At 54.8% G+C, this 57,671-nt stretch carries 47 protein-coding genes, 1 tRNA gene and 1 pseudogene (2 of these 49 running past the window's edge); 26 read left to right on the plus strand and 23 right to left on the minus strand.

The window, feature by feature from the left end; translation table 11 throughout:
• The 5 genes from dsbC to J9880_RS11505 form a co-directional block, all read left to right on the plus strand.
• A protein-coding gene (gene dsbC, locus J9880_RS11485; protein WP_095923357.1) for a bifunctional protein-disulfide isomerase/oxidoreductase DsbC crosses the window boundary here: on the plus strand, positions 1–576 show its 3' portion. The gene continues 144 nt to the left of window position 1, outside the view; only the last 576 of its 720 coding nucleotides appear in the window; its start codon lies beyond the left edge, outside the window; its stop codon occupies positions 574–576.
• A gap of 6 nt (positions 577–582) precedes the next feature.
• Positions 583–2,316: a single-stranded-DNA-specific exonuclease RecJ gene (gene recJ, locus J9880_RS11490; protein ID WP_095923355.1), complete on the plus strand. Its 1,734-nt coding sequence runs from the start codon at positions 583–585 to the stop codon at positions 2,314–2,316.
• 130 nt (positions 2,317–2,446) lie between these two features.
• Positions 2,447–3,545, plus strand: a protein-coding gene (prfB, locus tag J9880_RS11495) for a peptide chain release factor 2 (RefSeq protein ID WP_015696003.1) whose coding sequence is annotated in 2 segments (ribosomal slippage) — positions 2,447–2,521 and positions 2,523–3,545 — 1,098 coding nt in all. Because the reading frame shifts where the segments join, the coding sequence is not laid out codon by codon here.
• A gap of 9 nt (positions 3,546–3,554) precedes the next feature.
• A complete protein-coding gene (gene lysS, locus J9880_RS11500) occupies positions 3,555–5,084 on the plus strand; it encodes a lysine--tRNA ligase (protein ID WP_095923353.1) in 1,530 nt (509 codons plus the stop codon).
• 150 nt (positions 5,085–5,234) lie between these two features.
• Positions 5,235–5,308: transfer RNA gene (locus J9880_RS11505), tRNA-Gly, on the plus strand.
• 658 nt (positions 5,309–5,966) lie between these two features.
• Here the strand turns inward: J9880_RS11505 and argG are convergent.
• Both argG and J9880_RS11515 read right to left on the minus strand, forming a co-directional pair.
• Complete coding sequence (gene argG / locus J9880_RS11510) at positions 5,967–7,328, minus strand: argininosuccinate synthase (protein ID WP_112290320.1); 1,362 nt, start codon at positions 7,326–7,328, stop codon at positions 5,967–5,969.
• 194 nt (positions 7,329–7,522) lie between these two features.
• The gene (locus tag J9880_RS11515) at positions 7,523–7,999 is read right to left on the minus strand and encodes an Lrp/AsnC family transcriptional regulator (protein WP_232769348.1); all 477 of its coding nucleotides are present in this window, start codon (positions 7,997–7,999) and stop codon (positions 7,523–7,525) included.
• Positions 8,000–8,132: 133 nt separating this feature from the next.
• Here J9880_RS11515 and J9880_RS11520 point away from each other — a divergent pair, with 133 nt between their 5' ends.
• A complete protein-coding gene (locus J9880_RS11520) occupies positions 8,133–8,549 on the plus strand; it encodes a DUF2000 domain-containing protein (RefSeq protein WP_232769349.1) in 417 nt (138 codons plus the stop codon).
• Between the two features lie 64 nt (positions 8,550–8,613).
• Here J9880_RS11520 and J9880_RS11525 read toward each other — a convergent pair whose 3' ends face one another.
• The 4 genes from J9880_RS11525 to J9880_RS11540 all read right to left on the minus strand — a co-directional run bounded on the left by J9880_RS11525 (position 8,614) and on the right by J9880_RS11540 (position 11,915).
• A complete protein-coding gene (locus J9880_RS11525) occupies positions 8,614–9,798 on the minus strand; it encodes a sugar transporter (protein ID WP_095923304.1) in 1,185 nt (394 codons plus the stop codon).
• 173 nt (positions 9,799–9,971) lie between these two features.
• Positions 9,972–10,514, minus strand: coding sequence for a M15 family metallopeptidase (locus tag J9880_RS11530; protein ID WP_232769350.1), 543 nt, complete (start codon positions 10,512–10,514; stop codon positions 9,972–9,974).
• Positions 10,511–11,341 (minus strand): gamma-glutamyl-gamma-aminobutyrate hydrolase family protein, encoded by an 831-nt coding sequence (locus J9880_RS11535; RefSeq protein WP_232769351.1) that lies wholly within the window; start codon positions 11,339–11,341, stop codon positions 10,511–10,513. The genes J9880_RS11530 and J9880_RS11535 overlap by 4 nt, the downstream gene beginning before the upstream one ends.
• Before the next feature lie 322 nt (positions 11,342–11,663).
• Positions 11,664–11,915, minus strand: coding sequence for a hypothetical protein (locus J9880_RS11540; protein WP_165497984.1), 252 nt, complete (start codon positions 11,913–11,915; stop codon positions 11,664–11,666).
• Between J9880_RS11540 and J9880_RS11545 the strand changes: the two genes are divergently transcribed.
• The 7 genes and pseudogenes from J9880_RS11545 (at position 11,814) to J9880_RS11575 (ending at position 22,630) form a co-directional block, all read left to right on the plus strand.
• Entirely contained in the window at positions 11,814–13,151 is a 1,338-nt protein-coding gene (locus tag J9880_RS11545) for an MdtA/MuxA family multidrug efflux RND transporter periplasmic adaptor subunit (protein ID WP_232769352.1), read from the plus strand. The genes J9880_RS11540 and J9880_RS11545 overlap by 102 nt on opposite strands.
• Positions 13,148–16,339, plus strand: a complete 3,192-nt coding sequence (locus tag J9880_RS11550; protein ID WP_095923293.1) for an efflux RND transporter permease subunit — start codon at positions 13,148–13,150, stop codon at positions 16,337–16,339. The genes J9880_RS11545 and J9880_RS11550 overlap by 4 nt, the downstream gene beginning before the upstream one ends.
• Positions 16,340–19,465: an efflux RND transporter permease subunit gene (locus J9880_RS11555; RefSeq protein WP_095923290.1), complete on the plus strand. Its 3,126-nt coding sequence runs from the start codon at positions 16,340–16,342 to the stop codon at positions 19,463–19,465.
• Positions 19,458–20,906 (plus strand): efflux transporter outer membrane subunit, encoded by a 1,449-nt coding sequence (locus J9880_RS11560; RefSeq protein ID WP_119822877.1) that lies wholly within the window; start codon positions 19,458–19,460, stop codon positions 20,904–20,906. Before J9880_RS11555 ends, J9880_RS11560 begins: the two co-directional genes overlap by 8 nt.
• A 372-nt stretch (positions 20,907–21,278) precedes the next feature.
• A pseudogene (locus J9880_RS11565) lies at positions 21,279–21,347 on the plus strand (helix-turn-helix domain-containing protein); the annotation flags it as partial.
• A gap of 307 nt (positions 21,348–21,654) precedes the next feature.
• Positions 21,655–22,023 carry an endonuclease domain-containing protein gene (locus J9880_RS11570; protein ID WP_095925207.1) on the plus strand — a complete coding sequence of 123 codons (369 nt, stop codon included), beginning with the start codon at positions 21,655–21,657 and terminating at the stop codon, positions 22,021–22,023.
• Between the two features lie 352 nt (positions 22,024–22,375).
• Complete coding sequence (locus J9880_RS11575; RefSeq protein WP_119822874.1) at positions 22,376–22,630, plus strand: helix-turn-helix domain-containing protein; 255 nt, start codon at positions 22,376–22,378, stop codon at positions 22,628–22,630.
• Between the two features lie 77 nt (positions 22,631–22,707).
• Here the strand turns inward: J9880_RS11575 and J9880_RS11580 are convergent, their stop codons facing one another.
• The 3 genes from J9880_RS11580 to J9880_RS11590 are packed head-to-tail and all read right to left on the minus strand — an operon-like array spanning position 22,708 to position 28,396.
• Positions 22,708–24,111: an efflux transporter outer membrane subunit gene (locus J9880_RS11580; protein ID WP_232769353.1), complete on the minus strand. Its 1,404-nt coding sequence runs from the start codon at positions 24,109–24,111 to the stop codon at positions 22,708–22,710.
• The gene (locus tag J9880_RS11585) at positions 24,104–27,253 is read right to left on the minus strand and encodes an efflux RND transporter permease subunit (RefSeq protein ID WP_095923282.1); all 3,150 of its coding nucleotides are present in this window, start codon (positions 27,251–27,253) and stop codon (positions 24,104–24,106) included. Before J9880_RS11585 ends, J9880_RS11580 begins: the two co-directional genes overlap by 8 nt.
• A 9-nt stretch (positions 27,254–27,262) precedes the next feature.
• A complete protein-coding gene (locus tag J9880_RS11590) occupies positions 27,263–28,396 on the minus strand; it encodes an efflux RND transporter periplasmic adaptor subunit (RefSeq protein WP_232769354.1) in 1,134 nt (377 codons plus the stop codon).
• A gap of 616 nt (positions 28,397–29,012) precedes the next feature.
• On the opposite strand from J9880_RS11590, the gene J9880_RS11595 reads away from it, so the two are divergent.
• Positions 29,013–30,614 (plus strand): PTS transporter subunit EIIC, encoded by a 1,602-nt coding sequence (locus J9880_RS11595; protein WP_095923279.1) that lies wholly within the window; start codon positions 29,013–29,015, stop codon positions 30,612–30,614.
• 6 nt (positions 30,615–30,620) lie between these two features.
• Here the strand turns inward: J9880_RS11595 and J9880_RS11600 are convergent, their stop codons facing one another.
• Together J9880_RS11600 and J9880_RS11605 are read right to left on the minus strand one after the other, a co-directional pair.
• Entirely contained in the window at positions 30,621–31,361 is a 741-nt protein-coding gene (locus J9880_RS11600; RefSeq protein ID WP_119822865.1) for a GntR family transcriptional regulator, read from the minus strand.
• A gap of 177 nt (positions 31,362–31,538) precedes the next feature.
• Positions 31,539–33,293, minus strand: a complete 1,755-nt coding sequence (locus tag J9880_RS11605; protein WP_119822863.1) for an ABC transporter ATP-binding protein/permease — start codon at positions 33,291–33,293, stop codon at positions 31,539–31,541.
• A 129-nt stretch (positions 33,294–33,422) separates the two neighbouring features.
• On the opposite strand from J9880_RS11605, the gene J9880_RS11610 reads away from it, so the two are divergent.
• On the plus strand, positions 33,423–34,139 hold the full coding sequence (locus J9880_RS11610; RefSeq protein ID WP_095923276.1) for a tetratricopeptide repeat protein: 717 nt from the start codon (positions 33,423–33,425) through the stop codon (positions 34,137–34,139).
• A gap of 26 nt (positions 34,140–34,165) precedes the next feature.
• On the opposite strand, the gene J9880_RS11615 is transcribed toward J9880_RS11610, so the two are convergent.
• The 4 genes from J9880_RS11615 to J9880_RS11630 form a co-directional block, all read right to left on the minus strand.
• Positions 34,166–34,462 (minus strand): HigA family addiction module antitoxin, encoded by a 297-nt coding sequence (locus J9880_RS11615; RefSeq protein ID WP_095923275.1) that lies wholly within the window; start codon positions 34,460–34,462, stop codon positions 34,166–34,168.
• Positions 34,462–34,740, minus strand: coding sequence for a type II toxin-antitoxin system RelE/ParE family toxin (locus J9880_RS11620; protein ID WP_095923274.1), 279 nt, complete (start codon positions 34,738–34,740; stop codon positions 34,462–34,464). The genes J9880_RS11615 and J9880_RS11620 overlap by 1 nt, the downstream gene beginning before the upstream one ends.
• Positions 34,741–34,855: 115 nt before the next feature.
• Positions 34,856–35,188: a DUF805 domain-containing protein gene (locus J9880_RS11625; protein ID WP_232769355.1), complete on the minus strand. Its 333-nt coding sequence runs from the start codon at positions 35,186–35,188 to the stop codon at positions 34,856–34,858.
• A 273-nt stretch (positions 35,189–35,461) separates the two neighbouring features.
• Positions 35,462–36,331: an MBL fold metallo-hydrolase gene (locus tag J9880_RS11630; protein WP_232769356.1), complete on the minus strand. Its 870-nt coding sequence runs from the start codon at positions 36,329–36,331 to the stop codon at positions 35,462–35,464.
• A gap of 115 nt (positions 36,332–36,446) precedes the next feature.
• Between J9880_RS11630 and J9880_RS11635 the strand changes: the two genes are divergently transcribed.
• A complete protein-coding gene (locus J9880_RS11635; protein ID WP_119822857.1) occupies positions 36,447–37,364 on the plus strand; it encodes a LysR family transcriptional regulator in 918 nt (305 codons plus the stop codon).
• A 218-nt stretch (positions 37,365–37,582) separates the two neighbouring features.
• Entirely contained in the window at positions 37,583–38,746 is a 1,164-nt protein-coding gene (locus tag J9880_RS11640) for an MFS transporter (protein WP_119822850.1), read from the plus strand.
• Between the two features lie 82 nt (positions 38,747–38,828).
• Here J9880_RS11640 and J9880_RS11645 read toward each other — a convergent pair whose 3' ends face one another.
• The 5 genes from J9880_RS11645 to J9880_RS11665 all read right to left on the minus strand — a co-directional run bounded on the left by J9880_RS11645 (position 38,829) and on the right by J9880_RS11665 (position 46,112).
• Positions 38,829–41,096 (minus strand): TonB-dependent receptor domain-containing protein, encoded by a 2,268-nt coding sequence (locus J9880_RS11645; protein WP_232769357.1) that lies wholly within the window; start codon positions 41,094–41,096, stop codon positions 38,829–38,831.
• Between the two features lie 57 nt (positions 41,097–41,153).
• Positions 41,154–43,298 (minus strand): S9 family peptidase, encoded by a 2,145-nt coding sequence (locus tag J9880_RS11650; protein ID WP_232769358.1) that lies wholly within the window; start codon positions 43,296–43,298, stop codon positions 41,154–41,156.
• A gap of 10 nt (positions 43,299–43,308) precedes the next feature.
• Positions 43,309–44,139: a cell envelope integrity protein TolA gene (locus J9880_RS11655; protein WP_232769359.1), complete on the minus strand. Its 831-nt coding sequence runs from the start codon at positions 44,137–44,139 to the stop codon at positions 43,309–43,311.
• 125 nt (positions 44,140–44,264) lie between these two features.
• Positions 44,265–45,122 (minus strand): ChaN family lipoprotein, encoded by an 858-nt coding sequence (locus J9880_RS11660; RefSeq protein ID WP_232769360.1) that lies wholly within the window; start codon positions 45,120–45,122, stop codon positions 44,265–44,267.
• A gap of 66 nt (positions 45,123–45,188) precedes the next feature.
• Positions 45,189–46,112, minus strand: coding sequence for a LysR family transcriptional regulator (locus J9880_RS11665; RefSeq protein ID WP_119822845.1), 924 nt, complete (start codon positions 46,110–46,112; stop codon positions 45,189–45,191).
• 134 nt (positions 46,113–46,246) lie between these two features.
• On the opposite strand from J9880_RS11665, the gene lysA reads away from it, so the two are divergent.
• Positions 46,247–47,506, plus strand: a complete 1,260-nt coding sequence (gene lysA / locus J9880_RS11670; RefSeq protein WP_232769361.1) for a diaminopimelate decarboxylase — start codon at positions 46,247–46,249, stop codon at positions 47,504–47,506.
• 197 nt (positions 47,507–47,703) lie between these two features.
• Here the strand turns inward: lysA and J9880_RS11675 are convergent, their stop codons facing one another.
• Positions 47,704–48,024, minus strand: coding sequence for a PTS lactose/cellobiose transporter subunit IIA (locus J9880_RS11675; protein ID WP_095923263.1), 321 nt, complete (start codon positions 48,022–48,024; stop codon positions 47,704–47,706).
• A 278-nt stretch (positions 48,025–48,302) separates the two neighbouring features.
• Here J9880_RS11675 and J9880_RS11680 point away from each other — a divergent pair, with 278 nt between their 5' ends.
• The 5 genes from J9880_RS11680 to J9880_RS11700 are packed head-to-tail and all read left to right on the plus strand — an operon-like array spanning position 48,303 to position 52,707.
• Positions 48,303–49,646, plus strand: a complete 1,344-nt coding sequence (locus J9880_RS11680; protein WP_095923262.1) for a PTS sugar transporter subunit IIC — start codon at positions 48,303–48,305, stop codon at positions 49,644–49,646.
• Between the two features lie 24 nt (positions 49,647–49,670).
• Positions 49,671–51,107: a glycoside hydrolase family 1 protein gene (locus J9880_RS11685; RefSeq protein WP_095923261.1), complete on the plus strand. Its 1,437-nt coding sequence runs from the start codon at positions 49,671–49,673 to the stop codon at positions 51,105–51,107.
• A 15-nt stretch (positions 51,108–51,122) separates the two neighbouring features.
• Positions 51,123–51,440, plus strand: coding sequence for a PTS sugar transporter subunit IIB (locus J9880_RS11690; RefSeq protein WP_095923260.1), 318 nt, complete (start codon positions 51,123–51,125; stop codon positions 51,438–51,440).
• A gap of 38 nt (positions 51,441–51,478) precedes the next feature.
• Positions 51,479–52,252, plus strand: coding sequence for an FCD domain-containing protein (locus J9880_RS11695; RefSeq protein WP_095923259.1), 774 nt, complete (start codon positions 51,479–51,481; stop codon positions 52,250–52,252).
• 5 nt (positions 52,253–52,257) lie between these two features.
• On the plus strand, positions 52,258–52,707 hold the full coding sequence (locus tag J9880_RS11700) for a GNAT family N-acetyltransferase (RefSeq protein WP_095923258.1): 450 nt from the start codon (positions 52,258–52,260) through the stop codon (positions 52,705–52,707).
• Here J9880_RS11700 and galR read toward each other — a convergent pair.
• Together galR and J9880_RS11710 are read right to left on the minus strand one after the other, a co-directional pair.
• Entirely contained in the window at positions 52,704–53,711 is a 1,008-nt protein-coding gene (gene galR, locus J9880_RS11705; protein ID WP_232769362.1) for an HTH-type transcriptional regulator GalR, read from the minus strand. The genes J9880_RS11700 and galR overlap by 4 nt on opposite strands.
• A gap of 217 nt (positions 53,712–53,928) precedes the next feature.
• Positions 53,929–54,849, minus strand: a complete 921-nt coding sequence (locus tag J9880_RS11710) for a LysR family transcriptional regulator (RefSeq protein ID WP_119822841.1) — start codon at positions 54,847–54,849, stop codon at positions 53,929–53,931.
• A 119-nt stretch (positions 54,850–54,968) separates the two neighbouring features.
• Between J9880_RS11710 and J9880_RS11715 the strand changes: the two genes are divergently transcribed.
• From J9880_RS11715 to hilB, 3 genes are all read left to right on the plus strand, one after another.
• Positions 54,969–55,940: an amino acid ABC transporter substrate-binding protein gene (locus J9880_RS11715; RefSeq protein WP_119822840.1), complete on the plus strand. Its 972-nt coding sequence runs from the start codon at positions 54,969–54,971 to the stop codon at positions 55,938–55,940.
• Positions 55,941–56,017: 77 nt separating this feature from the next.
• Positions 56,018–56,911 (plus strand): L-isoleucine 3(1)-dioxygenase, encoded by an 894-nt coding sequence (gene hilA / locus J9880_RS11720; protein ID WP_232769363.1) that lies wholly within the window; start codon positions 56,018–56,020, stop codon positions 56,909–56,911.
• Positions 56,912–56,973: 62 nt separating this feature from the next.
• Positions 56,974–57,671: the 5' portion of a 3(1)-hydroxy-L-isoleucine 4-dioxygenase HilB gene (gene hilB / locus J9880_RS11725; protein ID WP_095923253.1), read on the plus strand. The gene runs 34 nt beyond the window's last position; 698 of the gene's 732 nt are visible here — the first part of the coding sequence; its start codon is at positions 56,974–56,976; its stop codon lies off the right edge, out of view.

Raw genomic sequence — 57,671 nt, forward strand, 5'->3', positions numbered from 1 at the left:
AGTGCGGTATCGACCGACAGCGGCACAATCTATATCACCGACGACGGTAAACATATTTTGCAGGGCCCGCTGTATGACGTCAGCGGTAATCATCCGGTGAATGTCACCAACAAAGCCCTGGTGAAAAAGATGGATGCGCTGCAAAGCGAGATGATCATCTATAAAGCCAAAAACGAAAAACACGTGATTACCGTGTTTACTGATATCACCTGCGGTTATTGCCACAAGTTACATCAGCAGATGCAGGACTATAACGATCTCGGCATTACTGTGCGTTATCTGGCGTTCCCGCGTCAGGGGCTGAATTCCAAAACCGAGAAAGACATGCAGTCGATCTGGTGTACGGGCAACCGCAAGACCAGTTTTGATGCGGCAATGCGTGGCGATGACATCACGCCTGCGACCTGCAAAACCAGTGATATTGCGAAACACTTTGAGCTGGGCGTTCAGTTCGGGGTGACAGGTACTCCGGCCATCGTGCTGGAAGACGGAACGTTGATCCCTGGTTATCAGCCGCCAAAAGAAATGGCCGCTATGCTCGACCAGCAGGATCCTTCACATAAAACCGGTGGTTGATTTTTCGTGACCTTGCAGACTCAACTTCGCCGCCGTGAGGCGGCGACTGGCGTGGATCTTCCCGCCGAACTCTCCCCGCTGTTACGCCGCCTGTATCTCGCCCGTGGTGTGACCCAAAGTCAGGAGCTGGAGCGCGGCGTGCGCGGCATGCTGCCGTATCAGCAGCTCGATGGCATCGATACCGCCGTCGCCTTGCTGCAAAAAGCGCTGGCTGATCGTCTGCGGATTATTATCGTCGGCGATTTTGATGCCGATGGCGCAACCAGTACCGCGCTGACGCTGCTGTCGTTACGCAGCATGGGCTGCGGGAATCTGGATTATCTGGTACCGAACCGTTTTGAAGACGGCTATGGCCTCAGCCCGGAAGTCGTCGAACAGGCGGCGTCGCGCGGTGCGGAGCTGATCCTCACCGTTGATAACGGCATTTCTTCCCACGCGGGCGTGACACTTGCCCACGAAAAAGGCATTCAGGTGCTGGTCACCGATCACCACTTACCGGGCGAAACATTGCCGGATGCCGAAGCGATCATTAACCCGAATCTGGTCGGCTGCGAGTTTCCCTCCAAATCGCTGGCGGGTGTTGGCGTGGCGTTTTACCTGATGCTGGCGCTGCGCAGTGCACTGCGTGAAAGTGGCTGGTTTGAGCAAAACGGCCTGGCGATCCCCAATCTGGCGGAACATCTGGATCTGGTGGCGCTCGGCACGGTGGCGGACGTCGTACCGCTCGATGCCAATAACCGCATCATGGTGTATCAGGGGCTGAACCGCATCCGTGCCGGAAAATGCCGGGCGGGGATCCGCGCGCTCCTTGAAGTGGCAGGGCGCGAAGCCCGCACGCTGTGTGCCAGTGACCTGGGTTTTGCGCTCGGACCACGGCTGAATGCTGCCGGACGCCTCGATGATATGTCGGTCGGTGTCGCGCTGTTACTCAGCGAAGACATCGGACAGGCGCGCGCGCTGGCCAGTGATCTGGATGCGCTGAATCAGACCCGCCGCGAGATAGAGCAGGGCATGCAGGTCGAAGCGCTGGCGTTGTGTGACAAGCTGGAGCGCAGCACTGACGCACTGCCGTTCGGGCTGGCGATGTACCATCCGGAATGGCATCAGGGCGTGGTCGGCATTCTGGCATCACGCCTGAAAGAACGGTTTAACCGGCCGGTCATTGCGTTCGCACCGGCAGGGGACGGCATTCTGAAAGGTTCCGGCCGTTCGATTGCCGGTTTGCATATGCGCGATGCGCTGGAGCGTCTCGATACGCTCAATCCCGGTCTGATGATGAAGTTTGGTGGTCATGCGATGGCCGCCGGTTTGTCGCTGGAAGAAAGTAAATTCGACGAGTTTCGCGACAAGTTCGCCGGGCTGGTCGGCGAATGGCTGGATCCTTCCCATCTGGAAGGGGTGGTCTGGTCGGACGGCGAGCTTTCCGCCCGTGAGCTGACGATTGATACCGCGGAGATGCTGCGCGACGGCGGTCCGTGGGGACAGGCGTTCCCGGAACCGACGTTTGACGGTACGTTCCGCATCCTGCAACAAAAGCTGCTGAAAGAGCGTCATCTCAAGCTGATGATTGAGCCTGTCGGCGGCGGCCCGTTGCTCGACGGCATTGCCTTTAATATCGATCCGACGTTCTGGCCGGACAGCAGCATCCGCGAAGTGCAGCTTGCTTACCGGCTGGATATCAATGAATTTCGGGGAAATCGTAGCGTTCAGCTGATCATCGAACATTTATGGCCGAAATAAGCGATTTTCGCCCGCAATAAACCCTGCAAAAAAACGGCTCCTTGCTATAAAAAGACCGCTAATTCCGTTAGAATCGGCGGTTCGAATGGCATTGGGCCAACTCCGAATCTAACGTAAGACGCGAAAAATCATGTTTGAAATTAATCCGGTTAAAAACCGCATTCAGGACCTGTCCGAGCGGACAGTCGTTCTTCGGGGGTATCTTTGACTATGATGCCAAGAAAGAACGCCTCGAAGAAGTAAACGCCGAGCTGGAACAGCCGGACGTCTGGAACGAGCCAGAACGCGCACAGGCGCTGGGCAAAGAACGTTCCTCACTGGAAGCTATCGTTGAAACCATCGATGAGTTGTTGCAGGGCGCGGAAGATGTGACCGGCCTGCTGGAACTGGCTGTTGAAGCCGATGATGAAGACACCTTCAACGAAACGGTTGCCGAACTCGATGTTCTGACCGCCAAACTGGAACAGCTGGAATTCCGTCGCATGTTCTCCGGCGAATACGACAGCGCGAGCTGCTACCTCGACATTCAGGCCGGTTCCGGTGGTACGGAAGCGCAGGACTGGGCGAGCATGCTGCTGCGTATGTATTTGCGCTGGGCAGAAGCCAAGGGTTTCAAAACTGAAGTGATCGAAGAGTCTGACGGTGAAGTCGCAGGGCTTAAATCTGCCACCATCAAGATCATCGGTGATTATGCATTCGGCTGGCTGCGTACAGAAACCGGCGTTCACCGCCTGGTGCGTAAAAGCCCGTTCGATTCCGGCGGCCGTCGCCATACGTCTTTCAGTTCCGCGTTTGTGTATCCGGAAGTGGATGACGATATCGAAATCGAAATTAACCCTGCCGACCTGCGTATCGACGTATACCGCGCGTCCGGTGCGGGTGGTCAGCACGTCAACAAAACGGAATCTGCGGTACGTATTACCCACCTTCCGACCAACATTGTGACCCAGTGTCAGAACGACCGCTCCCAGCATAAAAACAAAGATCAGGCCATGAAGCAGATGCGTGCGAAGCTTTATGAGTATGAGATGCAAAAGAAAAATGCGGACAAACAGCAGCTGGAAGACAACAAGTCTGACATCGGCTGGGGCAGCCAGATTCGTTCATACGTGCTGGACGATTCCCGTATCAAAGATTTACGCACGGGTGTCGAAACGCGAAATACGCAGGCCGTACTGGATGGCGACCTGGATAAATTCATTGAGGCAAGTTTGAAAGCCGGGTTATGAGGAACCAAAATGTCTGAGCAACAACCAGCAGCGCAAAGCGCAGAAAACGTACCAGATCTTAACAACGAGCTGAAATCTCGTCGTGAGAAGCTGGCTTTACTGCGTGAATCCGGTATCGCTTTCCCTAACGATTTCCGTCGTGACAGCATCTCTGATGAATTGCATGCGAAATATGGCGAAAAGACCAACGAAGAACTGGAAGCATTAAACATCGAAGTCACCGTGGGTGGCCGTATGATGACCCGCCGTATCATGGGCAAGGCGTCTTTCGTCACCCTGCAGGATGTCGGCGGCCGTATCCAGCTTTACGTTGCGCGTGATGACCTCGCGGAAGGCATCTACAACGAGCAATTCAAAAAATGGGATCTGGGCGATATCCTGGGTGCGACCGGTAAACTGTTCAAAACCAAGACCGGCGAACTGTCGATCCATTGTTCTGAACTGCGTCTGCTGACCAAAGCGCTGCGTCCGTTGCCGGACAAATTCCACGGCCTGCAGGATCAGGAAGCGCGTTACCGTCAGCGTTACCTCGACCTGATCGCTAACGAAGACTCCCGTAAAACCTTCAAGATCCGTTCTCAGATCATGTCGGGTATCCGCAGCTTCATGGTGGAAAACGGCTTCATCGAAGTCGAAACCCCGATGATGCAGGTGATCCCTGGTGGCGCAGCGGCACGTCCGTTCATTACTCACCATAATGCGCTCGACATCGACATGTACCTGCGTATCGCGCCGGAACTGTATCTGAAACGTCTGGTTGTTGGCGGCTTCGATCGCGTATTCGAAATCAACCGTAACTTCCGTAACGAAGGCGTTTCTCCGCGTCACAACCCAGAGTTCACCATGATGGAACTCTACATGGCGTACGCGGATTACAAAGACCTGATCGTTCTGACCGAAACCCTGTTCCGCACCCTGACGGAGTCCGTTCTGGGCAGCAGCGTTGTGCAGTACGGCGAGCAGACTTTCGATTTCGGCAAGCCTTTCGCCAAACTGACCATGCGTGAAGCGATCTGCAAATACCGTCCGGAAACCAACGTCGCTGATCTCGACGATCTGGCTAAAGCGACCGCTATCGCAGAATCTATCGGTATCAACATCGAGAAGAGCTGGGGTCTGGGCCGTATCGTGACTGAAATCTTCGAAGAAACTGCAGAAGCACAGCTGATCCAGCCAACCTTCATTACTGAGTACCCGGCAGAAGTTTCTCCGCTGGCGCGCCGTAATGACGAGAACCCTGAAATCACTGACCGTTTCGAATTCTTCATCGGTGGCCGTGAAATCGGTAACGGCTTCTCCGAGCTGAACGATGCAGAAGACCAGGCACAGCGTTTTGCTGATCAGGTTTCTGCGAAAGATGCAGGCGACGACGAAGCGATGTTCTATGACGAAGACTACGTGACAGCGCTGGAACACGGCCTGCCACCGACTGCCGGTCTGGGCATTGGTATCGACCGTATGGTTATGCTGTTCACCAACAGCCACACCATCCGCGACGTTATCCTGTTCCCGGCAATGCGTCCGCAGACACAGAAATAAGTTTCCTCAGAAACAACAAAAGGGCGCTCCGGCGCCCTTTTTCATGCTGCAGATCACGCCACATGCTAACTGCTTAAAACTCCAGCGCTTATCCGCAATCACGCCTTGCTCCGCCGTCGTAACCGGTTATAATGCCAGTCGCACACCGATGCGGGTGTAGTTCAATGGTAGAACGGCAGCTTCCCAAGCTGCATACGAGGGTTCGATTCCCTTCACCCGCTCCAAAAGCTTCTTCCTCAAATCTGTTCACTACTCTCAAAAATCCACTACCTACTCTCTTTTATTCGTATTTCCTGTACGACGTTTCTGCATGTCTAAATTTCGAACTCAAAAGTTAAAAAACGATGCAAATCAGCTCCATCCCCTGCGAAGGGGAGGGTTGGGGTGGGGTATTAAGGTCAGATCGCAATGCGGAAATATCGACTATTTTAGGGTTTGCTAAACCCCCTCCCAGCCTCCCCCTTCGCAGGGGGAGGAGCACGCCTGCAATCCCTGTAGATCATTGCAATTCATTGAATTTATATATAATTATTACATCAATTCCGTTCTTATCCACTTGGTTTAGTCATATTTCCTGTACGTCGTTTCTGCACATTTAAATTTTTGAATCAAAAACTAAAAGTCGATGCAAATCAGCTGCCTATACTGCGCAGGGAGAGAAGAAACATGAAGGCTTTCAAGCACGGTTGCCGCGTAAGAATTCGGCCAGCTCCCTCCCCTGCGGAGGGGAGGGTTGGGGTGGGGTATTAAGGTCAGATCGCAATGCGGAAATATCGACTATTTTATGATTTGCTAAACCCCCTCCCAGCCTCCCCCTTCGCAGGGGGAGGAGCAAGGAACGGATCCATGCAAGTTCTAGCAAATGGTTTACACCAACAGCAATTACTTATTCTTTACCTGCAATCCGCGCGGCAGATTGTTGTTATCCACCTGCGGTAAACCGGTAGAGGCAGAAGAAGTCAGCAAGCCTGTCTCAACGTAGTTTTGCAGCTTCTCACGGGTATCGGTGATATCCAGGTTACGCATGGTCAGCTGACCAATACGGTCATCCGGTGAGAACACGGAATCGCCTTTTTCCATGGTCAGACGTTCTGGTTTGTAGGTCAGGTTCTCAGACACGGTATTCATGATGGTGTAGTCGTTGCCGCGACGCAGTTCCAGTGTCACTTCACCGGTGATTTCGCTGGCGACCCAACGCTGAGCGGAGTCACGCAGCATCAGAGCCTGAGGATCAAACCAACGGCCCTGATACAGCAGACGACCCAGCACGCGGCCGTTCGCATGGTATTGCTCGATGGTGTCTTCGTTGTGAATACCGGTCAGCAGACGCTCGTAAGCGATGTGCAGCAGCGCCATTCCCGGGGCTTCGTAGATGCCACGGCTTTTGGCCTCGATAATACGGTTTTCAATCTGATCGCTCATGCCCAGACCGTGACGGCCACCGATGCGGTTGGCTTCCATCATCAGCTCAACGCTGTCGTCAAAGGTCACGCCGTTCAGTGCAACCGGATAACCGCGTTCAAAACGGACAACCACTTCTTCCGCTTTCACGACCACATTCTCGTCCCAGAATTTCACGCCCATAATCGGATTAACGATTTTGACGCCGGAATCGAGGAACTCCAGATCTTTGGCTTCGTGCGTCGCGCCCAGCATGTTGGAGTCTGTGGAGTAGGCTTTCTCAGTCGACATTTTGTAGTCGAAACCGGACTGAATCATAAACTCGGACATCTCATGACGGCCGCCGAGTTCATCGATAAAGTCGGTATCCAGCCACGGTTTATAAATTTTCAGTTCAGCATTGGTCAGCAGGCCGTAACGATAGAAACGCTCGATATCGTTACCTTTGTACGTGCTGCCGTCACCCCAGATATTCACGCCGTCTTCTTTCATCGCGGCAACCAGCATAGTACCGGTGACGGCACGACCCAGCGGGGTGGTGTTGAAGTAAGTGACACCTGCGGTGGTGTTATGGAACGCGCCACACTGAATAGCAGCAATCCCTTCGGCAACCAGTTGCTTGCGGCAATCGATCAGGCGAGCTTTCTCTGCACCGTACTCCATCGCTTTACGCGGAATGGCATCGTAATCTTCTTCATCAGGCTGACCCAGGTTGGCCGTGTAGGCATAAGGGATAGCGCCTTTTTTCTGCATCCACAGCAGTGCTGCGCTGGTGTCCAGACCGCCGGAGAAAGCGATACCCACACGCTGATTGATAGGAAGGTGCTTGAGAATAGTTGTCATCGGTTAAATCCTGTATGAATTGGGTCTGTCTGCTAAAGGTTTCAATGCCTATATTGATATCGCAAAACCGGCGTCGGGTAAAAGACATTTTGCATATTTATGTAAATTTTATCGCATAACTATCTACTTGTCATGTTGGCCAGGAAGTGTTTTATTCAACATCGTTCAGCATTTTGCCATACCCTCGAATGTCCTTAAATCCCCTCCAGCGGCAACACATCCAGCGGTTTCACTTCCCGAAGCACAAACGAAGTCTGCATCTCTTTAATGCCCGGTAAACGCCGCACCACTTCCATCGCGAAGCTGGAAAAACTGTCGAGATCTTTTGTGACCACCTGCAACATAAAATCCGCGTCACCGGCAATCGCGTAACAGGCAATCACCGGAGGCAGAGCGCCGACTTCCTGCTCGAAACGTTGCGCATCTTCCTCGCTGTGGCTGTCGATTTTTACCCGGATAAACGCCAGCAGCCCCAGCCCGATTTTCTTCCGGTCGATGTTTGCCTGATAACCGGTGATCACGCCGCTGTCTTCCAGCTGTTTCATGCGCCGCCAGCAGGGTGAGGCTGCCATGCCCACTTTTTCCGCCAGCTCCTGATTGGTCATTCTGCCTGATTTCTGAAGTTGTTTAAGAATGCGAAGGTCTGCCGGTGAAATTTCAGCTACGGACATAATCTGCCTTATATGTGTGATTTTCAGAAAGGAATAACCAGATTAGGGCATTTTACCGCGCAAAAAGAAAGCACCTTCCAGCGGCCGGCCGCTATCATTTTTGTCATCAATAATGATGAAAAGGGCGTACAAAATGGCAGACAACCTGCGGGTGGCAATTATCCTCAACGCGGAGCTTCCACCGGGATTACTGGCGAACACGGCTGGCGTAATTGGCATCGGATTAGCAGCAAAATTTCCGATGCTGGCTGGCAGTTCACTGACGGATGCAAAGGGCGTCACGACCGATACTATCTCTAAAACTCCGCTGCCCGTTCTGCAGGCAACGCCGGATCACATTAAGGCGCTGATGTTTAAGGCGCTGGACGCAGCAGGCGAGCGCAGCGTGGTGCCGTTCCCGGCATTTGCGCGCACGATGCATCAGTTTGAGCAATACGAAATGACGTTTCCGCTGCGGGATTTATACGATGAAGTACTCGATGGCGTGGGTCTGGTCGGGCCGGAAAAATGGATTAAATCACTGACCGGAAATCTGAAGTTATTGCGCTAATCAATTGAACATACAGGCATAAAAAAACCGGCAGATATGCCGGTTTTCTTTTCACATTCAGGTGTCAGTTCGTCACCTTCAGCTGCGGATAGCGTTTGAAAATCGTCAGACACCACACGAAGGCCACGCAGCCAATCAGGCCACCGGCGTAACCGACGTGGCTCATTTCAAGATGCAGACTCACCTGATTACCGATCAGCGCGCCCGCGCCGATACCGATGTTATAGATGCCGGACAGCAGCGCCATTGAGACGTCAGTAGCGTCTGTCGCCAGCGCCAGTACACGCACCTGCAGTGCCAGGCCGATAATCATCATTGCCAGCCCCCAGATCACACAAAGGACTGAAATAGCGACCGGATTCATCACCGCCACAAATAACAGCAACATGCTGAGGGTGACCAGCAGGATCGGGCCGCTGAGCATCGCCGCCGGGAAGCGGTTGCCGAGCACGCTGAACGCAATGCTGCCGAGGATGCCCGCGCCGCCGAAAATCAGCAGCAGGAAGGTGGTGAAGTTTTCACCCATACTGGCGACGGTCTGGATAAACGGCTCGATGTAGCTGTATGCCGTATAGTGAGCGGTCACTATCAGTGCAGTCAGCAGATACATGCCGACCAGCGCCGGACGACGGAACAGCATCGGCACGCTTTTCAGTGAACCCGTATGTTCACTCGGTAACGGTGGCAGCAGTTTGATCAGGCAAATCAGCGTCAGCAGCGCAACGATGCCGATGCTCATAAAGGTGGTGCGCCAGCCAAGATACTGGCCGATCAGGCGACCGAGCGGTAAACCGAGCACCATCGCCAGCGCGGTGCCGGTGGCTAACATACTGAGCGCCTGCGTTTTTTTACCGGCAGGGGCGACGCGGATGGCCAGCGACGCGGTAATTGACCAGAAAATCGCATGGGCGAGGGCGATACCGACGCGCGAGGCGACCAGACTCCAGAAATCCCAGGCCACAACCGAAAGAATATGGCTGGCGATGAATATCACAAAGATGACGATCAGTAACCGTTTTCGCTCAACATTGCGGGTCAGCAGCATCAGCGGCAGTGACATCAGCGCCACTACCCAGGCGTAGATGGTCAGCATCAGCCCGACCTGTGCGGTCTTCATGTTGAAACTGGCGGCGATATCGGAAAGTAATCCGACGGGCACGAATTCAGTGGTGTTGAAGATGAACGCGGCAATAGCCATCATCACAACGCGGAGCCATGCTGTCCTGCGCGAAACGGTATCTGATTGCATTGAAATTTATGACTTATAAGAATGATGTTGGGATCAGACATCTGTCGGGCAGACGTCTGTTGAGGGCATAGTGTGTTTTATTTGTTCGAAAAATGGAACAGAAAACTGGCCTAACAGATAAATGTTTCGGCGACAATTTTAGTGATGGAAACTGAGAAGCAGGTCACTGTATTTTATTGTGGATGCCAGCACCAGTGCCACGGCTCATAAATGAAGCCCCACGGGTTGTTCAGCGGGAAGGACATCACGAAACCGAAGCCAGCGGCGTTGGCCTGCAACCACTGAAAAGCCTCAGTTTCGCCGAACACGCCAGTCACTTCATCGCAGCCGGGGGTATTGATGTCGACCGCGCAGCCGGTGTGATGTTCGCTGCATCCGGGGGGCGCCAGCGAGGTGAAGAAGACGGCCGGAGAAATTCCCTGATCCCGCTTCTTACGCAGTAACCCGGCCTGATAATCCAGACTGCGAAAAGCAGAGACCAGATAAATCTCCACGCCGTCGGCGGCAGCCTGCTGTTTCATCTTATGCCAGGCGGCGGAGGCGGGGGCGATCAGGCGGTAGGTTTTACCGGTTTCAGGATCAGTTTCCACATCCTCCAGTAAGTGCTCACTTACTTCTTCGAAGTAGGGCAACGTACGGTGAGCGATCACCGCCGGGTCGATATGCAGATCCCGCAATATCTGTTCCGTGCGGGCTTTCAGTTCTGCCTGATTCATGCCGGTTCGTTCCCGGAACGGCCAATCACCTCGTTCATGGCTTCACTCATCGCTTTACCCGCGACGCGCATTCCCTGCTGATAGCGGGCAGCGGCGGTAACAAAGGCATTAAGCAGTTGGGTATCCTGCGCATGTTGCTGATATTCAGGGTGCCATTGCACGCCAAGGCAGAAATCATAGCCTTCACATTCAATGCCTTCGATCACGCCGTCGGGCGCGTACGCATTGACGATACAACCGGGGCCGACCGATTTAACTGCCTGATGGTGCGAGCTGTTGACCTCGTAATGGTCGCGATCTACCGAGCGGCTGAGCAGCGTGCCTTCGACAATCTCCACCGCATGACGCGCGCGCTTTTTGCCGCCCGCGTTTTCAGTATCAACAGTCGTGCTGTGTTCAAGGGCATCGGGCAGCGCATCGGGAATGTGCTGATGCAGCGTGCCACCGGTCAGAACCGCCAGCAGTTGCTGACCGCCGCAGATCCCCAGCAGCGGCATATTGCGTTGCATGGCCCCTTTGACGATGGCTTTTTCAAATTCGGTGCGGGCGGGTTTCAGGCGAACCTGATCGCTGGTCTGTTGCTCATTAAAGAGTTCAGGCGGAACATCAAACGCGCCGCCGGTGACGACAATCCCGTCGCACAACGCCAGATATTCATCGGCCAGTGCGGCGTGATGTGGCAAGGCCAGCGGCACGGCGCCCAGCTCTGCCAGACTGTTCATGTAATTTTGTCGTAACGCATACCACGGAAAATCGGCATAGCCCCCGGCCTCCTCACTGTCGAGTGTTACCCCTATCACCGGTCTGGATTGAAATTTTGTCTGCATTCGCCTGAGTCCCTGCCATGAAGATGAAAAACAATCAGAAATTTCACCATATCAAGCCGTGGTCGAGGCAAACAATATAAATTATCAATAAGTGGTATTTTCAGTATTTACCGCTGGTTTTATCACCCGTTCGGGTGGCGCGGCAGATTTATTTTTCTCCTAAGTCTGCGTTTTCCTGACAAAATTCCGGCGTAGCTTGACACTTCCTGATAATTTTCTGCCCCCTTCTTCAATATTCATTCTCATTTAGTTCTTAACATGACAGGCCATGAAGGGATAAATTAGCGGGTATAATTCATCCTGCTGAATGAAATAGAAATTCTTAATTGCTAACGAAATCTTTACGTTGTCCTAAAAACAGCCACAGGGGCTTTTCAGGGATAATGGTTTTTTGACTGATATTGAAAATCTCTGGTTGAAGGTCATTTTTCAGCTGTTTTCTCCTCATTAATACTGCGAAACCAAGAAATTTATGCTGCCGACTGCCTCGTCTCGTTCCAAAAAGCGCACCTTCGTGTGGGTTATCGTTGCCATTATCGTTGCTGCGATCCTGGTCTGGTTTTTTGCTTTCCATCAAAGTGCCTCTGATCCCTCTGCCCATAAAAAACCGGGCCGTAGCGGTATGCGCGCGGTGCGCGGCCAGATGATGGCAGGAATGGCAACGCCGGTGCAGGCCGGAAAAGCCACGCAGGCCGATGTGCCGGTTTATCTGCGTGCGCTGGGCACGGTGGTGGCGAACGCCACGGTGACGGTGACCAGCCGGGTCGACGGCCAGCTGATGAAGGTGTATTTCACCGAAGGGCAGAAAGTGGAGCAGGGCCAGTTGCTGGCGCAGATTGATCCGCGCAGCTATCAGGCCACGCTGGAACAATATCAGGGCGATTTAGCCCAGAATCAGGCGCTGTCGAGAAGTGCCGAGCTGACGCTGGCGCGTTACCGCAAATTGTATGCGCAGGATTCCCTCGCGCGTCAGGATCTGGAAAGCCAGATTGCGACCGCCGGTCAGTACGCCGGTGCGGTGAAAGCCGATCTGGCCCAAATCGCCGCCGCCAAACTGAATCTTGAGTTCGCGAAAATTACCGCGCCGGTCAGCGGGCATGTGGGGTTACGTCTTGTCGATCCGGGCAACATGGTGACCAGCAGTTCCACCACCGGCATCGTTACCATCACCCAGACGCAGCCGATTGCCGTGACCTTCAGCGTGCCGCAAAGCAACTTACAAACCCTGCTCAAAGCCCTGCGCGGCGGCAATCAGTTGCCGACCACGGCTTTTGATCAGACGGGCAGCGACGTGCTCGGGCAGGGCAAATTGCAATTTATCAGCAACGAAATTGATACCAGCACCGGCAGCATCAAGTTGAAAGCGTTGTTCGATAACGCCGATGAAAAACTCTATCCGAACCAGTTTGTGAATGCCCGCTTACAGGTCGCGACGCTGAAAGACGCGACGGTGATCCCGGCGGCGGCATTGCAGCTGAGCAGCGACGGCGACTTCGTGTATGTGGTGAAAGCCGACAACACCATTGAACGCCGCAGCGTGAAATCCGGGCCGGACTTTGGCGACAATCAGGTGGCGATCCTCTCCGGCGTGAAGCCGGGCGAGCAGGTGGTGACCACCGGTATTGACCGCCTGAACAACGGCACCAAAGTCGAGATTGTCACGCCAAACGCCGGTGAGGCTGTGGCGGCAGACGGTTCGTCTAAAGCCCGCGAGCAAAGCGGCGGTGTGGATAAAGCCACCACCGGCGCGGACAAAACGGCACCTGATGCAGACAAAAACACAGCCGGTAAAGACAGCGGGTCTAAATGAATCCTTCACGCCTCTTTATACTCCGGCCGGTCGCGACCATTCTGCTGATGGTCGCCGTGCTGTTGTCGGGGATTTTCGCCTACAACATGCTGTCGACCTCGGCGCTGCCGCAGGTGGATTATCCGACCATTCAGGTCACCACGCTGTATCCGGGGGCCAGCCCGGATGTGATGGCGTCCGGCATCACCGCGCCGCTTGAGCGTCAGCTCGGGCAGATGGCGGGGCTGAGCCAGATGTATTCCACCAGCGCCAGCGGTTCATCCATTATCACGCTGAAATTCTCGCTGGATCTGTCCCTCGACGTCGCCGAGCAGGAAGTGCAGGCGGCGATTAACGCTGCTGACAGCCTGCTACCAAGCGATCTGCCGAACCCGCCGACCTACAAAAAAGTGAACCCGGCGGATGCCGCCGTGCTGACGCTGGCGGCAACGTCTGAATCGTTGCCGCTGACCAAAGTGCAGGATCTGGTGAATACCCGCGTGGCGCTGAAACTGTCGCAGATTTCCGGCGTCGGTATGGTGACACTGGCGGGCGGCCATCAGCCTGCCATCCGTGTGCAGGTGGATCCGCGTAAGCTGGCGGCGCATAACCTCAGTCTGGAAACCATCAACACGCTGATCGGTAACAGCAACGTCAACGGCTCCAAAGGCGGCTTTGATGGCCCGAACCATTCGATCACCATTGATGCCAATGATCAGCTGCGTACCGCGGATGAATACGGCAACCTGATCGTCAATTATGAAAACGGTGCGGCACTGCGTCTGCGGGATGTGGCGACGCTCTCCGAAGCGCCGGAAAACCAGTACCTTTCCGCGTGGGCGAACAAGCAACCGGCGATCATTATCAGCGTGCAGCGTCAGCCGGGCGCGAACGTGATTCAGGTGGTGGATGCCATTAAAGCGCAGTTGCCGAAATTGCAGGAAGCCCTGCCGGAATCGGTGAAAGTCAGCGTGGTGTCAGACCGTACGCAAACCATCCGTGCCTCGATCAGCGATGTTCAGTTTGAACTGCTGCTGTCGATTGCGCTGGTGGTGATGGTCACCTTCCTGTTCCTGCGCAATGTCGCGGCGACACTGATCCCGAGCGTTGCGGTGCCGCTGTCGCTGGTCGGTACTTTCGGCGTGATGTACCTGTGCGGTTTCAGCCTTAATAACCTGTCACTGATGGCGCTGACCATCGCCACCGGCTTTGTTATTGATGACGCCATCGTGGTGGTGGAAAACATTTCGCGGCGTCTGGAAGAGGGCGAAACGCCGATGCAGGCGGCGCTGAAAGGCTCGCAGCAAATCGGTTTCACCATTATTTCCCTGACGTTCTCGCTGATTGCGGTGCTGATCCCGCTGCTGTTTATGGGCGATGTGGTCGGGCGTCTGTTCCGTGAATTCGCCATTACGCTGGCGGTGTCGATACTGGTGTCGATGGTGGTGTCGCTGACGCTCACCCCGATGCTGTGCGCCTATTTACTGCGCCATACGCCGGAAGAAAAACAGAGCAAGTTTTACCGCAAAGGCGGCGAGTTCTTCGACAAAATGATCGCCGGTTACGACCGCATGCTGATCGTGGTGCTCAATCACCAGAAGCTCACTCTGCTGGTCGCCGCCGCCACTCTGGTATTTACCGCGTTGCTGTATGTGATTGTACCGAAAGGCTTCTTCCCGTCGCAGGATACCGGGATGATCCAGGGGATCACCCAGGCGTCACAGGACGTATCCTTCAGCGAAATGGGGCGCCGTCAGCAGTTACTGACCGCCGCTATTCTCAACGATCCTGATGTGGAAAGCGTGTCGTCTACCATCGGTGTGGACGGCAATAACACCAGCCTGAACAGCGGGCGTTTGCAGATCAGCCTGAAATCGTTTGATGAGCGCAGCGAACGTGCCCCGGCGATCATTGAACGTCTGAAGCAGGAAACCGCCGGCGTACCGGGTATTGCACTTTACATGCAGGCTTCGCAGGATCTGACCGTGGACGATCAGGTGACGCCGAGCCAGTACCAGTTCACGCTGGATGATTCCGACAGCGAAAATCTGGTGGAATGGACGCCGAAACTGATTGAAAAACTCAGTGCCTTGCCGGAGTTCAGCGACGTGGTCAGCAACCTGCAAAATCAGGGGCAGATCGCGTATGTGGAGCTGGATCGGGACGCCGCAGCGCGTTACGGCATTACCGCTTCTGACGTCGATACCGCGCTGTATAACGCCTTCGGTCAGCGTCTGGTTTCCACCATCTTTACCCAGGCGAACCAGTACCGCGTGGTGCTGGAAGTGGCGCCGCAGTTCCAGCAGTCACCGGCTTCGTTTGACGATGTCTATCTGGCGACCAACAACAGCACCTCGACCAGCGGCACGGCAGCGACCACCACGACGACCACGTCCACCACATCGGACAGCGGTAACCCGACCACGAATTCGGGTGCGACCAACGGCATGATCAAACTGACGTCGATCGCCAAAATCCACATGCGTACCGGCGCTCTGTTGCAGGCGCGCCTGAACCAGTTCCCGGCGGTGACCGTGTCGTTTAATCTTAAAGACGATTACTCGCTGGAACAGGCGCAGCAGGCCATTAAAGATACCGTGGCCGATATCGCCATGCCGGACAGTATTACTTTGCGCTATCAGGGCGCGGCGGCGTCGTTTGAGAGTGCGACCGGCAACACGCTGTGGCTGATCCTCGCCGCGCTGCTGACCATGTATGTGGTGCTCGGTATTCTGTACGAAAGCTTTATTCATCCGGTGACCATTCTGTCCACGCTGCCGTCAGCGGCGGTGGGCGCGTTGCTGTCGCTGATCTTCGCCGGTACCGAGTTCAGCCTGATCGCCCTGATCGGGGTGATCCTGCTGATCGGCATCGTGAAAAAGAACGCCATTATGATGATCGACTTTGCGCTGGATGCGGAAAACAAGCAGGGTCTCTCGCCGCGTGAGGCGATCCATCAGGCGTGTCTACTGCGTTTCCGTCCGATCATGATGACCACCATGGCGGCGCTGCTCGGCGCACTGCCGCTGATGCTGGCGAGCGGATCCGGCGCGGAACTGCGTCAGCCGCTGGGGCTGGTGATCGTCGGCGGTCTGATCTTCAGTCAGATCCTGACGCTGTTCTCCACGCCGGTGATTTACCTGATGTTTGACCGGCTTTCTCACCGTCTGAATCCGCGTCATCGCCGCGCAGCGAAGCAGGCGGAATAAATGAACATTTCGCGTTTCTTCATCTTCCGTCCGGTGGCGACTTTGCTGCTGACGATGGCGATACTCCTGCTCGGTTTGCTCGGGTATCGCCTGCTGCCGGTGGCACCGCTGCCGCAGGTGGATTTCCCGACCATTCTGGTCAGCGCCAGTCTGCCCGGTGCCAGTCCTGAAACCATGGCGGCAACGGTAGCGACGCCGCTGGAAAGGGCGCTCGGGCAAATCGCCGGGGTGACGGAAATGACCTCGCGCAGCTCGCAAAGTTCGACCAGCGTCATTTTGCAGTTCGATCTGGATCGCGACATCAACGGCGCGGCGCGCGACGTACAGGCGGCGATCAACGCCTCCCGCGCCTTGCTGCCGAGCAGCATGCCGTCGCTGCCGACCTATCGTAAAGCCAACCCGTCGGATGCGCCGATCATCATGCTGGCGCTGACCTCTGCCACGCGCAGTAAAGGCGAGCTGTACGATATCGCCTCGAGCCAGCTGCAACAGAAAATCGCGCAGGTCAACGGCGTCGGCCAGGTTTCGCTGGTGGGTTCCGCGCTGCCGGGCGTGCGCATTGATTTGCGCCCGGAAGCGATCACTTCTTACGGGATTTCCCTCGACACCATTCGCAGCGCCATTGCCGACAGCACCAGTAATCTGCCGAAGGGCCTGCTGCAAGGGTCGGATCAGTCGTGGATGATTGAAGGCAACGGCCAGCAAAGTACTGCCGCGCAGTACAAAACGCTGATCGTCACCTACATCAACGGCTCGGCCATCCGCCTCAGCGACATCGCCAATGTGTACGATTCGGTCGAAGACAAATACAACGTCGGTTATTACAACAGCACGCCGTCGGTAATGATTGGTGTGACGCGTCAGGCTGGCGCGAACATGCTGGAAACCATCGAGGCGATCAAGGCCGCGCTGCCGCTGATGAAAGAAAGCCTGCCCGGCGACGTGCAGCTTAATCTGGCGCTGGACCGCTCGCCGAACGTGTCGGCTTCCCTGCGGGATACCGAAATGACCCTGCTGGAAGCCACGCTGCTGGTGATCGCGGTGGTGTTTGTCTTCCTGCGCAACTGGAATGCGGTGCTGATCCCTGCGGTGGCGCTGCCGGTTTCGCTGATCGGCACCTGCGCGGTGATGTATCTGCTCGGCTACAGTCTGGATAACCTGTCGCTGATGGCGCTGATCATCTCCACCGGCTTTGTGGTCGATGACGCCATTGTGGTGCTGGAAAATATTACGCGGCATATCGAGGAGGGAATGGGGCCGGTGCGGGCGGCGCTGAAAGGCGCGCAGGAAGTCAGCTTCACCGTGCTGTCGATGACGCTCTCGCTGATCGCGGTGTTCATTCCGATCCTGCTGATGGGCAGCATCGTCGGGCGTCTGTTCCGCGAATTTGCGGTCACGCTCAGCGTCTCGCTGATCATTTCGATGCTGGTGTCGCTGAGTCTGACGCCGATGCTGTGCGCGCGCTTCCTCAAACGCAAACCGCCGGTGGAAAAACGTCAGCCACGCATTTACCGCATGATCGAACGCGGGCTGAATAAACTGCTGGCGGCGTATTCTGCGGCGCTCGGCTGGGTGATGCGTCATCAGCTGATCACGCTGGTCGGTTTGTTCCTGACCATCCTGCTCAATTTCTATCTGTATACCGTGGTGGAAAAAGGCTTCTTCCCCGATCAGGACACCGGCATGCTGATGGGCATGTTGCGTGCGGATCAGAACACCTCGTTCCAGTCGATCCAGCCGCAGGTGCTGAAATACAGCAAGATCATTCAGGATGATCCGGCGGTGGAAGCCGTCATGAGTTCAGCGGGCAGCGGCGGTTTCGGATCACGTAACACCGCCACCTTCTTCGTGCGTCTGAAAGATTTCGACAAACGCACCGCGACCGCCAATCAGGTGGCTAACCGCCTGATGATGGCCACCGGCAAAGAGCCGGGCGCGCAGCTGTTCCTGATGGCCGCGCAGGATCTGCATATCGGCGGGCGCAGCGCCAACGCGCAATATCAGTACAGCCTGCAATCTGACGATCTTTCCGTGCTGCGTGAATGGGCGCCGAAAGTGCAGAAAGCCCTGGCGAAACTGCCGCAACTGACCGGCGTGGATTCCGATGCGCAGACCGGCGGGCAGGAGATCATGCTCAATATCGACCGGGATCGCGCCACGCAGCTCGGCGTGAACGTGAAGATGATCGACACGCTGCTCAATAACGCCTTCAGCCAGCGGCAGGTTGCCACGATTTACAAAACGCTGAACCAGTATCACGTGGTGATGAACCTGACATCCGACTACACCAGTAATCCGGATGTGCTGCATCAGCTGTATGTGGTGACGGATGCCGGTAATCAGGTGCCGTTGTCGGCGTTTGCCACTTTCAGCGGGGCGAATGCACCGCTGTCGGTTTCCCATCAGGGACAGACGGCGACCACCACGATTGCCTTCAACCTCGCCGACGGTTATGCGCTGGAAGATGCGCAGGCGGCGCTGAAAACGGCCATGGCGCAAATCGGTTTACCGGATACCGTTCATGGCAGTTATGCCGGTACGGCGCAGGCATTTGAAGCGCTGGCCAGCTCCATGCCCTGGCTGATCCTGGCCGCGCTGGCGGCGGTGTATATCGTGCTCGGCGTGCTGTATGAAAGTTATATTCACCCGCTGACCATTCTTTCCACGCTGCCGTCTGCCGGGCTTGGCGCGCTGTTGCTGATGCTGGTCACGGGAACGCAACTGACGGTGATCGCACTGATCGGGATCCTGCTGCTGATCGGCATCGTGAAAAAGAATGCGATCATGATGATCGACTTCGCGCTCGACGCCGAACGGCGGCTCGGCCTGACGCCACAACAGGCGATCACGCAGGCCTGCCTGATGCGTTTCCGTCCGATCCTGATGACGACGCTGGCGGCGTTCTTCGGTGCCTTGCCGCTGGCGATGGGCAGCGGCGGTGACGCGGATCTGCGCAGCCCGCTGGGGCTGGCGATTGCCGGTGGTCTGGCGCTGAGCCAGATCCTGACGTTATTCACCACGCCGGTGGTTTACCTGTATATGGATCGCACCAGCCGCGCGACGCACCGTCTGTGGCAGCGACTGCGTCCTCACACGCCGCCGCCGGAGGCCCGTACACATGACTGATCACACTGAAACTCATTACCCTGAAGCGAATCTGATGACTCTGCAAAAAACACGTTCTATGGTGTTCCGTCTTGCCCCGCTGGCGCTGGCGTTACTGGTCAGCGCCTGTGCTGTCGGCCCTGATTACAAACGACCGGACGTGGCGATGCCGACGGCATTTAAAGAAGCCAAAGGCTGGACCGCCGCCATCCCGAAAGACAATCAGGCCAAAGGCGACTGGTGGGCGGTGTATCAGGATCCTGAGTTGTCATCGCTGCTGACACAGGTGCAGATTTCCAACCAGAACGTCGCGCAATATGCCGCGCAATACCGACAGGCGCAGGCACTGGTCACGCAGGCACGTTCCGACCTGTATCCTTCCGTCGATGCCACCGTCGGTAGCACGCGCAGCGGTACATCCGCCTCCACCAGCAACAGCCAGTCCGCACAACTGAGTGCCAGCTGGGAGCTGGATTTGTGGGGCAAACTGCGCCGTACGGCAGAAGAGCAGGATGCCAGCGCGCAGGCCAGCAAGGCCGATCTGGCTGATGCGACGCTCAGCGCGCAGGCCGAACTGGCGCAGGATTATTTCCAGCTGCGGGTGATGGATCAGCAAATCGCGCTCTACAAACAAAGTATTGATGCCTACCAGCGTTATCTGACCGTGATCCAGAACCAGTATGAAGGTGGCAACACCTCTCGTGCCACACTGGCGCAGGCGCAGACGCAGCTGGAAAGCACCAACGCCTCGGCGCTGGATCTGCAATGGCAGCGCGCCCAGCTTGAGCACGCCATCGCCGTGCTGATCGGCAAACCACCGGCACAGTTCAGCCTTGCGGCACGCGACGTGAAACTGAACCTGCCGCCAATGCCGGATGCCATTCCGTCACAGCTGTTGCAGCGCCGTCCTGATATCGCGGCTGCCGAACGCACCATGGCTTCTTCCAACGCCGCCGTCGGTGTGGCGACCGCCGCGTATTATCCGGATCTGACCCTGAGCGCCAGCGGCGGTTTCGCCAGTTCGGCCTTCCACAACCTGTTCTCGCTGCCCAACCGCGTCTGGTCTTTAGGACCGGAACTCAGCCAGACGGTACTGGATTTCGGTTCCACCCGTGGCAAAGTGGCACAAGCCGAAGCCGCGTATGACGCCGATGTCGCCAGCTATCGCCAGAGCGTGTTAACCGCGATGCAGGAAGTGGAAGATTATCTGGTCGAACTGCACACGCTGGACAGCGAACTGGTCGCCCGCCAGAACGCCGCCGATTCCGCCAAAGAATCCGCCCGCGTGACCAACAACCAATATCAGGCCGGGATGATCGACTATCTCGACGTCGCCACGACCGAAAATACCAGCCTGACCCAACAGCAAAGTGTCCTGTCACTGCTCAGCACCCAGATGGTCACCAGCGTCAAGCTGATCGCTGCCCTGGGCGGCGGATGGAACGGGGATGTGGGTAAATAGAAGAGTTTGAATTATCTCTGCACTAAGGACATGTAAAACGGTCTTTGGTGTAGAGAACATCATTGTAAGAACCTTGAAACATTGATAATGGCAGCGACTAAGCCGCCATTCCTTAGGCTCGGCTCCCTCCCCTGCGAAGGGGAGGGCTGGGGTGGGGTATTAATGGTTACTCGGTGAAAAAATTCCCACCAAAATAATTTTTATCAGTATTTAGCTCAGTTAACTCATCAATATTACCTTTCATCTTATCTATCAATAACCTGATTATCCTCCTTCAGCGTTTATCCCGGTTTACTCTTCCTCCGTAGACGTTTTATTTACTCATCACTCAGGAAAGGATCCTCCATGAACAGAACATAAAATTACACCGACTGGCATCAGGCAGACATCATTGCAGCATTGCGTAAACGGGGTACGACGCTGGCAGAGCCGTTATTTTGATGCGCGGGGGGAGTGGTGAAGAAGATTCTGCGATGAATATGTGGCGGGATAAGGTTTCTCCTGCTTGAAACAAAACGCCGACTTCCGGCGGCGTTTCTTTTACTCAAAAACTCTCCACAACCAATAATGAATAATTAGCAAATGTGACGGCGGGCGAAAATGAGGGAATATTAAAAAGATTGGAATAAAGGCCGCAGCAATAGTGTGAGAAAAATATTATCGCCGCATTTGCAGATACTCTCAGTACGGCTCCTCCCCCAGCGAAGGGGGAGGTTGGGTGGGGGTATTAAAGACAACTCGGTGTGACATGTTCAACGTTTCAAAACAGAAAGAATTACGCAAGGATTTGCGGGGAAATCTGACCTATCCAGAGTTTGTTTTATGGCAGGCGATTCGTGGCAAAGCGCTGGGTGTTAAATTTCGCCGTCAGCATGGGATCGGACGCTATATCGTGGATTTTTACGCCCCGGAAATTTCGCTTGTTGTTGAGCTTGATGGTGAAAGTCATTTCAGTGAAACTGGGAAAGTGGCGGATGAAATCAGAACGGAGTTTCTTTGTGATTCAGGAATGAAAGTTATCCGGTTTACGAATCTTCAGGTTATGCAGGAATTACCTGAGGTTCTTGAACATTTGCGATGTGAAATAGCACGACGGAAGACAATATTAACTTTCTGATTTTATTTGTAATACCCCCTCCCAACCTCCCCCTTCGCAGGGGGAGGAGTTAAAAGCTCGATCGGCTCCCGCCTCTGTTGCAGGGGTTGGAGTAGAAACTCGGTCGGCTCCCTAACCTGCGAAGGGGAGGGCTGGGGTGGGGTATTAATGGCTACACGGAGTTAAAATTCCCACCAAAATAATTTTTTATCAGTATTTAGTCAGCTATCTCATCAATATTACATTTCATCTTATCTATCAATGACCTGATCACTATTCATCTGGTTTTATCCCGTTTTGGAATAATTTTTCTCCCGGTTTACTCTTCCTGTGTAGACGTTTTATTTACTCATCACTCAGGAAAGGAGCCTCCATGAACAAAGCACAAAATTACACCGACTGGCATCAGGCAGACATCATTGCGGCATTGCGTAAACGGGGTACGACGCTGGCAGCGGTATCGCGCAGTGTGGGATTGAGTTCTTCGACGCTATCGAATGCGCTGTCGCGGTCATGGCCGAAAGGGGAGAAGGTGATTGCACAGGCGCTGGATGTGCATCCGAGCGTGATCTGGCCGAGCCGTTATTTTGATGCGCGGGGAGAGCTGGTGAAGAAGATTCTGCGATGAATATGTGGCGGGATAAGGTCTCTCCGGCTTGAAAACAAAAACGCCGACTTCCGTCGGCGTTTCCATTTACTCAAAAATCACTCCTTCCAGCCGCCCCCTAATGCTTTATACAAACTGATGTCCTGATTCAGTTGGGCAAGCTGGGTGGTGATCAGCGTTTGCTGAGCAGAATAGAGGGAGCGTTGCGCGACCAGTACGCTCAGGTAGTTGTCGACTCCGCCTTTGAAGCGCATCTGCGAGAGATCGTAGTTGCGCTGGTTGGCGTCGGCGTCCTGCTGGCGGGCCAGCAATTCGTCTTTGTAAGTCGCCTGTCCGGCTAAGCCGTCGGACACTTCTTTGAACGCCGTCTGAATCGCTTTCTCATAATTGGCTATATCAATTTTCTTAGTGTCTTTTGCGATGTCGAGATTGGCCTGATTCACGCCGCCGTCGAAGATCGGGATGTTTATGGATGGCATAAATGACCACGCGCCGGTGCCGCCGTCGAACAGTTTGCTCAGGCTGCCGCTTTCGGAACCGGCGGTGCCGGTCAGCGTAATGCTCGGGAAGAACGCCGCACGCGCTGCGCCGATATTGGCGTTAGCCGCTTTCAGCGTATGTTCCGCGGCAATAATGTCCGGACGACGGGTCAGCAGATCAGAGGGTAATCCGGCCGGTGTCTGCGGGAATTTCCAGTCCTGTTGCAGGGTGGCGTTCGCCAGCAAATTCTGCGGAATGGTGGTGCCGACCAGCAGCGTCAGCGCGTTCACATCCTGACGAACCTGACGCGTATATTGCGCGATATCGGCCTGTGCCGCGCGTACCGTGGTTTCGGCCTGCACCAGATCCTGCGAGGTGCTGATGCCGGAATCGTAGCTGCGTTTGGTCAGTTCGTAGGATTTGTTCTGGCTGTCGGCGGTGCTGATCGCCAGTTTCAGCAGATCGTTATCCGCCGCCAGGCTCAGGTAGCCGGAAGCCACTTCAGACACCAGCGAGATTTGCGTCGCGCGCTGCGTCGCCTCTGTCGCCAGGAAGGTTTCCAGACCCTGATCACGCAGGCTGCGCACGCGGCCAAACAGATCCACTTCATAGGACGTCACGCCGAGATTGGCGCTGTATTGCTGATAGGTCACCGGCCCGGTGCTTTGTGTCGAATACAGTCCGCCCGGCAGATGCTGGTTGGTTTCACCGGCGCTGGCGTCGAGCGTCGGCAGCAGCGCGGCGCGGTCAATCTGGAAGGCTGCGCGGGCAGTATCGACGTTTAACGCCGCGACCCGAAGGTCGCGGTTGTTCCCGAGAGACATGCCAATCAGCTGATTCATCGCCGGTTCATTGAAGAACGCCTTCCAGCCGATATCCTGCGCGGCGGCGGTGTGGGCACCGTCCCAGTGGCTGGCGACCGGCAGCGCAGGACGCTGATAATCCGGCTCCATCGTACAGCCCGCCAGCAGGGTGAGTGAAAACGCGCCGATAAGCGACAGCGCGAAATGCGGTTTATTCATGGTGTGTTGCCTCAGACGCCGGAAGCGCCTTCTCTTGTTTTTTCGATTTGCGGGTGAACAAATTCACAATCGTCACGTAGAACATCGGGACGAAGAAGATCGCCAGGAAGGTCGCCGTAATCATCCCGCCAACCACGGCGGTACCGATGGAGTGCTGGCTGCCCGCGCCCGCGCCGCTGGAAATCGTCAGCGGGAATACGCCGAGGATGAAGGCCATCGAGGTCATGATGATCGGCCGGATACGCAGCTTGGCCGCTTCGATCGCCGCTTCCGTCACCGACATGCCTTCGTTCTCATGCAGCTCTTTGGCGAACTCGACAATCAATATGGCATTCTTCGCCGCCAGCCCGACGGTGGTTAACAGGCCGACCTGGAAGAAGACGTCATTCGACAGCCCGCGCAGCAGCACGGCGCCGATGGTGCCTAAGATCCCCAGTGGCACCACCAGCAGGACGGAGAACGGAATCGACCAGCTCTCGTACAGCGCCGCCAGACACAGGAACACCACGATGATCGACAGGCTGTAAAGCGCTGGCGTCTGTGAGCCGGAAAGTTTTTCTTCATAGCTCAGGCCGTGCCATGCCACTTTGTAACCCGGTGGCAGTTTGGCCGCGATTTCCATCACTGCGTCGTTGGCGTCCCCCGAGCTGTAACCCGGTGCCGGTGCGCCCATCAGTTCGACGGATGACACGCCGTTGAAACGCTCGTAGCGCGGTGAACCGTAGACCCATTTGCCGCTGCCGAAGGCGCTCCACGGCACCATGTCGCCGCTGGAGTTACGGAAATACCAGTTGTTCAGATCTTCAGGCGTGACGCGGGATGCCGCCTTGCCCTGGATGTAAACGCGCTTCACGCGGTTGTTGTACATGAACTGGTTCACATACGCCGAACCCCAGGCCGCCGACAAGGTGTTGTTGATGTCGTCGAGGCTCAGCCCGAGCGCCTGCGCGCGTTCATCGTCGATTTCGAGCTGATATTGCGGCTCATCTTCCATGCCGTTCGGGCGCACGGCGGTCAGACGTTTATCCTGCGACGCCAGTTGCAGGAACTGGTTACGCGCGGCCATCAGCGCCTCATGCCCCTTGCCGTTGGTGTCCTGCAGGAAGAAGTCGAAACCGGTGGCGTTCCCCAGTTCCATTACCGCTGGCGGCACGAAAGCAAACACGCGGGCGTCTTTGATGGTGGCGAAATGCGCCATCGCACGACCGGCCAGCGCCTGAACTTTCTGCGCGGCGTCCGGACGTTTCGCCCAGGTTTTCAGCTGCACGAAGGCAATCCCGACGTTCTGACCGCGACCGGCGAAGCTGAAACCGTTGGCGGTGAACACCGAGGAAACAATGCCGCCTTCCTGCGTCATCAGGTATTCACGCACGTTATCCAGCACCTGCTGGGTACGTTCCGCTGAGGCGTTGGCGGGCAGGGTGGCCTGAACCAGCATCACGCCCTGATCTTCATCCGGCAGGAAGGTGGTCGGCACGCGGGTGAACATAAAGCCGGTGGCGATCACGATCAGCAGGTAGATGCCCATAAACAGACGGCGGCGGGAGATCACCGTGCCGACGGCGCGGGTGTAGCGCATCGCGCCTTTGTCGAAGTTACGGTTAAACCAGCCCGCAAAGCCTTTCTGCGATTTTTCCTCGTCGTTGTGCCGGATGATGGTGGCACATAGCGCCGGGGTGAAAATCAGCGCCATCAGCACGGAGAGCGCCATCGCAGACACGATAGTGATCGAGAACTGACGGTAGATGATGCCGGTCGAGCCGCCGAAGAAGGCCATCGGTACCAGTACCGCAGACAGCACCAGCGCGATACCAAACAATGCGCCCTGAATCTGTTTCATCGATTTTATGGTGGCTTCTTTCGGCGGCAGCTTATCTTCCGTCATCACGCGTTCGACGTTTTCCACCACCACGATGGCGTCATCCACCAGCAGGCCGATGGCCAGCACCATCCCGAACATGGTCAGGGTGTTAATGGAATACCCCGCAGCCGCCAGAATGCCGAAAGTACCGAGCAGAACCACCGGCACCACCAGCGTGGTAACCAGCGTCGCGCGCAGGTTTTGCAGGAACAGCAACATCACGCAGAACACCAGCACGATGGCTTCGATCAGCGTTTTCACCACTTCTTCAATCGACGCACTGACCACCGGTGCGGTCTGATACGGGAACTCAACTTTCACGCCTGCTGGCAGGGAATCTTCCAGCCCGGCGACGGTGGCTTTCACGGCTTTATCGGTATCCAGCACGTTCGCGCCGCTCGCCAGACGCAGGGCGATAGCGGTGGACGGTCTGCCGTTAAAGGTGGAGGAGATGGAATAACTTTCCGGCCCCAGATCCACGTTGCCGACATCGCTGAGACGCACCTGCGAGCCGTCGGCGTTCACTTTCAGCAGCACATTTTTGAACTGATTAATGCTGTCGAAACGGGTTTTACCGATGATGGTGGCGCTGAGTTTGCTGTCTTTGACCGTCGGCAGTCCGCCGAGTGAACCGGACGACACCTGCACGTTTTGCGCTTCAATCGCCGCGCTGACGTCACTTGGGATCAGCTGATATTTGTACAGTTTTGCCGGATCGAGCCAGATACGCATCGCGTATTCTGAACCGAGCACCAGGAAGTCACCGACGCCTTTGGTACGCACGATCGGGTCTTCCAGTTTGGTGACCAGCAGGTTACTCAGATCCGAGTTACTCATTTTGCCATCAGTGGAAATCAGGCTGACCAGCAACATAAAGTTGGCCTGATATTTGGCAATTCGGATCCCCTGATTGACCACTTCGGTCGGTAACTGCGATTCGGCCAGCGACACTTTGTTCTGGACCTGAACCTGCGCGATATCCGGGTTAGTGCCCTGATCGAAGGTGGCAATAATGGTGGCGCTGCCGTCGCTGTTACTTTGCGATTCGATATAGCGCAGGTTATCCAGCCCGTTCAGTTGCTGTTCAATCACCTGAACGACGGTGTTCTGCGCGGTTTCTGCGGAGGCACCGGGATAAGTCACGCTGACGGAAATCGCCGGAGGCGCGATATTCGGGTACTGGTTGATCGGCAGTTTCATGATCGACAGCGCACCGGCGATCATGATGACGATGGCGACAACCCAGGCGAATATGGGGCGGTTAATAAAGAAAGTAGACATTCAGCTCACCTATTGCGCGGAAGGATCGGTCATCGCGAGATTAGCCTGTTCGGCAGGGGCGCTGGCTTTGCGCTCGATGGCGTTGACTTTGGCACCCGGCCTGACGTTCTGTAATCCGTCGGTGATCACTTTGTCGCCGTCGTTCAATCCCTGACTGACTAACCAGTTGCCGTTCATCATCTGGCCGGTGGTGACGGAACGCTGCTCGACGGTGTTATCGGCTTTCACCACATAGACATAAGGCGCGCCTTTCACGTCATGCATGATGGCTTCCTGCGGCACAAGAATGCCTTTGTCATCCACACCCTGTTGCAACTGAGCGTGAACAAACATGCCCGGCAGCAGTTCGTCGTGCGGGTTCGGGAACGAGGCGCGCAGGGTGACGGAACCGGTGCTTTGCGACACGGTGACTTCAGAGAATTCCAGCTTGCCCGGCAGGGCGTATTGGCTGCCATCTTCCAGCGTCAGGGTGGCCTGCGCGGCGTTGTCGCCAGCGGACTGCAACTTGCCGGACGCCAGCGCGCGGCGCAGTCTCAGTAAATCCTGCGAGGATTCGTTGACGTCGACATAGATAGGATTGAGCTGATCGATAGTGGTCAGATACGCGGTCTGGCCGCTGGTCACCAGCGCCCCTTCGGTATACAGCGAGCGGCCAATGTGACCGGAAATCGGCGCGTACACTTTAGTGTATTGCAGGTTTACGCGGGCAGTTTCGACATCGGCGGCGGCTTCGCGCTCGGCGGCGACGGCATCGTCATATTGCTGACGGCTGACGGCCTGAGCATCCACCAGCGGTTTGTAACGGCGGGCAGTGGCATCGGCGCTTTTCCAGGTCGCCATCGCGCGATCGAAAGCCGCCTGATAGGTGGACGGATCAATCTGATAAAGCTGCTGACCGGCTTTGACCTCGCTGCCTTCCACAAACAGGCGTTTCTGGATCACGCCGTTAACCTGCGGGCGGACTTCCGCGCTGCGCACGGCGGTGGTGCGGCCGGGCAGTCGGGTGGTCAGGGTTACGGGCTGGCTGTGTAACGTCACGACATTTACCGCAGGCACCTGCGCTGCCGGGGCAGCAGAACCGGCGGAACCATCACATGCGGAAAGCAGTACAACTGTACTGACAGAAAGTAACTTCAGGCGCATAGAATTCACTCTTTTTGGGGAATTGAGAATAACCATTCTCAACAAGTCCTCCACTATACGAGAGCGCCTGAGTTCTCTGTGTCAGGATTTTGTCATCACCCATGTTTCGATGTTTCAAAATATGAGGAGAATGTTGCTGTATAATCCCTTGTTATTATGAGGTTTTAATCTTTTCGTGCAGTGAGATAGGATCGTAAAGTCATTACTTAGTAAACTAATTAATAGACCCTAAGAATAATTATCAGCGGAATATTCTAAAAGTGAATGAATTGTTAGGTGTTAAAAAACTGTGATGCAGATCAAACATATTTATACATTTTAACCTGCTGCTTACCAGAAAAGGCTGAAGGATCCGGGCGACTGCCGTTACCTTAAGGCCCGAGAGCGAGCAGTTCTCACATTTGCTTGTTGCCAGCCGTTCTGAACGACGGCCAGTTGCAACCCCCGTGCCCACAGTCCGATGTGGGCTTTTTTTCGCCTGCTGCACCAATCCGTTTTTCCCCGGCAAAACTGTGATCCCTTTCATACTCCTGACTGCTATGTCTATACAACTATACATTCTGTGACTTAACTCAATTATCGGCTTATTTTTAGCCAGCGAACTGAGGGAAGACAGATGATAAAACTTGGCAGCAAGGTTCACGATCTGGGTAAAGCCCTGATGACGCCTATCTCGGTGATTGCCGCCGCCGGGATTTTCTTAGGTCTGGCAGCCGCATTGCAGAACCCGGCGGTCACGGGTGAAGCCTTCACGCAGATGAAAACATTGCAGCTGGTGATCGGCTTTATCCGTCAGGTATCCGGGGCGCTGTTCGCCAACCTGCCACTGTTCTTTGCTGTCGCGACCGCCATGGGGCTGGCCAATGCAGAGAAGGCCACTGCGGCCTTTTCCGCCGTGATCGGCTTTGTCGGGCTGCACGTTGGGGTGAATTACAGTCTGCTGGCGCAGGGGATTACGCCGGAAACCATCACGGTCGCCAGACTCACAGCCAAAGGCATGACGGAAAGCGACGCGATGATTTATGCCGCCGAGTTCACCAACACGCTGGGGATTTTCACCTACAACATGAGCGTGCTGGGCGGGGTGCTGGTCGGTTTGATCACCATGTGGCTGCATAACCGGTTTTACACCATCGTGCTGCCAACGGCGGTGGCGTTTTTCGGCGGTCGTCGTTTTGTGCCGATCATTACCGTGCTGGTGCTGCCGATCGTCGGTGTGTTGCTGTCGCTGATCTGGCCTGCCATCGCGCAGGGGATCCAGTGGATCGGCGAGCTGATCGGCCGCACGGGGGAGATCGGTACCTTTATTTATGCCACGTCTGAACGCTTGCTGATCCCGACCGGATTGCATCACATCATCAATGAAACCGTGCGCTTCACGCCGATCGGCGGGGTGACCACGGTCGATAACCAGAGCATTGTCGGCGCGCTGAATATCTTCAACGCCGCGCTGGCGAATCCGGGGATGATCCCCGATGCGGTCACGCAGCAGGCAACGCGTTTCCTGGCGCAGGGGAAAATTCCGGTGATGATGTTCGGCTTACCGGCAGCGGCACTGGCAATGTATCACTGCGCGCGGCCGGAACATAAAGGCCGCGTGAAAGCCCTGATGCTGGCGGGCGGGCTGGCGTCGTTTACCACCGGGATCACGGAACCGCTGGAGTTCTGCTTTATTTTCGTCTCGCCGGTGCTGTATATCCTGCATGCGGTGCTGACCGGGTTGTCGTTTGTGCTGATGCAGATGCTGCATGTGATGATCGGTAACGTACAGGGCGGGGCGATCGACTTCCTGATCTTCGGCGTGCTTGGCGGCAGCCGTACACACTGGTGGTATCCGCTGATCCTCGGGTTGATCTATGCGCCGCTGTATTACTTCACTTTCCGCTGGGTGATCCTGCGGATGCAGATCAAAACGCCGGGGCGTGAAGACGAAAACGATGCGGAAGAACGCGCGAAACCGGCGCAGGGGACGGGCGAAAAAACCAAAAATATCATCATCGGGCTGGGCGGCGAGGGGAATATCACGGCGGTGGATTGCTGTTTCACCCGTCTGCGCGTGAAGGTGAAAGATATGACGCAGGTGCAGGATGGCACATTAATGAAAACCGGCGCGGCAGGCGTCAAGCGCATCACCGACACGGACATCCATGTGATTTACGGCCCGCAGGTCGAACAGGTGGCGAATCTGGTGAAAGCGGAGTTGTCGGGCATCGCCTGACGGCCGTCAGCTTTTGACTTTGGCATGGACGCTGAAGCCATAGTTTTTCTGGTTGTAATAGACATCAGAGACTTCGAACAGCGTGCCGTCGGTGAACGAGACGATGGCATGAGAATGCAGCACCGGCTGGTCGCGGGACAGGTTGAGTGCGAGACGGATTTCGTTGGACGGCAGTTCTGCCGAAATCAGTTTGGTGCTGCCTGCGGGCTGAAAACCTTTTGAGCGGATATACGCGTACTTTGACGATGTCATGGCGGCGCGGGTGATATCCGGAAAGCGGTCGCACATCATCCAGCATTGCTCGTAAACAAACGGCTCATCGCCCAGCAGTCGCAGGCGGATCATAAAATAGACTTCGGTGCCGGCGGCAATGTTCAGCTCGCGGGCGATCTCTTCACTGGCGGGCAATCGGCGAAATTCCAGCACCTGATTTTCAATCCGCTGGTTACTTTCCTGTGCCACTTCGCTGGCGGTCAGATGCCGGTCGAGAGGCAGGATGATCTTCTGCTGTTTTGGCGGTTCGACCACAAAGGTGCCGCGGCCGCGAAACCGGGCCACACGCCCCTGACGCACCAGATAATCCACGGCTTTACGCGCGGTCATGCGGGACACGCCATAAATCTCACACAGTGCCGCTTCGGTCGGGATCGGGTCACCGGGTCTGATGTCGCCTGCACTGATTTTTTCGGTCAGTTGCTGCTCAATCTGCAGGTAAAGCGGTGTGAACGAGTTTTTATCTATCTTCATCAAACCTGACCTCCGTTCCCTAAAAAATACCTTAAGAATAATTGTATAGACGGCTATACATTTGAGCCAATCAGGCCGTTGATTTTCTGTCCGAAATGGGTTTCAGCACACAAAAAAGAAAGGTTGCTGACATCAGCAACCTTTCTGCATTTCCACGCGACCGCTGTAGGTCAGGCGTTATTCAGGCATCAACGGGCTTGAGGTGAATCCGCACGGACCGTTTTCCTGATTCCTGAACCGCCAGCAGTGCTGATGGTATTTCGCGACCGAATTACGGTGCGCCACGCTGATGACCGAGGTTTCCGGCAATTCACTCAGCAGCAGAGCGTATACCTGTTGCTCGGTTTCGTCATCCAGTGCGCTGGTGGCTTCGTCGAGGAACAGCGTATCCGGTTTGATCAACAGGGCGCGGGCAAAGGACAGACGCTGTTGTTCACCCGGCGACAGGCGCTGGCTCCAGTTGGCGTAATCATCCAGAATTTCTACCGCCGCCAGATGCGGCAGACGGCATTGCGTCAGCACTTCCTGCAGACGTTCATCGGTATATTCGCGGCTGGCATCGGGGTAACTCAGCGCGTCGCGCAAGGTACCAATCGGGATATAACTGCGCTGCGGCAGGAACAGATAACGCTTGCCTTCCGCCAGCGCAATATTGCCCGAACCGTACGGCCAGATACCGGCAATGGCGCGCAGCAGGGTGGATTTACCGCAGCCGGAAGGCCCGGCGATCAGCACACGTTCGCCCGGTTTCATTGCCGCAGAAATATCGCAGAACAGCGGATTGCCGTTCGGCAGGTTCAGCGTCAGCTTATCGAGTTGCAGGGCATGTTCCGCACTCTTACCGACGCGGATCCCACGCGGCTGAGCGTTCACCTGATCGATGGCCGCATTAAAACCGGCCAGACGGTTAACGGTGGCTTTCCAGTTCGCCAGATCGGTAAAGGCATCGATAAACCAGGACAACGCGCCCTGTACCTGACCGAACGCCGAGGAAATCTGCATCAGCGCACCCATCTGGATCGCGCCGGAGAAATAGCGCGGCGATGCCACCAGGATCGGGAAGATGTTGGCAAACTGCGCATAAAAGTTGGAGGCCACGTTCAGGCGACGGGTCACGCGCATGATTGACCACCAGTTGGTTTTGATGGATTCAAACTTGCCGGTCAGCTGGTCGTGCTCGTTTTTCTCACCGTGATACAGCGCGATAGCGTCGCTGTTTTCGCGGATACGGATCAGGCCAAAACGGAAGTTCGCCTCGAACCATTCCTGATTAAATCCGAGTTTTACCAGCGGCTTACCGATATACCAGATAATGAAGGAACCGATGGCGGCATACAGCAGCGCGAACCACAGCATATAGCCGGGGATTTCAACATGATGGCCTGCCAGCATAAAGTTCAGCGGTCCGCTGATCGACCACAAAATAAACACGAAGGAGAACAGCGTGACCACGCTCGACAGCAGGCCGAGTACCAGAGACAGGGTTCCACTGGTCAGGGCATTCAGGTCGTCGGAAATACGCTGATCGGGGTTATCCACCTGATGCTGGTACTCCGTGTAATAATAGGCGTGATTGGTCAGCCACTTCTCCATATACTCTTCGGTCATCCAGCGCCGCCAGCTCATTTGCAGGCCCTGCGTCAGGTAGACACGGTAGATGGCAATCACGATAAACAGCAGCGCCAGCCAGGTAAATTTCCACAGCTGGGCTTTGAAAACCGGATAGTTTCTGTTTTGCAGCGCGTCATAAAAAACGCGGTTCCATTCGTTAAACTGCACGCTGAGGTATACACCGGCCAGCGAAAGGATGATGATCGTGGTCAACATGCCCCAGGCACGCCACTTTTCTTCTGAGCGCCAGTAAGGCTTAATTAACTGCCAGACGGCGCCCCATTGCGCCGATTTCCCAGGAATTTTAGTCATAATAGCCATGTGTAATCGATATGTTGTGAATCCAATCATCCCAGAATGAGTGCCTCAGTGCGATAGGGCAATGAGCCACTTGTAAGGATGTTTTTCCAGCACGAAGCTCTGTAGACCACAAAAGTAGAAGGATGTTTGATGAAAGTCGCAGTGAATTTACTGCTGGTGGCAGGATGTTTTGCCAGTGTTCAGGCGTTTGCTCAGATTGATGAACCTGATATTGAAGCCGACTGTGTCAAAGCAGGCATTTATGCGTCTGCCGGCAAAGTGGCTTATTCGCAGGGCGATATGGGCAAAGCGCGGGAAATTTTCCGCAATCAGGTGGCATGGAGCGAGTTTTGTCACAAGCCGCAGGACCAGATCGCCACGGCCTACAACAACATCGCGCTGACCTACATTAAGCAGGGCGATCTGCTGAAAGCCAAAGCCTGGCTGATGCTGGCGCCTGCTGACAAAAAATCACAATACAACCTGAGTCTGATCCAGCCAAAACTGGATGCCATGCCGCCGTCGCAAAGTCCTGCCGGGCTTTACTGGCAATACGCCGGTTTCGGCAGCTGGAATCTGCTGGAGGTCAAAGCGGAAGAAGCGCAGTTTAAAATCGATTTCAGCGGACTGTATATGGGGCAGATGTCGTTGTATTACGGCCCGAATATCGGTGAGTTTTCAGTCGTCACGGCGATTAAAGACAATCACGCCGTCTATCATGAAACCGACGACGCCTCCGCCGGTGGCGGTGAATGCAGCGTGGAGATGAACTTCGCCCCGCAGAGCGTTAACTTGCACACCCTGAATGACTGCGGTTTCGGCCACAACGTGCGCGCCGAAGGCGAGTTTGTGCGGGTGACGCCGTAAGTTTTGCTCATTATAACTAACCCGCCTCAGGCGGGTTTTAACGTCATTGCCAGTCGGTGTAATCCGCTAATATCGACGGTTTGTTCCGCAATCCATAAACTGCGGTTTGCTTGCAGATTCAGCCAATATTCGGCAGAACTGCCCAGCACGGCCGCGAGCTTTACCGCCATTTCCGGTGTCACTGCCATCTTCCCGCTCACAATACGCTGTGCAGTAGAGGGCGCTATGTGCAGTGCGCGGGAAAATTCACGCACACTGACATTCAGTTCCTCAAGCGTTTCTGCAATAAGCTCACCGGGGTGGGGGGGGTTATGCATATTCATCAGTGATAATCCTCATAATTGACGATGTAAGCATTTCCATCGATAAATTCAAAGGTAAGACGCCAGTTGCCAGAGACCGTTATTGCCCATTCCCCCTTTCGCGAACCCGCGAGGGCGTGCAACAAATAGCCAGGCCGGTCAATATCCTGAACAGCCTGAGCCGAATGGAGGGTGGCAAGCCTGAGTCTGAGTTTTTTTGCGTGTTCCGCATTAATGCCTGCGGTTGAACCCGAAGTGAAAAACCGGCGCAGTCCTTTATGTTTAAAATCCTTAATCATCGGAAGTATCCTGCGTGTTGCGCCTCACGCAACAGTATAACGGGTGCTGCGTGAGGCGCAACACACTTTTGCCAAAATGAACGGTCAGAGTGGCAGGCGAAAATTCTTTGCGTTATTACGCCTTAGGTTCCACCACATAAGGGCCGAAGCGGTTATCCTCCGGATCGCTTTCAAAGAACATCAGGATAAAATTGAAAATCGGGCACAGCACCCACCAGCCGCTGTATCCTGCATCGTGATTACGACGCACGGCTAATGCCAGGCTGGGAAGGAAAATGAATAATGAGTAAAGCAAAGACGTTAAATATTCATCACCAAACATCATGGCAATAATGCTCACGCCAATTGAAATAAGAATATTGAATAACACGAACCACCAATATTCTCTGCGCCGGGCGCGACCAGAAAAATTAGCGTAGTTTTTTAATGCCTTTAAATACCAGTTCATAATAATCCTTTATTAATTAGATAAGGTACATCCTCTGGCTGAATAGCAGCAGATATTGACCTTTTTGGGTTGGGCCGCAGGAGTTTATTATGAGAGCCGCGAGTGTTCAATGAAGGGATGATGTGACTAAAAATGATTTAAGTGGTTTTATAGAAAATATTTTTTATAACTGAGTGATTTTTATTATCTGGCTGGTTTCTTAAATTTCTAAAAATAAAATCAAGGCAGGAGAGTTTCTGCCTTGATGCGTTTTTAATTATTAAAAAATTATATTCACTGTGGCCACTTCATTTCGCCCTTCAATACTTTCGCGCTCAGCACTAATGAAGAGTCATCTTTCAGTTGCGGATAATGTTTTTTCATGGCGGCGATCAGCGCGGCGGAATCTTTCGCTTTCGGTAATTCTTTTTCCAGCGTCAGCAGATACTGGCGGGTGAATTTCACCGATTCCAACGTTTTCGGCGCGCCCGGCAGATAATGACCTGGCACCACGGTTTCCGGTTTCAGAGCGGCAATTTCATCCAGTGCTTCTACCCACTGTTTACGCGAGGTTGGCGTTTGCGTATCTGCGGTCCAGACGTGCATGTTGTTGCCATTGACCAGCACACCACCGGCTACCGCTTTCAGCGACGGGATCCAGACAAACGTCCGGTCTTTGTCTACGCCCTGGATCTCAAACTTATGGCCTTCCAGTTCAAATGTGTTGCCTTTCAGCGGCTCCGGTACCACTACCGATGCTGGCGCGTTGTCTTTTAACTGCGATCCCCAGAACGCCAGCTTGTCGTCTTTGCTGGCGTTAATCTGGTCGACGGTGGCCTGCGTGGCGACGATTTTGGCGTCCGGGAAGGCGGCATGAATGACATCCAGCCCGAAGTAGAAATCCGGATCGGACTGGCTGATGTACACGGTGGTCAGTTTCTTGCCGGTCGCCCTGATCATCTCCACCAGTTTTTCGGCGTCATTGCGCTGGAACTGCGCGTCGATCAGCACCGCGTCTTTTTCACCGGTAATGATTTCCGACGACACCGGGAAAACGCTTTTTTCACCGGGGTTATATACGTCCATTTTCAGCGCACTTGCTGCGTGAGCGGACAGGCTGCTGCCCAGCAGGGCGGCGATCAGGGTCAGATGTTTCAGATGCATGGGTTTTCCTCAGGGGCATAAATAATCACATTCAGTCAGCCTCTACTGTACGTTGCATAATCCGCGGGAAAAACCGGATAATGCGCAACTGTTTGTTGCATAAACCGGACGAATCATGGACAGAATTACCGCTGCACAAGTGTTTGTTGCCATCGTTGAACGGGGAAGCATGATCAATGCTGCCGAGTCGCTGAACATGTCGCGGGCGATGGTCACACGTTATCTGGCGGAAATGGAAAAGTGGTCGGGCGCGCGTCTTCTGCACCGTTCCACCCGCAAACTCAGCCTGACGGATGCGGGCGAAAATACGCTGGCACGTTGCCGGAAAATGCTGTCGGTGGCGGCGGAAATGGGCAGCGTGGCGGACACCGGCGATGAAGCGTTGCGCGGAATGCTGCGCCTGAGTTGCTCGCAGTCTTTCGGGCAGGGCGCGGTGGTGATTGCGGTCAGCGAGTTTTTACGTCGCCATCCGCAGGTGAGTATCGATCTGCAACTGGAAAGCCGGGCGGTCAATCTGGTGGAAGACCGTATCGATCTGGCGCTGCGTATTACCAATGATCTGGATCCGAACCTGATCGCCCGGCCACTGGCGCTGTGTCCGTCGGTCGTCTGCGCCTCTCCGGCGTATCTGGCCGCGCAGGGTACGCCGCAGCATCCGCAGGATCTGGCGGTGCATAATTGCCTGACGTACACCTGGTTCGGCAAAAGCCTGTGGCAGTTTGAACGGCAGGGGGAACAGGTCGCCATTCCGGTGAGCGGAAATCTCAGCGCCAATGAATCGCTGGTGTTGCTGACCGGCGCGGTCGAAGGCGCGGGGATCGTGATGCAGCCTTATTACTCAGCCGCGCCGCTGATCGCCAGCGGCCAGCTTGTCGCTTTACTCAGCGGCTGGCAGCCGCAGGAAATGGGGATTTACGCGATTTATGCGTCGCGGCGGCAAATGCCAGCGGCGTTGCGTGCGCTGCTCGATTTTCTGGTGGCGTGGTTTGCCGGTCATCCGCGCTGGCTGTCGTTGCAGGAAGAAAAACGCTGACTCGCCGCAGCCCGCATCTGGCTGGAATCGGTCCCTTTTCAGTATTTACCGCATTCTTTGCAATGTATTGTTATGTAAAGATTAATCCCGATCCTGACGGATTTTCAGACAGCAAGGGCACAGACTGCGTCTGGTCAAAAGTGTGATCAACGTGGTATTTAAGCCAGTCCGGCCCAATGCCGGAGACTTTACTCATAACGATAAAATCCGGAGTTTTTATGCCCGTCGCACTCCTGGCACTGGCGCTCAGCGCGTTTGCCATCGGTACCACTGAATTCGTCATTATGGGGTTGCTCCCCAACGTGGCGGGGGATCTGAATGTCAGTATTCCTTCTGCTGGCTGGTTAATCAGCGGATACGCCCTGGGCGTGGCGATCGGCGCGCCGATCATGGCCGTGCTGACCGCAAAACTGCCGCGTAAGAAAACGCTGCTACTGCTGATGAGTATTTTTATCGTCGGCAACGTGATGTGCGCGCTGTCGTACAGTTACGGCTTCCTGATGCTGTCGCGTGTCATTACCGCGCTGTGTCACGGTGCCTTCTTCGGCATTGGCGCGGTGGTGGCGGCCAGTCTGGTGGCACCGAACCGTCGTGCTTCAGCGGTGGCGCTGATGTTTACCGGCCTGACGCTGGCTAACGTGCTGGGCGTGCCGCTCGGTACCGCGCTCGGCCAGGCTTTCGGCTGGCGTTCCACCTTCTGGGTGGTGGCGGTGATTGGCGTGGCGTCGCTGTTCGCGCTGTATAAAAAGCTGCCGGATAAGAAAGAAGAAGAGCCGACCGACCTGCGTAAGGAAATCCGGGCGCTGGGCAGTCTGGGGTTGTGGCTGTCGCTGTCGATCACCATTTTCTTTGCGGCGGCGATGTTTGCGCTGTTCACTTATATCGCGCCGATCCTGACGCAAATCACCGGCGTATCTGAGCACGGCGTCAGCTGGACGCTGCTGCTGATCGGCCTCGGTCTGACCATCGGTAACGTGCTGGGCGGGCGTCTGGCGGACTGGCGTCTCGGTATTTCGCTGACCATGACGTTCCTGATGATCGCCATATTCTCCGTGCTGTTCAGCTATACCAGCGTGCATCTGGTGGCGGCGGAAATCACCCTGTTTATCTGGGCGATGGTGAATTTCGCGGCGGTACCGGCGTTACAGGTTAACGTGGTGACCTACGGTAAAAACGCGCCAAATCTGGTGTCCACCCTGAACATTGCGGCGTTTAACGTCGGTAATGCACTGGGGGCCTGGGTTGGCGGCGCGGTGATTGAACGCGGAATGGGGCTGAGCACGGTCCCGCTGGCGGCGGGCGGACTGGGCGCTATCGGCTTCGTGCTGTGTGTGATCACTTTCCGTCGTGCGGCGAAGAAAGCGGTCAAAGCGGCGGCGTAATCCTGCCGTTGTAAACAAAAAGGCCACGCGGAAAATATCCGGCGTGGCCTTTTTGTTTCTGTTTTACCCGGTCAGGCGTGGATCAGAAACGCATTTCGCCACCCACAAGATACGTTCTGCCGCGCGCGGTATTCACCGCCATGCTGGGGTCATTCTGACCATACATCGAATTCAGTTTATTCAGCGCTTCTGAATAATCTTTATCCATCAGGTTCTGTACCGAGAATTTCAGCATCAGATTACGGTTAATTTCATAGGTGCTGTAGAGGTCGATAATCGTCGGAATATCCGGCATGTCTTCGTTTTCCAGCGCGCCGGTGGTTTCGTTGAAATTCTGATCCGGCGAGGTGCGGCGGGTTTTTCCGGTGTATTTCACCAGCGTCCCGACGGTCAGGCTTTCATCAAGAAAACGCACGCCGGTGTCGACGGTGAAATACATTTCCGGCAGTTCGTTGATGTTGCCGACGCCAAACGAACCGGTAGCAATCGACGTCGGCTGGTTGGTGTGCTCCTTGCTGAAAGAGAGCCGGGTGAAGGCCCGGCCGGTATCGTATTCCGCTTCGATCTCGACGCCGTGCGTGCGCACCGGTGACAGGGAATTAACGTAGATATACATGTTATCGGAATAGTCTTCGCTGGCGTCGTCCCAGTCGTTTTGCAGGTTCTCGCCGATGCTGCATTTACGCCCATTGCGGCACACCATAAAGGAATCGCTGTAGATATAGTTTTTGATTTTGCTGGTGTAATAGAGGGCTTTCAGGCGCAGGGAATCCTCTTCAAATAACAGATTACCCGCTGCGGAGTTAAAACCGATTTGATAGGTTTCCGCCCGCTCGCCTTTGAGGAACGGATTCATCGATGCGCCGCCGGAGTTAGAGAAAAACACTTCCTGCACGTTCGGGCCGCGCATCGATTTGCTGTAACTGACGAACGGTTCGAACCACGGGCGGATCTCCGCCGAGAGCATCATGGACGGATTAAACCCGTCTTCGGTCAGGCTGATATTCTGACCGCCCTGCGGGAAGCAGGTAACGCGCGGATCGCATGCCGGTTTATAGCCGCTGAGATCGTAATAGCTGTAGTTGAGATCAAAATTACCTTTCCAGATGCCGCGTTTCAGCTCCAGACCGGTGTACAGGCTGTAAACGTCCTGCTTGCCGGAAGGCTGGAACGTATTGTTCTCAATCGACTGCTGACCCGCGTCGGGATTATCTTCAGACCAGGCATTGCTGTTGATATCTTTGTCGTACTTATTGCGCATGATTTTGCTGCCGTAACTCCAGGCGATATCTGTTCCGGCAAAGACAAAGCGCGAGGTGTTGTTAATATCAATAGCGTCTGACTGGTTGCTGGCCTCGGTGTTATAAAACGTATACAGCGTGTTGTTATCGTATTTCTGATTTCCGCGGCTGGTGCTGAGCATTAAATTAAAATCAATCAGCTCGGAGAAAGGCGCGTAATGATATTTCAGATAAAAGTCGTCGCTGGTGATATCACGCTGGGTAAATTTATTGCCGTAATGCCTGCCGGATAATTCGACGCTGTTAAATTCATCGGGCTTAATATCCACTTTCACTAACTGGGATTTTGGATTCTGACGGTAACTTTTTTCGTAGCCGAAATCGCTGCTGCTCTGGCCGTCGCCATTTTTAAACTGCGCGTCGATGGAACTGCCGCTGATCGCCGCCATGATGCCGAAGCTGCCGGTGTCGGTGAACGCATCGGTTTTCCCGGCGACGGCCACCATGCCGCTTTCGCCAATACCGTTGTTACCGGCCGAGAAGCGGGTACGGATGCCAAACGGATTGCCGGAAAAAATCACGTCGTCCACGCCGAGGGTACGCAGGTTGGCGCTGCCCGCTAAGGCGTTGACGCCCGCCGAACCGGCGCTGGTGCCGCGTGACACATCAATGCCGACCAGGAAATTCGGATCGATTAACGCGCCGGACGCGCTGCTGGTGGAGCCGTGCGAAATGCCGCCCGGCACCGAAGAACCGTAGAAGTTTTGTGTGACGCCGTCGATCATGGTGTTGACGCGGCCAAAGCCGGACATACCGCGAATATTGACGTCTACCGTGCCCTGGCCCGGGTCAATTTGCGTGAAGGTGCCAGGCATACTGCGCAGCACCGAATCAGTAGATTGCAGGTTGGTATTTTCCCCGCGTGAACTGAATGCGCCGGGTTTGGCCATCGCCTCATGTTCACTGCTGAGTTTATCGGCCGAGACGTTCAGCGGGCTGAACGTCACGGTTTCTTTATTTTCTGTTTCTGTGGTGGTGTCAGCAAATGCCAGCGGTGCGGCCAGCACTAAACCGGCACTGAGCATGCCGGTTAAAAGGTTGTTTTTCATATTCCCTCAGGAGGCTTTATTTTTAATTTTTATTGCTCAGTATTGCGTTCCAATAAATTACAAAGCGGGGGTGCGGTTATTATTGTTGTTTTTATGATTATTATTTTTGTCCATCTGAATAATAAAACTGTATTCCTGCGCGGTATTTTTAAGCCGGTTCAGACGGCCTGATTTCCCGCCATGCCCGGCCGCCATTTCGGTGGTCAGTAAAATCAGTGACGGTCCCTGATTCACGGTGCGTAAACGGGCGACCCATTTCGCCGGTTCCCAGTACGGCACCTGTGAATCAAATAATCCGCCGGTGACCAGTAAGTTCGGATAGGCCGCCGGATGCACATTGTCATATGGGCTGTATGCTTTGATGCGTTGATAAGCCTCAGGCTCTGCCGGATTTCCCCATTCCTGATATTCGCCTTCGGTGAGCGGCAGGGTCGGATCCGACATGGTGGTCAGCACATCGACAAAAGGCACCTGCGCCACCACCGCGTGAAACAGGGCCGGTTCCTGATTGATCACCGCGCCAATCAGCAGGCCGCCTGCGCTGCCGCCTATGGCGTATAGCCGTCCGGGCTGGCCGAAACCTTGCTGCGTCAGGGCGTGCGTGGCATCAATAAAGTCATTGAAGGTATTGGCTTTATTCTCCAGTTTGCCCTGCTGATACCATTGCTGACCCAGTTCGCCACCGCCACGGACGTGGATCAGGGCAAAGACAAATCCGCGATCTAACAGGCTGATGCGGCTGGCGCCAAACGCCGGATCCATACTCATGCCGTAGGCGCCGTAGCCGTACGCCAGCAGCGGATTGTGGCCTTTGCGGAACAACGATTTGCGGTACACCAGTGAAACCGGCACTTGTACGCCGTCGCGCGCGGTGATCATCAGCCGCTGGCTGGCGTAATTCGCCGGATTAACGCCTTCCACCGGTTTTTCCTGCAACAGCGTGCGGGTGCCGCTGGACATGTCCCATTCATAAATGCGCGTCGGCGTGGTCATCGATGAATAGCCGTAGCGCAGTTTGTCGGTGTCAGGCGTCGGGTTTGAACCGAGCCACGCCATGTAACTTTCTTCGTCAAACACCACATTGCGTGTTTGTCCGCTTTTCCAGTCAATCATTTCCAGCTGAACGCGTCCCTGACCGCGGATTTGCAGCACCAGCTGATGACGGAACAGGGCGAAGTTTTCCAGATCCCGCTGCGGATTTGGTGCAATCAGCGTCTGCCAAGGCGTACCGGCGGATTGCGTTTCATACAATCCAAAATGCGGGCTGTGCAAATTGGAGCGGATGTAAAACTGACCGCGATAATGATCCAGATAATATTCGACACCCGGACGGCGGGCAGCGAACAACTGCGGGGCGGCCAGCGGTTCACCGGCAGGGATCAGCCGCACCTCGGAAGACGTGCTGCCGCTGCTGACGATCATCAGATAATCGTCAGAGGCGGTGCGCGAAAGACCGAGATAAAATCCGCCGTCCTTTTCTTCATACACCAGCGCATCCTGAGACACTGGCGTGCCGGTCTTGTGACGGAAAACCTGATACGGCATCAGCGTCTGCGGATGATTGCGGATATAAAACAGCGACTGACCGTCCGCCGACCACTGCATATTTCCCGAGGTGTTTTGCAGCACATCGTTCTGCCAGAGGCCGGTAGTGAGATTGCGCAGGCTGATGCTGTACTGGCGGCGTCCCTGCGTATCTTCGGCGACGGCCATCTGCTGATTGTCGGTACTGATTTCCAGCCCGCCAAACTGATAATAGGTGTGCCCGGCCGCGCGCTGGCTGGCGTCCACCAGCGTCTGCCAGACCACGTTGCCGCTGACCGGCTGACGCAGATATTGCGCGTACTCTTTGCCCGGCAGATAACGTTGCTGATAGCGATAACCGCGCAGTTCATACGGCACGGATTCGGTCTGCTCACCCTGACGGGCGCGCATTTCCTGATACAGGGTGTCGGTTAATGCTGCCCAGCCGGACATCACCTGGGCGCTGTAGTGATTTTCCGCACGCAGATAATTCAGGACCTTCGGATCCTGACGGCGGTCATCGCGCAGCCAGTAATAATTGTCCGTCCGGCTGTCTCCGGCCATCTGCAAAATATGCGGATGTTTTTCGGCAACCGGCGGCACCGGCTGTGCGGTGGCGGTTGCGCAGGTAAAGAGCATTCCCGCCGTCAGCAGCGTCATTAATCGTGAAAGCGTCATAGGTATTCCGTTAAGACTTGCGGCGGTTTGCGCCGCTCAGGGTGAATTCCAGCGGCATGGTCACCGGCACCTGACCGGCTTTCAGCATCTCGCCCGGCGGTTGCGGCAGCGGGCTGGCGCGTTGTAAGACGGCCAGTGCTTCGGTATCCATCGACATCGTGCCGGAGGATTTTACTAACCGGCTGCTGATCACCTCGCCGCGTTGATCAACCACAAAAGCCACCAGTGCGACGCCGGTGCGGTGACGCGAAATGGCGTCCGGCGGGTATTTCTTCAGCCGGTTGAGCTGCACTTTGACCTGCGTTTCCCAGGTCACTTTGGCGTCGCGGGTTTGTGACGAATCGCTGTTCATCGGGGCGGCGATTTTATCGGAAACCGCTGCCGTCACCGGCGGGGCGGCGGCGCTGGCTGCCGAGGCGCGGGTTGGATCCTGCTGACGCGCCTGCGTTTTCTGTACCGGCCTCGGCCGCTTTTGCTGTTCCTTCGGTTTTTTGTGTTGCTGAACCAGCTTGATTTCCGCGCTTTCATCCACCGGCGGCGTGATGTTTTTCTGTAACTGCGGGGTCATTTCCTGTTTGCTGGACGCCGCCGAATCCACCGCCTGCTGAATGCCAACGGGCAGCGGTTTGGTGGTTTGATTGTTTTCGATAGTGGCGGAGAGCGTCACCATCACCGCCGGTGGCGGCAGCTCAGCGGGCGGCTGCGCGGGGGCTGACCACAGTAAAAATGCGGCCAGCGCGCCATGTATCAGCAGTGACAATATCAGCCCCACCGTCCGGCGCTGAGGGCGTAAGACAAACGCAGCGGCAGCCGGAGCAGCGGGAAGGGAGTGAGTGGTCATTTAGTCCATTAAAATGATAATGAGATTCAATATTATTTGATAATAGTAATCATTTGTAATGGCTCTTTACAAGAAACTTTCAGTTTCTCCACACTTTTATTTCAATGGTCACAATAACTTAAGGGTTATTTTGTTGTGGATTTAGCGGCGACTGCCGGTGTGATCCAGACATAATCGGCCTGTGATTTATCCACACGCACGCCCTGTTCCGCCAGCAGCAGTACGGTGACGGAGGCGGCGGGGTTCAGATCTTTCACATGCACCGGCACGCCGATACTTTTGCCTGCGTGATAACCGCCAGCGATCAGTAATGCCGGAGCGGGGGCAGCCAGAAGGCGCTCTGCCATCCGGCGGTCACGTTGTTGCTGGATTGCCAGCATGGCGTGCAGTTGTTCTTCGCCGATATTTTGCTGGTGAGAAGTTCGGATGGTCTCGCTGATGGCGTTGCGTACATGCGGATGCGCAGAATGGGTGCCTGACGGGAACTGCGGATTTTCATAGAACGCCATGATCTCACGGCGATCCAGATTGGCAGAAAGCAGCGGATACGGCGCTTTCATGGCCGTCATCACCACATCGCCATACATCGACCAGTCCCAGCTTTTTTGCCAGTTGATCAATTCTGCGACACGGGCAGGGCGGGCGTCCGGCCCGGTTCGCAGCCAGGCTTTTACCTGATCCACTTTCGGCTGCTGATCCGGCGTCAGCATTTCCATTAGCACGCTGCCCTGGGGCCGTACCGACGGCAGGCTCTGCACCAGCCAGTTTTCGATCTGATGATGTGCCGGGTTGTTGTGTTTTTCGCCGACGATCACGCGGGGTTCAGACGCCAGTTTGCTGAGTAACTGCGCGGGGGAAAGGGTTTCGCCGGTGCGTAAATCGGTAATCATGCCGTCCGGCGCAGCCGCAGGGCTTGCGGCATGGCGGGGAGCGGTGGAGCAGGCGGTCAGTGCCAGAATAGCCAGAAGTAAAAACTTGTTCATGGGGATCCTCATTTTCCATAGCGGGACGCTGCCCGCATGTTATGGATAATGATTATCATTTACAAGTCACCGCCGAAGCGCAGCCTCCAGGCGTTGTGCAAAACGTTGCGCCTGCTGATGGCAGTGTCCGATGAATGTGGTGACCAGCGCGGAAGCGGGGCGATGCAGCGGGCGGATCAGGCTGACGGTGAACGGCACGGCGACGCTGAATTCCCGTAATACGACACCGTTTTCACAATAATCCAAAGCCGTCAGCGGGTTAACGATGGAGACCCCCGCACCTTCGCGCACCATGCTGCACACCGACGCCGCGCTGTGGGTTTCCATCACCAGCCGCCGCGCCACCTGTTGCTCCGCAAATAAGCTATCCAGCAGTTGCCGGTAACTGTCGGTCGCCGACAGGCTGATAAAATTCAGGCCGCTGAAATCCCGGGGCGTGAGTCGCGGTTTTTCAGCCAAAGGATGCCCGGCAGGCAGCACGCAGACTTCATTCAGCGTCAGCAGCGTCTGGCGCTCGGTTCCGGCGGGCGTCTGGGTGTTTTCCGTCAACCCTAAATCATGGCGCTGTGCCGACAGCCATTCTTCCAGCAGCGGTGATTCCTGCGGGACAATATTGAAACTGACGTCGGGATAACGGTCGAGAAACGGCTTACACACTGACGGCAGCAGCGACTGGCTGAACACCGGCAGGCAGGCGATGGACAACTGCGCCTGCTCGAACTGGCGGATGCCTTCCGCCGCGCTGACGATCCTGTCCAGCCCGTAATACGAACGCTGCACTTCCTCAAACAGCCGCAAACCCTGCACGGTCGGATACAACCGCCCGCGCAGGCGCTCGAACAGTTGCAGATCCAGCAGCTTTTCACAGCGCGCCAGCTCACGGCTGACCGTCGGTTGTGAGGTACTGAGCAGCGCAGCGGCTTCGGTCAGGTTGCCGGTAGTCATCACCGCATGAAAAATTTCGATATGGCGCAGGGAAATGGCGGGCATGATGTGATCCGGTGAACAGAGATAATAACCCATATCATAAATGAATAGACTGGCCTGAAATAGATATTTTATCGCCGGTCGGCCACACGGCATACTGAGGGAAATATGACTGAATTCACCTGACGGAAAATCTTATGCCACGCGCCCTGAACGACATGTCGACCGCGCTTAATGCCGCGAATTTACTGGCTCTGCCGCAACAATTTGGCTGCCCTGTGTGGGCGTATGACGCGGAGATCATCAAAGCGCGCATTGCGCAGTTACGTCAGTTTGATGTGATCCGTTTTGCGCAAAAAGCCTGTTCCAATATTCATATCCTGCGCCTGATGCGTGAGCAGGGCGTGAAGGTCGATTCCGTGTCGCTGGGCGAAATTGAACGCGCGCTGGTGGCGGGTTTTATTCCCGGCCGCGAAGACAGTGAGATTGTGTTTACCGCTGACGTGTTGGATCAGCCGACGCTGGAACGTGTGACGGCGCTGGATATTCCGGTCAATGCCGGTTCCATTGATATGCTCAGCCAGATTGGTCAGCACAAAGCCGGGCATCCGGTATGGCTGCGCGTGAACCCCGGTTTCGGCCACGGTCACAGCCAGAAAACCAATACCGGCGGCGAAAACAGTAAACACGGGATCTGGTATGCCGATTTACCGCAGGCGCTGGCAGAAATCGCCCGTTACGGTCTGAAACTGGTGGGCATCCATATGCACATCGGTTCCGGCGTGGATTACGGCCATCTTGAGCAGGTTTGCGATGCGATGGTGCGTCAGGTGATTGAAACCGGACAAGATATCGAGGCGATTTCTGCCGGTGGCGGTTTGTCGATCCCGTATCATTTTGAAGAAGAAGCCATTGATACCGGCCACTACTTTGGCCTGTGGAACCGGGCGCGTGAGCAGATCGCCGCGCATCTCGGGCATGAAATTAAACTGGAGATCGAGCCGGGACGTTTCCTGGTGGCGGAATCCGGCGTGCTGGTGGCGCAAATCCGCGCGGTGAAAGACATGGGCAGCCGTCACTTTGTGTTGTGCGACGCGGGCTTTAATGACCTGATGCGTCCGGCGATGTACGGCAGTTATCACCATATTTCGCTGTTACCGGCCGATGGTCGCGATGTGAGCGGACAACCGCTGACGGATGCGGTGATCGCCGGTCCGCTGTGTGAATCCGGCGACGTCTTTACCCAGCAGGCAGGTGGCGGAGTGGAAACCTTCCCGCTGCCGCCGGTCAATATCGGCGATTATCTGGTGTTCCACGATACCGGCGCGTACGGCGCATCAATGTCTTCAAACTACAACACCCGTCCTTTGCTGCCGGAAGTGTTGTTTGAGAATGGCGTGCCGAGACTGATTCGTCGCAGGCAGACGGTGGAAGAGTTAATTGCTTTAGAACTGTAATCTTTGCTCCTGAATATCAGCGATGGTCTGCTTCGCTCCTCCCACTGCGAAGGGGGAGGTTGGGAGGGGGTTTTAAATACAAAGCAATGAGTTAAAGCACACTTTGAATTTAGTTTTTGACCTTAATACCCCACCCCAACCCTCCCCTTCGCAGGGGAGGGAGCTGATCGGGCGACCTTTACTCTTTCGTGTTGAATTTACTGTTTATCAAACATCTCTTTTCTCAGTAACACGATCTCTTCTGCCAGATCACGGCACAGCATGGCGGTCATCAGATGGTCCTGCGAGTGCACCATGATCAGATTCACCGGAATTTTGCCCACGCCTTCATCCAGGCCGATCAGTTGCGTCTGGACTTTATGCGCGACACGCGCCGCGTCGTCCGAGGCTTTCAGCATCGCATCGGCCTGTTCCCACTCTTTTTTACGTGCGTGCTGAATGGCCATCATGGCGTTAGAACGTGCTTCTCCGGCGTTGATCAATAACTCCATCACCGTTTGCTCAAGATCGAATTCCATCGAAAACTCCAAATTGGTATACCAGAAAAGTGTGAATTCATCATATTGGAATTCCAATATTCACATGTGAGAACGCTGTCACAGAAATTAATTCGTATTCCGCTATTTTTTGGCATGCCACATTACGCATTTATTCCCGAAATATGGCCGACAGGATGATTTACAGAACCGGAATCTGACTCAGCTTCGTGCGACACCTTTAATTCCTCATTCAATATAAAAGGTGAAGACGAAACCAACACCTGTGAAGTATAGAAAAAAGAAAATGAGGTGCTGTCATGTCACTGAAAGACCGTTTTATCGATTCTCTCGGGGGATTCGCCAATACCTTTAATAGCTTCAGATACATCATGGCTATTAAGGCGTCTTTTATCACGTTAATGCCCGTCATTATTGTGGGGGCATTCTCAGTTTTAATTTCAAATATGGTGATGGATCCGAAAAACGGATTAGCTCATTTTGAAATGTTCTCCTGGCTGGCAACCCTTAAGCCAATCATGAGCAGTATTAACTACGCCACGCTGAGTTTTCTTACCATCGGCGCGGTGTTTTTAATTGGTATTGAACTCGGGAAAATTAACGGCTCGCGGTCGTTATTTCCCGGCCTGCTGGCGGTGATTTGCTTTATTGCCGTTACGCCAACCACCGTCGATATGATGGTTAACGGCCAGATGCAGGAAGTGAAAGATGTGCTGGCAAAGCAGTTCTCTGATACCAAAAGTCTGTTCCTCGGCATGTTTATCGCCATCCTGTCGGTGGAGATTTATTCCCGTCTGGAACGGGTGAACGGCCTGCGCATTAAAATGCCGGAAAGCGTACCGCCAAACGTGTCGGCGTCCTTCTCGGCGTTAATCCCCGCCATCATTACCGTGGTGCTGGTGGCCACATTCGGCTTTGTTTTCCATCGTGTCACCGGCATGTATTTGTACGACGCGGTGTATCAGGTGATCCAGCGTCCGCTGGAATCGGTGATGCAAAGCCTGCCGGGCATTCTGCTGCTGATGTTTGTCGCGCAGTTGTTCTGGGTGATTGGGATCCACGGCAACCAGATGATTAAGCCTATCCGCGAACCGCTGTTGCTCGGTGCCATCATGGTGAACATGACGGCGTTTGAGCAGGGTCACGAGGTGCCGAACATCATCACCATGCCGTTCTGGGATGTGTATATGAGCATCGGCGGCTCCGGCTGCACCATCGGTTTGCTGCTGGCGGTGATGATTGCCACCCGCCGCAAAGAGATGCGCGAAATCGCTAAATTGTCCCTCGGGCCAAGCTTCTTCAACATCAATGAACCGGTGATTTTCGGCATGCCGATCATGCTCAACCCGATCCTCGCCATTCCGTTCATCATCACGCCGCTGATCACCGGCACCATCGGCTATTTTGCCACCAGCCTCGGATTCGCCGGGCGCGCGGTGGTGATGGTGCCGTGGACCACGCCGCCGGTGATCAACGCCTGGTTGTCGACGGCCGGTTCCATGGGCGCGGTGATCACGCAGATTGGCTGCATTGTGGTGGCGGTACTGATTTATCTGCCCTTCGTGAAAGTGGCCGCGCGTCGTGCCGATCAGGCGCAACTGGAAGCCCTGCAACAGAGCCAGAAACAGGCCGCCACGGCGTAAACCATCCGCAAAAAGAGGGACGTTATGAGTAAGGTTTCCATCGCCATTCCTGACGGATTTATTCTCGGTGCCGCCGCCTCGGCGTGGCAGACCGAAGGCTGGAGCGGCAAAAAAGACGGCCAGGATTCGTATCTGGATCTCTGGTACAAGAACAACCGCCATGTCTGGCATAACGGTTACGGTCCGGCGAAAGCCACCGATTTCATCAACCGCTATCAGGAGGACGTGGCGCTGATGAAAGCCAGCGGGCTGAGCCATTACCGCACGTCAGTCAACTGGTCGCGTTTTCTGACCGACTATGAACTGGGCACGGTCGATGAAGAGTACGCGGCCTATATCGACAGCCTGCTTGATGAGATGAAGCGCAACGGCATCGAACCGATGTTGTGCCTGGAGCATTACGAATTACCGGCGTTTCTGATCGAAAAATACGATGGCTGGAGCTCGAAAAAAGTCGTCGACCTGTTTGTGCTGTATGCGGAAAAAGTCTTTGAACGCTTTGCCGGAAAAGTCAGCCGCTGGTTTACCTTCAACGAACCGGTGGTGGTGCAGACCCGCGTGTATCTGGATGCGATCCGCTGGCCGTTCGAGCAAAACACCGCGAAATGGATGCAGTGGAATCATCACAAAGTGCTGGCGACCGCCAAAGTCGTCGAGCTGTTTTACCGCAAGGGATACAACGCCTCAGGCACGGTCGGTGTGATTTTAAATCCGGAAGTGACTTACGCCCGCTCAACAGCGGCGCACGATCAGAAAGCGGCACATTTATACGATTTATTCTATAACCGCGTCTTTCTGGACCCGATGATCAACGGGGAATATCCGCAGGAGTTGCTGGAATTACTGGAAAAACACGGTGTGCATTTTGAGTATTCAGAATCGGAACTGGCGGTTATCCGTAATAATACGGTGGATGAAGTGGGGATTAATCTCTATTACCCGCACCGCGTGAAAGCGCCGTCCCGTGAGTGGAATAAAGAGACGCCATTCCACCCCGCGTATTACTACGAACACTTTGAATTACCCGGCCGCCGGATGAATAAATCGCGTGGCTGGGAAATATACCCGAAAATTATTTATGACATGGCGATGCGCATCAAAACGGATTACGGAAATATTTCGTGGTTTGTGGCCGAAAACGGTATGGGTATCGAAAATGAGGGGCAATTCCGCGATACAAAAAGCGGGGAAATTCAGGACGATTATCGTATTGAATTTATTGCCGAGCATCTTTACTGGACGTTAAAAGCGCGCGAGGAGGGCGCCAACTGTCAGGGATATATGCTCTGGGCCTTTACCGATAATGTGTCGCCGATGAATGCCTTTAAAAACCGTTACGGTCTTATTGAGATTGATCTTGAGAACAACCGTGATCGCCGTCAGAAGAAATCATCTCACTGGTTTAAATCGCTGAGTGAAAGTGGTGTGTTGTCTTTAACACTCGATGATCAGGAAAAATAACCTAAGGAAAACACTATGAAACGAATCGTTTTAGCCTGTTCGGCAGGGATGTCCACGTCGCTGGTGGTCACCAAAATGGAAAAAGAAGCCGCTGCCCGGGGTATGGAATTCCAGATCTACGCCATCCCGGAAAACAATCTGCGCGATGAACTTGAGGCGTATGGGCGAGATATCGTCGCCGTGCTGCTCGGACCGCAGGTGCGCTTTAAGCTGGCAGAGAATAAAAAACTGACGGATGAACATGGCATCCCGATCGCCGTGATCGACATGGTGGCGTACGGCACGTTAAACGGTGCAAAAGTGCTGGATCAGGCGCTATCTCTGATACAGTAACATCCGGTCTTTTTTGTTTTTTGCATCAGGGTGATTGTGTGGAAAAAGGTGTGGTTTCGCAGGACAGAAAGCAGTATCAGGAAATCGGGCACGACCTGCGTGAGCAAATCAAGCAAGGGCATTTCGCTGTAGGATCCCGCCTGCCGCCCGAAAGGAACATGGCGGAAACCTACGGTGTCAGCCGGACAATTGTGCGCGAAGCCTTACTGATGCTGGAACTGGAAGGCACGGTGGATATCCGTCAGGGTTCCGGTGTGTACGTGATCCGCATTCCTTCTCAGGAAGAAGGCGAAGACGAACTGATGTATCAGGGGCAGATCGGCCCCTTTGAAATCTTGCAGGCGCGGCAGTTGCTCGAAAGCAATATTGCCGCGTTTGCCGCCAAAATGGCCACCAAAGCCGATATCGAAAATCTGCGCCGGACGCTGGAGCAGGAACAAATCGCCATCGTCGCCAATGACGAAAGCGGCGATAACGACCGGTTGTTTCATCTGCTGATTGCCGGTGCGACACAAAACCAGATGCTGCTCGATTCGGTGAAAAATATCTGGATGCACCGGGATTCCAGCCCGTTGTGGAAACAGTTACACAGTCATATCGCCACCCGCGGTTACCGCCTGAAATGGCTGGCTGATCATCAGAATATTTTGGCCGCACTGCGCCGCCGCGACGTCATGGGCTCGTATCAGGCGATGTGGCAGCACATGGAAAACGTCAAAAATACCCTGATGGAATTGTCGGATGTCGATGCGCCGGAATTCGACGGCTATCTGTTTGAATCCGTGCCGATTTTTCAGGGTAAGCTGGTCTGAACAGGATGCAGATTATTAACCTGAGCGAACGCCCTGAATTTCAGGATGCGGTGACAGACTGGCTGTGGCAGGCATTTGGCAGCGAAAACAGCCGTGAATTCTTTGCCAGCGTGGTGAAAAGCGGTCTGACCGGCGCGGATTTGCCGCAAACTTTTATTGCCCTTGATGGCGACCGGCTGGCGGGCACCGTCGGGCTATGGCGATGTGATCTGATCAGCCGTCAGGATCTGACGCCGTGGCTGGCCGCGTTATACGTGGATGAAGCGTTCCGCTCACGCGGGCTGGGGCAGCAGTTACAGGCCTTTGTTCTGGAACAGAGCCGCCGCAGCGGCTTCCGTGAACTCTATCTGTACGCTGAATTTACCGGCTATTACGAGCGTTTTGGCTGGAACTACATTGGCGATGCGCTGGATTATCCGGACAAGCCGGTACGCGTCTATCACCAGTCACTCTAGGCGTTTGACGGGCTGCTGACCGAGTGACGGCGCACCAGCGTCGGGCTGAACATATGGGTGGTTTCCGGCAAAGGCTGACCGTTTGCCAGTGCCAGCGCCAGTTGCGCGGCCTGATTCGCCATCGCCACCACCGGATAACGCACCGTGGTCAGACGCGGGCGCAGGTAGCGTGAAATCAGCACATCATCAAAGCCAATCAGCGAAATCTCGCCCGGCACATCAATACTGTTATCGCTTAATACCGACAGCGCACCGGCGGCCATCGGGTCGTTGTAGCAGGTCACCGCCGTAAACCCTTTCCCCAGTCCCAGCAGATCCGCCATGGCTTTTTCGCCCCCGATCTCATCCGGTTCCGCGTAAGCAATCAGCTTGTCATCGACAGGAATGTTGTGCTCGGTAAGGGCGTCGATATAGCCCTGCAGGCGGTCACTGGCATCGGAAATGCCGTGGTTGGAGCATAAAATCGCGATGCGCTGATGTCCGGCCTGGATCAGATGACGCGTCGCCAGCCAGGAGCCGTAGCGGTCATCAAGCGCGATACAGCGTTGCTCAAAGCCCGGTAAGGTGCGGTTAATCAGCACCATGCCCGGAATTTGCTGCATCAGGCTGATCAGTTCATCCTCCGGCAGCATTTTGGCGTGAACCACTAACGCCGCGCAGCGGTGACGGATCAGTTGCTCAATGGCCTGACGTTCTTTTTCAACGTTATGGTAGCCGTTACCAATCAGCAGAAAGTTACCGGTGGCGTAGGCCACCTGTTCGACCGCTTTCACCATTGCGCCAAAAAACGGATCGGAAACATCGGCCACGATCAGCCCCAGCGTTTCCGTCGCCTGTTGGGCGAGGGCACGGGCGTTGGCATTCGGATGATATTGCAGATGCTGCATGGCGTTCTGTACGGCTTCCCGCGAACTGTCACTGGCTTTCGGGGAATGGTTGATCACGCGTGAAACGGTCGCAACCGATACGCCAGCCAGTTTTGCTACATCCTTAATTGTCGCCATAACACTTCCGTTTTCCGTGAGGGTAATCGTTTACACCAACCAGTTTTGCGGAAAAGAGCGGTGGCTGCAAGGAGGATGATCGCAACTTTGGGATGCAAGAACGATGTAACAGAAAAAATTCGTGCAGCTTTTACGCCCCGCCGTGCGAAAGGGCGGCGGGAGCGGGGGAGATGGCGAAACGCGTGGCCCACGTAAACGTCATTCCCCTTGCTTCTGACTACACCTTTCCTTCTTCCTTAATCCACTGCATAAAATCATCGATAAACACTCTTGTTTTAAGCGGCAGCAGTTTATTGGGCAAGGTGATGGCGTAGGTGTTGCGCGGCAGGGGATTCTCCACCCGCCATTCAGGCAGGACGCGACGTAATTTACCATTAGCGATATAGCGGTTGGCGATGAAGGTGGGGATCAGCGCAATGCCGACACCTTGCAGGATGGCATCAATCATGGCGTCGCTGTTATTGATCATCAACCGTGGAACCAGCGTCACAGTCTCCATGATTTCATTGTGCCAGAAGCGCCAGGGACCGCGAAATTGCCGTTCATCGGGGAAAAAAATATTGTGTTTGATGAGACCTGCCGGGAAATCCGGCAGCACTTCGTCGTAATCCGCAGCACAAACCAGCACGTAATCGATAGGCATCAGGGCGCGGGCGACCATGTTCTCCGGCGGGCTTTCGGTGACGCGCAGTGCCAGATCGTAAGCGTCCTGCGTCAGATTCGTGACCCGATCGGTCAGCGACAGCTCAACGTTTATTTCGGGATAGCGGCGTAAAAAAGCGGGCAAAAAAGGGGTGAGGAGGATCTTACCCAGGGTGTTAGGCGCGGTGATCCGTAAAACACCCTGAGGGGTATCGCTGAAGCTATCCGCCCGGGAGAAAAGGGTCTGCGTAGCCGAGAGTACCGTCAGCGCCTGCTGGTAAATTTCCAGTCCGACTTCGGTGATGGCGACAGAGCGGGTCGAGCGGGTAAATAACACCACATTGAGGCGTTTCTCCAGCCGGTCAATCATCCTGCTTACCGAAGAGGGAGCCAGCGACGTCTCCCGTCCTGCCGAAGAAAAACTCCCTTTTTCAACCACCTGGATAAAAACGGACAAACTGGGAAGCAGTTCGGCTAACTCATTTGTGCTTTTCACGCATAGCTCTTTTGTTTCTGGAATATCTATCCAAATTATCATCAAGCCGTATGATGTTCAACAGAGGCAATCTCCGGTGCGGATTGGCCATAATAGTCAATTTATTTAGTAGGTTAGCTATGTTAAACCAAACGGTTGTTGAACGGATACGCCAGCATGATGTGCTGAATGTTGGGGTTAGTCTGGGTTTTAAGGGATTGTCGTTTCGTAATGCATTACACAATAGCTGGGAAGGATTCGACATTGATTTAGCCCGGGCGGTCGCAGTGGCAGTATTAGGTGATGTCGGAAAAATTCATTATATGCCGTTGCAGTCCGGTGACCGGTTTCGGGCGCTGCGTGACGGCGTGATTGATCTGGGGTCATTTAATTCCAGCATCACCTTCCAGCGTGAAGCAGAATCAGACGTCAGTTTTGTTCATCCGATGCTGTTTGATGGCGAAGTGCTGATGACGCCGGCGAGTAATTTGCTCGAACCCGTGGAACAGGCAAGTTATACCCGCGAGCGCCGGATAGCGGCCATGCGCGGATCCACCACCGAAGAGAACCTGAAACGTTACTTTGGAAATTTAAATCTCTCCTGCGAGATCCGCCTGTTTGATTCGCCGACGCAGGCCCGTCAGGCTTATCAGCAAGGCGAATGCAATATCTACTGTCTCGATTCCTATTTGCTGGCCGGTGAACGTGCGCAGCTGAGAGACAAAGAAGCGCATATTATCTTGCAGGATCGCATCTCGCTGGAAGCCATGTCACCGGCAGTGTCCTCTCATGACACGCAGTGGCTGAAAGCGGTGACCTGGATCATGCGTACGCTGATAGAAGCGGAAAACTTGCAGGTCACCAGCAAAAACATTCTTGAAATGAGTCAGGAGGCGACGGGTTACCTGCACACCTTCCTTTACCCGTCAGAGCAGCATTGTAAAAATCTGGGGCTGCGTCCTGATTTTATCCGCGCGATCATTCATCAGGTGGGCAATTACGGTGAAATATTCCAGCGTAATTTGGGGAAATACTCAGAGCTTAACCAGCCGCGCCGCGATAATAATTTATGGTCACAAGGGGGAATGCTGTATTCTCCTTTATTCATCTGATATCTGATTTATCCAGACCCTTTTAATAACAATTTTTTGTGCGTTCATTATTTTAATATTTCTTTGGCAGGAACATCATGAGTGAGTTATTGGCTGAAAAACAGCAAGAGATAGTATTGTCCGGTTCAGTAAAAAATAATTTCGGTTATTTAGAAACGCAGCCTGATAATGTCGATTTTAGCATTATCAAGAATATTATTCTGCACGGTCATCATCAGGGTAATGTTCTGTATATCATCCGTAATTTTGCGAATAAAAAAATCTGTCAGGATGTGGCTGAAAACTTTAATCAGATGGTGAATCGCAACGGGGGCGGAAACCGCGCCGATGACGGTTTTGTTCTGACCAATCAGATTGGCGCCACGCAGTTTTCACGTAACGGTGAAAACTATATGGCGGAAGTGAACCGGGTCAACGCCAGTGTGGCAGAACTGATGTCCGTCGCGGACAGCTATGCCACCGAATCGCTGTTCCTCAACCGCACGCTGGAAGATTTATTCCTTGATGAAGGCATCCATTTTGGTCCGGCGCGTTATAAGAATTCTTACGCCTGTTTTGCCACGTTCCGCCGCTGGCTGGATAACGGTGTCATGTCGCTGATGCCTCATGAAGACCGCGCCCAGCTTAAGTTTGCGCAGCAGGATGATTTTGAAATTGCCGATGCCATGACGGTGACCGCCTTTAATGTGTGCCTGGAAGCGGCGCAGGGCGGTGGCGAATTGAAAATGTGGAACCTGGATCCGGATGAGCCATGCCGTGCCCGCTTTGGCGTGACGGACACCGGTTATCCCTATCCTCCGCAGCTGTTGCAGGGCGTGGAATCACTCTCCGTGCGACTGAATGCCGGGGATATTTACTTCATGAACGCCTGCCATCTGCACGGCGTCAGCAGCGTGAGTCAGGGAAGTCGCCTGACGGCCGGGCGCTTCATTGGCAGACTCAATAATAGCAAAGTGGTGTACTGGACCTAGCGGAAGTGAATTAATCATGGTGATTCATTCTCTCTTTGTCCTGAATTAATAACGAGTCTTATATGGAACATGTTAATCATCTTGCCGCCGGAGGATATGCATTTATTCCCGGCAGTTATTATCAAACGTTGCCTGATGTAAATTACGCGAATAAAGATATTTTTCTTTCTGAACTTGAACAGTTAAAACTGGCGTATGAACAACTGACACTGGATCCTTATTCTGCGGGAAATCGCTGGCGCGGTTATGCGCAATGCCGTCGCAATCCGCAGGGTGAACTCAGTTTTGGTCATTTTACGGAATATAAGCAAACTAAAAAATATAATCCGGATACCGGCGGTATTGTTCGCCATTATCCTTTGCTGCCCGAAAATATTACCGCTAACCGCCTGATGCAGGCGATTTTGCAGGATGACATCGCTTTTGTTGAAGCCTACGGACGTATCGGGCCAATGGAAGAACTGAGTGTCGGCATTCATTTATTCCGCTATGAAGCGCAGTGCGATGCACCCGCGTACAGCTCGCCCGTCTGGCTGCATAAAGATGATGAGGATGTGGTGTTTGTGCACCTGATCCATGCCTCCGACAACATGCTGGGAGGCGACAATCTCATTGCCCCGAACCCTAAAAATATTGAGCGGGTGCTGCGCCTCGAGGCGCTATTCGACACGCTGGTGGTCAATCACGACAAATACCATGCCGTGACACCCATCGGCTGCCGCCAGCCGGGAGAGACGGCACTGCGTGACATCATTCTGGT

The organism is Rahnella victoriana, assembly GCF_021276285.1.
Classification (GTDB): Bacteria; Pseudomonadota; Gammaproteobacteria; order Enterobacterales; family Enterobacteriaceae; genus Rahnella; species Rahnella victoriana.

Coding starts and splice junctions, on each gene's coding strand:
- lysS (WP_095923353.1), top strand. CDS start 3,555: ATGTCTGAGCAACAACCAGCAGCGCAAAGCGCAGAAAACGTACCAGAT.
- argG (WP_112290320.1), bottom strand. CDS start 7,328: ATGACAACTATTCTCAAGCACCTTCCTATCAATCAGCGTGTGGGTATC.
- J9880_RS11515 (WP_232769348.1), bottom strand. CDS start 7,999: ATGTCCGTAGCTGAAATTTCACCGGCAGACCTTCGCATTCTTAAACAA.
- J9880_RS11520 (WP_232769349.1), top strand. CDS start 8,133: ATGGCAGACAACCTGCGGGTGGCAATTATCCTCAACGCGGAGCTTCCA.
- J9880_RS11525 (WP_095923304.1), bottom strand. CDS start 9,798: ATGCAATCAGATACCGTTTCGCGCAGGACAGCATGGCTCCGCGTTGTG.
- J9880_RS11530 (WP_232769350.1), bottom strand. CDS start 10,514: ATGAATCAGGCAGAACTGAAAGCCCGCACGGAACAGATATTGCGGGAT.
- J9880_RS11535 (WP_232769351.1), bottom strand. CDS start 11,341: ATGCAGACAAAATTTCAATCCAGACCGGTGATAGGGGTAACACTCGAC.
- J9880_RS11545 (WP_232769352.1), top strand. CDS start 11,814: ATGCTGCCGACTGCCTCGTCTCGTTCCAAAAAGCGCACCTTCGTGTGG.
- J9880_RS11540 (WP_165497984.1), bottom strand. CDS start 11,915: ATGGAAAGCAAAAAACCAGACCAGGATCGCAGCAACGATAATGGCAAC.
- J9880_RS11550 (WP_095923293.1), top strand. CDS start 13,148: ATGAATCCTTCACGCCTCTTTATACTCCGGCCGGTCGCGACCATTCTG.
- J9880_RS11555 (WP_095923290.1), top strand. CDS start 16,340: ATGAACATTTCGCGTTTCTTCATCTTCCGTCCGGTGGCGACTTTGCTG.
- J9880_RS11560 (WP_119822877.1), top strand. CDS start 19,458: ATGACTGATCACACTGAAACTCATTACCCTGAAGCGAATCTGATGACT.
- J9880_RS11570 (WP_095925207.1), top strand. CDS start 21,655: ATGTTCAACGTTTCAAAACAGAAAGAATTACGCAAGGATTTGCGGGGA.
- J9880_RS11575 (WP_119822874.1), top strand. CDS start 22,376: ATGAACAAAGCACAAAATTACACCGACTGGCATCAGGCAGACATCATT.
- J9880_RS11580 (WP_232769353.1), bottom strand. CDS start 24,111: ATGAATAAACCGCATTTCGCGCTGTCGCTTATCGGCGCGTTTTCACTC.
- J9880_RS11585 (WP_095923282.1), bottom strand. CDS start 27,253: ATGTCTACTTTCTTTATTAACCGCCCCATATTCGCCTGGGTTGTCGCC.
- J9880_RS11590 (WP_232769354.1), bottom strand. CDS start 28,396: ATGCGCCTGAAGTTACTTTCTGTCAGTACAGTTGTACTGCTTTCCGCA.
- J9880_RS11595 (WP_095923279.1), top strand. CDS start 29,013: ATGATAAAACTTGGCAGCAAGGTTCACGATCTGGGTAAAGCCCTGATG.
- J9880_RS11600 (WP_119822865.1), bottom strand. CDS start 31,361: ATGAAGATAGATAAAAACTCGTTCACACCGCTTTACCTGCAGATTGAG.
- J9880_RS11605 (WP_119822863.1), bottom strand. CDS start 33,293: ATGGCTATTATGACTAAAATTCCTGGGAAATCGGCGCAATGGGGCGCC.
- J9880_RS11610 (WP_095923276.1), top strand. CDS start 33,423: ATGAAAGTCGCAGTGAATTTACTGCTGGTGGCAGGATGTTTTGCCAGT.
- J9880_RS11615 (WP_095923275.1), bottom strand. CDS start 34,462: ATGAATATGCATAACCCCCCCCACCCCGGTGAGCTTATTGCAGAAACG.
- J9880_RS11620 (WP_095923274.1), bottom strand. CDS start 34,740: ATGATTAAGGATTTTAAACATAAAGGACTGCGCCGGTTTTTCACTTCG.
- J9880_RS11625 (WP_232769355.1), bottom strand. CDS start 35,188: ATGAACTGGTATTTAAAGGCATTAAAAAACTACGCTAATTTTTCTGGT.
- J9880_RS11630 (WP_232769356.1), bottom strand. CDS start 36,331: ATGCATCTGAAACATCTGACCCTGATCGCCGCCCTGCTGGGCAGCAGC.
- J9880_RS11635 (WP_119822857.1), top strand. CDS start 36,447: ATGGACAGAATTACCGCTGCACAAGTGTTTGTTGCCATCGTTGAACGG.
- J9880_RS11640 (WP_119822850.1), top strand. CDS start 37,583: ATGCCCGTCGCACTCCTGGCACTGGCGCTCAGCGCGTTTGCCATCGGT.
- J9880_RS11645 (WP_232769357.1), bottom strand. CDS start 41,096: ATGAAAAACAACCTTTTAACCGGCATGCTCAGTGCCGGTTTAGTGCTG.
- J9880_RS11650 (WP_232769358.1), bottom strand. CDS start 43,298: ATGACGCTTTCACGATTAATGACGCTGCTGACGGCGGGAATGCTCTTT.
- J9880_RS11655 (WP_232769359.1), bottom strand. CDS start 44,139: ATGACCACTCACTCCCTTCCCGCTGCTCCGGCTGCCGCTGCGTTTGTC.
- J9880_RS11660 (WP_232769360.1), bottom strand. CDS start 45,122: ATGAACAAGTTTTTACTTCTGGCTATTCTGGCACTGACCGCCTGCTCC.
- J9880_RS11665 (WP_119822845.1), bottom strand. CDS start 46,112: ATGCCCGCCATTTCCCTGCGCCATATCGAAATTTTTCATGCGGTGATG.
- lysA (WP_232769361.1), top strand. CDS start 46,247: ATGCCACGCGCCCTGAACGACATGTCGACCGCGCTTAATGCCGCGAAT.
- J9880_RS11675 (WP_095923263.1), bottom strand. CDS start 48,024: ATGGAATTCGATCTTGAGCAAACGGTGATGGAGTTATTGATCAACGCC.
- J9880_RS11680 (WP_095923262.1), top strand. CDS start 48,303: ATGTCACTGAAAGACCGTTTTATCGATTCTCTCGGGGGATTCGCCAAT.
- J9880_RS11685 (WP_095923261.1), top strand. CDS start 49,671: ATGAGTAAGGTTTCCATCGCCATTCCTGACGGATTTATTCTCGGTGCC.
- J9880_RS11690 (WP_095923260.1), top strand. CDS start 51,123: ATGAAACGAATCGTTTTAGCCTGTTCGGCAGGGATGTCCACGTCGCTG.
- J9880_RS11700 (WP_095923258.1), top strand. CDS start 52,258: ATGCAGATTATTAACCTGAGCGAACGCCCTGAATTTCAGGATGCGGTG.
- galR (WP_232769362.1), bottom strand. CDS start 53,711: ATGGCGACAATTAAGGATGTAGCAAAACTGGCTGGCGTATCGGTTGCG.
- J9880_RS11715 (WP_119822840.1), top strand. CDS start 54,969: ATGTTAAACCAAACGGTTGTTGAACGGATACGCCAGCATGATGTGCTG.
- hilA (WP_232769363.1), top strand. CDS start 56,018: ATGAGTGAGTTATTGGCTGAAAAACAGCAAGAGATAGTATTGTCCGGT.